Annotated in this window: 49 protein-coding genes, 1 tRNA gene and 1 pseudogene (1 of these 51 running past the window's edge); 22 read left to right on the top strand and 29 right to left on the bottom strand. The window is 70.9% G+C overall.

Annotated features, from left to right (window positions below; genetic code table 11):
- Positions 1-154, top strand: partial view of a cupin domain-containing protein gene (locus tag ACZ31C_RS13595; protein ID WP_449948889.1) — the 3' end only. Its footprint begins 215 nt before the window's first position; 154 of the gene's 369 nt are visible here — the last part of the coding sequence; its start codon lies beyond the left edge, outside the window; the stop codon is at positions 152-154.
- A gap of 39 nt (positions 155-193) precedes the next feature.
- Positions 194-634, top strand: a complete 441-nt coding sequence (locus ACZ31C_RS13590; RefSeq protein WP_465795532.1) for a hypothetical protein — start codon at positions 194-196, stop codon at positions 632-634.
- A gap of 31 nt (positions 635-665) precedes the next feature.
- Here the strand turns inward: ACZ31C_RS13590 and ACZ31C_RS13585 are convergent, their stop codons facing one another.
- From ACZ31C_RS13585 to ACZ31C_RS13555, 7 genes are all read right to left on the bottom strand, one after another.
- Positions 666-1784, bottom strand: a complete 1119-nt coding sequence (locus ACZ31C_RS13585; protein WP_465795531.1) for a winged helix DNA-binding domain-containing protein — start codon at positions 1782-1784, stop codon at positions 666-668.
- Positions 1785-1858: 74 nt separating this feature from the next.
- The gene (locus ACZ31C_RS13580; protein WP_465795939.1) at positions 1859-2449 is read right to left on the bottom strand and encodes an HAD family hydrolase; all 591 of its coding nucleotides are present in this window, start codon (positions 2447-2449) and stop codon (positions 1859-1861) included.
- Between the two features lie 45 nt (positions 2450-2494).
- The gene (locus ACZ31C_RS13575; protein WP_465795530.1) at positions 2495-2983 is read right to left on the bottom strand and encodes a GNAT family N-acetyltransferase; all 489 of its coding nucleotides are present in this window, start codon (positions 2981-2983) and stop codon (positions 2495-2497) included.
- 49 nt (positions 2984-3032) lie between these two features.
- Positions 3033-3653 carry a response regulator gene (locus ACZ31C_RS13570; protein WP_465795529.1) on the bottom strand — a complete coding sequence of 207 codons (621 nt, stop codon included), beginning with the start codon at positions 3651-3653 and terminating at the stop codon, positions 3033-3035.
- Complete coding sequence (locus ACZ31C_RS13565) at positions 3650-4840, bottom strand: sensor histidine kinase (RefSeq protein WP_465795528.1); 1191 nt, start codon at positions 4838-4840, stop codon at positions 3650-3652. The genes ACZ31C_RS13570 and ACZ31C_RS13565 overlap by 4 nt, the downstream gene beginning before the upstream one ends.
- The gene (locus tag ACZ31C_RS13560; protein WP_465795527.1) at positions 4837-5670 is read right to left on the bottom strand and encodes an ABC transporter permease; all 834 of its coding nucleotides are present in this window, start codon (positions 5668-5670) and stop codon (positions 4837-4839) included. The genes ACZ31C_RS13565 and ACZ31C_RS13560 overlap by 4 nt, the downstream gene beginning before the upstream one ends.
- Positions 5667-6503: an ABC transporter ATP-binding protein gene (locus ACZ31C_RS13555; RefSeq protein ID WP_465795526.1), complete on the bottom strand. Its 837-nt coding sequence runs from the start codon at positions 6501-6503 to the stop codon at positions 5667-5669. The genes ACZ31C_RS13560 and ACZ31C_RS13555 overlap by 4 nt, the downstream gene beginning before the upstream one ends.
- A gap of 180 nt (positions 6504-6683) precedes the next feature.
- Between ACZ31C_RS13555 and wrbA the strand changes: the two genes are divergently transcribed.
- On the top strand, positions 6684-7301 hold the full coding sequence (gene wrbA / locus ACZ31C_RS13550; RefSeq protein WP_449948916.1) for an NAD(P)H:quinone oxidoreductase: 618 nt from the start codon (positions 6684-6686) through the stop codon (positions 7299-7301).
- 83 nt (positions 7302-7384) lie between these two features.
- Here wrbA and ACZ31C_RS13545 read toward each other — a convergent pair whose 3' ends face one another.
- Entirely contained in the window at positions 7385-9298 is a 1914-nt protein-coding gene (locus ACZ31C_RS13545; RefSeq protein ID WP_465795525.1) for an anthranilate synthase family protein, read from the bottom strand.
- 253 nt (positions 9299-9551) lie between these two features.
- On the opposite strand from ACZ31C_RS13545, the gene ACZ31C_RS13540 reads away from it, so the two are divergent.
- The 3 genes from ACZ31C_RS13540 (at position 9552) to ACZ31C_RS13530 (ending at position 13981) form a co-directional block, all read left to right on the top strand.
- Complete coding sequence (locus tag ACZ31C_RS13540) at positions 9552-10937, top strand: FGGY family carbohydrate kinase (RefSeq protein WP_465795524.1); 1386 nt, start codon at positions 9552-9554, stop codon at positions 10935-10937.
- A 189-nt stretch (positions 10938-11126) separates the two neighbouring features.
- Complete coding sequence (locus tag ACZ31C_RS13535) at positions 11127-13562, top strand: sensor histidine kinase (RefSeq protein WP_465795523.1); 2436 nt, start codon at positions 11127-11129, stop codon at positions 13560-13562.
- Positions 13538-13981: a roadblock/LC7 domain-containing protein gene (locus ACZ31C_RS13530; RefSeq protein WP_449948927.1), complete on the top strand. Its 444-nt coding sequence runs from the start codon at positions 13538-13540 to the stop codon at positions 13979-13981. Before ACZ31C_RS13535 ends, ACZ31C_RS13530 begins: the two co-directional genes overlap by 25 nt.
- A 47-nt stretch (positions 13982-14028) precedes the next feature.
- Here ACZ31C_RS13530 and ACZ31C_RS13525 read toward each other — a convergent pair whose 3' ends face one another.
- Together ACZ31C_RS13525 and ACZ31C_RS13520 are read right to left on the bottom strand one after the other, a co-directional pair.
- Positions 14029-15264 (bottom strand): MFS transporter, encoded by a 1236-nt coding sequence (locus tag ACZ31C_RS13525; protein ID WP_465795522.1) that lies wholly within the window; start codon positions 15262-15264, stop codon positions 14029-14031.
- A 141-nt stretch (positions 15265-15405) separates the two neighbouring features.
- The gene (locus tag ACZ31C_RS13520; protein ID WP_465795521.1) at positions 15406-16896 is read right to left on the bottom strand and encodes a GH1 family beta-glucosidase; all 1491 of its coding nucleotides are present in this window, start codon (positions 16894-16896) and stop codon (positions 15406-15408) included.
- A gap of 963 nt (positions 16897-17859) precedes the next feature.
- On the opposite strand from ACZ31C_RS13520, the gene ACZ31C_RS13515 reads away from it, so the two are divergent.
- The gene (locus ACZ31C_RS13515) at positions 17860-20763 is read left to right on the top strand and encodes a glycoside hydrolase family 48 protein (RefSeq protein ID WP_465795938.1); all 2904 of its coding nucleotides are present in this window, start codon (positions 17860-17862) and stop codon (positions 20761-20763) included.
- A 284-nt stretch (positions 20764-21047) separates the two neighbouring features.
- On the opposite strand, the gene ACZ31C_RS13510 is transcribed toward ACZ31C_RS13515, so the two are convergent.
- Positions 21048-21767: a DUF3159 domain-containing protein gene (locus tag ACZ31C_RS13510; protein WP_465795520.1), complete on the bottom strand. Its 720-nt coding sequence runs from the start codon at positions 21765-21767 to the stop codon at positions 21048-21050.
- Positions 21768-21857: 90 nt separating this feature from the next.
- Between ACZ31C_RS13510 and ACZ31C_RS13505 the strand changes: the two genes are divergently transcribed.
- The gene (locus ACZ31C_RS13505) at positions 21858-22739 is read left to right on the top strand and encodes a phosphatase PAP2 family protein (RefSeq protein WP_465795519.1); all 882 of its coding nucleotides are present in this window, start codon (positions 21858-21860) and stop codon (positions 22737-22739) included.
- A gap of 3 nt (positions 22740-22742) precedes the next feature.
- A complete protein-coding gene (locus tag ACZ31C_RS13500; protein ID WP_465795518.1) occupies positions 22743-23429 on the top strand; it encodes a maleylpyruvate isomerase N-terminal domain-containing protein in 687 nt (228 codons plus the stop codon).
- A gap of 66 nt (positions 23430-23495) precedes the next feature.
- On the opposite strand, the gene ACZ31C_RS13495 is transcribed toward ACZ31C_RS13500, so the two are convergent.
- The 3 genes from ACZ31C_RS13495 to ACZ31C_RS13485 form a co-directional block, all read right to left on the bottom strand.
- Entirely contained in the window at positions 23496-23888 is a 393-nt protein-coding gene (locus tag ACZ31C_RS13495) for a hypothetical protein (protein WP_465795517.1), read from the bottom strand.
- Between the two features lie 277 nt (positions 23889-24165).
- Positions 24166-25029 (bottom strand): DUF1028 domain-containing protein, encoded by an 864-nt coding sequence (locus tag ACZ31C_RS13490; protein WP_465795516.1) that lies wholly within the window; start codon positions 25027-25029, stop codon positions 24166-24168.
- A gap of 55 nt (positions 25030-25084) precedes the next feature.
- On the bottom strand, positions 25085-26410 hold the full coding sequence (locus ACZ31C_RS13485; protein ID WP_465795515.1) for a low temperature requirement protein A: 1326 nt from the start codon (positions 26408-26410) through the stop codon (positions 25085-25087).
- Between the two features lie 24 nt (positions 26411-26434).
- Between ACZ31C_RS13485 and ACZ31C_RS13480 the strand changes: the two genes are divergently transcribed.
- Positions 26435-27418 (top strand): LLM class F420-dependent oxidoreductase, encoded by a 984-nt coding sequence (locus ACZ31C_RS13480; RefSeq protein WP_396749728.1) that lies wholly within the window; start codon positions 26435-26437, stop codon positions 27416-27418.
- Complete coding sequence (locus ACZ31C_RS13475) at positions 27415-28215, top strand: SDR family oxidoreductase (RefSeq protein ID WP_396749447.1); 801 nt, start codon at positions 27415-27417, stop codon at positions 28213-28215. The genes ACZ31C_RS13480 and ACZ31C_RS13475 overlap by 4 nt, the downstream gene beginning before the upstream one ends.
- 13 nt (positions 28216-28228) lie before the next feature.
- On the opposite strand, the gene ACZ31C_RS13470 is transcribed toward ACZ31C_RS13475, so the two are convergent.
- The 5 genes from ACZ31C_RS13470 to ACZ31C_RS13450 all read right to left on the bottom strand — a co-directional run bounded on the left by ACZ31C_RS13470 (position 28229) and on the right by ACZ31C_RS13450 (position 36069).
- Positions 28229-30544 (bottom strand): transglutaminase TgpA family protein, encoded by a 2316-nt coding sequence (locus ACZ31C_RS13470; protein ID WP_465795937.1) that lies wholly within the window; start codon positions 30542-30544, stop codon positions 28229-28231.
- Positions 30545-30585: 41 nt separating this feature from the next.
- On the bottom strand, positions 30586-31743 hold the full coding sequence (locus ACZ31C_RS13465; protein ID WP_465795514.1) for a DUF58 domain-containing protein: 1158 nt from the start codon (positions 31741-31743) through the stop codon (positions 30586-30588).
- Positions 31744-31759: 16 nt separating this feature from the next.
- Positions 31760-32755 carry an AAA family ATPase gene (locus ACZ31C_RS13460; RefSeq protein ID WP_396749443.1) on the bottom strand — a complete coding sequence of 332 codons (996 nt, stop codon included), beginning with the start codon at positions 32753-32755 and terminating at the stop codon, positions 31760-31762.
- Between the two features lie 25 nt (positions 32756-32780).
- Positions 32781-35348, bottom strand: coding sequence for a fibronectin type III domain-containing protein (locus ACZ31C_RS13455; protein ID WP_465795936.1), 2568 nt, complete (start codon positions 35346-35348; stop codon positions 32781-32783).
- A gap of 259 nt (positions 35349-35607) precedes the next feature.
- Entirely contained in the window at positions 35608-36069 is a 462-nt protein-coding gene (locus ACZ31C_RS13450; protein ID WP_465795935.1) for a fibronectin type III domain-containing protein, read from the bottom strand.
- A 1030-nt stretch (positions 36070-37099) separates the two neighbouring features.
- On the opposite strand from ACZ31C_RS13450, the gene ACZ31C_RS13445 reads away from it, so the two are divergent.
- Positions 37100-37510 carry a hypothetical protein gene (locus ACZ31C_RS13445; protein ID WP_465795957.1) on the top strand — a complete coding sequence of 137 codons (411 nt, stop codon included), beginning with the start codon at positions 37100-37102 and terminating at the stop codon, positions 37508-37510.
- Between the two features lie 865 nt (positions 37511-38375).
- On the opposite strand, the pseudogene ACZ31C_RS13440 reads toward ACZ31C_RS13445, so the two are convergent.
- A pseudogene (locus ACZ31C_RS13440) lies at positions 38376-38814 on the bottom strand (tetratricopeptide repeat protein); the annotation flags it as partial.
- A 209-nt stretch (positions 38815-39023) separates the two neighbouring features.
- Here ACZ31C_RS13440 and ACZ31C_RS13435 point away from each other — a divergent pair.
- Positions 39024-39107, top strand: a tRNA-Leu gene (locus ACZ31C_RS13435).
- Positions 39108-39126: 19 nt separating this feature from the next.
- Here the strand turns inward: ACZ31C_RS13435 and ACZ31C_RS13430 are convergent.
- The 5 genes from ACZ31C_RS13430 to ACZ31C_RS13410 all read right to left on the bottom strand — a co-directional run bounded on the left by ACZ31C_RS13430 (position 39127) and on the right by ACZ31C_RS13410 (position 44031).
- Complete coding sequence (locus ACZ31C_RS13430; protein ID WP_465795513.1) at positions 39127-40512, bottom strand: recombinase family protein; 1386 nt, start codon at positions 40510-40512, stop codon at positions 39127-39129.
- 791 nt (positions 40513-41303) lie between these two features.
- Positions 41304-42344, bottom strand: a complete 1041-nt coding sequence (tsaD, locus tag ACZ31C_RS13425; RefSeq protein ID WP_465795512.1) for a tRNA (adenosine(37)-N6)-threonylcarbamoyltransferase complex transferase subunit TsaD — start codon at positions 42342-42344, stop codon at positions 41304-41306.
- 2 nt (positions 42345-42346) lie between these two features.
- The gene (gene def, locus ACZ31C_RS13420; protein WP_465795511.1) at positions 42347-42901 is read right to left on the bottom strand and encodes a peptide deformylase; all 555 of its coding nucleotides are present in this window, start codon (positions 42899-42901) and stop codon (positions 42347-42349) included.
- Positions 42902-42952: 51 nt separating this feature from the next.
- Positions 42953-43534: a CGNR zinc finger domain-containing protein gene (locus tag ACZ31C_RS13415; RefSeq protein ID WP_465795510.1), complete on the bottom strand. Its 582-nt coding sequence runs from the start codon at positions 43532-43534 to the stop codon at positions 42953-42955.
- A gap of 38 nt (positions 43535-43572) precedes the next feature.
- Entirely contained in the window at positions 43573-44031 is a 459-nt protein-coding gene (locus ACZ31C_RS13410; RefSeq protein WP_465795509.1) for a Fur family transcriptional regulator, read from the bottom strand.
- Positions 44032-44117: 86 nt separating this feature from the next.
- Between ACZ31C_RS13410 and ACZ31C_RS13405 the strand changes: the two genes are divergently transcribed.
- From ACZ31C_RS13405 to ACZ31C_RS13390, 4 genes are all read left to right on the top strand, one after another.
- Positions 44118-44732 carry a superoxide dismutase gene (locus ACZ31C_RS13405; protein ID WP_465795508.1) on the top strand — a complete coding sequence of 205 codons (615 nt, stop codon included), beginning with the start codon at positions 44118-44120 and terminating at the stop codon, positions 44730-44732.
- Positions 44733-44737: 5 nt separating this feature from the next.
- Entirely contained in the window at positions 44738-44998 is a 261-nt protein-coding gene (locus ACZ31C_RS13400; RefSeq protein ID WP_465795507.1) for a superoxide dismutase, read from the top strand.
- A gap of 202 nt (positions 44999-45200) precedes the next feature.
- On the top strand, positions 45201-47846 hold the full coding sequence (alaS, locus tag ACZ31C_RS13395; RefSeq protein ID WP_465795506.1) for an alanine--tRNA ligase: 2646 nt from the start codon (positions 45201-45203) through the stop codon (positions 47844-47846).
- Positions 47843-48106: a superoxide dismutase gene (locus ACZ31C_RS13390; protein WP_465795505.1), complete on the top strand. Its 264-nt coding sequence runs from the start codon at positions 47843-47845 to the stop codon at positions 48104-48106. The genes alaS and ACZ31C_RS13390 overlap by 4 nt, the downstream gene beginning before the upstream one ends.
- Here the strand turns inward: ACZ31C_RS13390 and ACZ31C_RS13385 are convergent.
- Positions 48060-50087, bottom strand: coding sequence for a recombinase family protein (locus ACZ31C_RS13385; protein WP_465795504.1), 2028 nt, complete (start codon positions 50085-50087; stop codon positions 48060-48062). The genes ACZ31C_RS13390 and ACZ31C_RS13385 overlap by 47 nt on opposite strands.
- 666 nt (positions 50088-50753) lie before the next feature.
- Between ACZ31C_RS13385 and ACZ31C_RS13380 the strand changes: the two genes are divergently transcribed.
- Entirely contained in the window at positions 50754-50960 is a 207-nt protein-coding gene (locus tag ACZ31C_RS13380; protein WP_465795503.1) for a hypothetical protein, read from the top strand.
- A 1088-nt stretch (positions 50961-52048) separates the two neighbouring features.
- On the opposite strand, the gene ACZ31C_RS13375 is transcribed toward ACZ31C_RS13380, so the two are convergent.
- Positions 52049-52483: a hypothetical protein gene (locus ACZ31C_RS13375; RefSeq protein WP_465795502.1), complete on the bottom strand. Its 435-nt coding sequence runs from the start codon at positions 52481-52483 to the stop codon at positions 52049-52051.
- Positions 52484-52608: 125 nt separating this feature from the next.
- On the opposite strand from ACZ31C_RS13375, the gene ACZ31C_RS13370 reads away from it, so the two are divergent.
- Both ACZ31C_RS13370 and ACZ31C_RS13365 read left to right on the top strand, forming a co-directional pair.
- The gene (locus ACZ31C_RS13370; protein ID WP_465795501.1) at positions 52609-52896 is read left to right on the top strand and encodes a transposase; all 288 of its coding nucleotides are present in this window, start codon (positions 52609-52611) and stop codon (positions 52894-52896) included.
- 100 nt (positions 52897-52996) lie between these two features.
- Positions 52997-53587: a transposase gene (locus tag ACZ31C_RS13365; protein WP_465795500.1), complete on the top strand. Its 591-nt coding sequence runs from the start codon at positions 52997-52999 to the stop codon at positions 53585-53587.
- Between the two features lie 70 nt (positions 53588-53657).
- Here the strand turns inward: ACZ31C_RS13365 and ACZ31C_RS13360 are convergent, their stop codons facing one another.
- On the bottom strand, positions 53658-54716 hold the full coding sequence (locus ACZ31C_RS13360; RefSeq protein ID WP_465795934.1) for a UvrD-helicase domain-containing protein: 1059 nt from the start codon (positions 54714-54716) through the stop codon (positions 53658-53660).
- Positions 54700-56292: an ATP-dependent nuclease gene (locus ACZ31C_RS13355; protein ID WP_465795499.1), complete on the bottom strand. Its 1593-nt coding sequence runs from the start codon at positions 56290-56292 to the stop codon at positions 54700-54702. The genes ACZ31C_RS13360 and ACZ31C_RS13355 overlap by 17 nt, the downstream gene beginning before the upstream one ends.
- Positions 56293-57152: 860 nt before the next feature.
- On the opposite strand from ACZ31C_RS13355, the gene ACZ31C_RS13350 reads away from it, so the two are divergent.
- Both ACZ31C_RS13350 and ACZ31C_RS13345 read left to right on the top strand, forming a co-directional pair.
- Positions 57153-57455: a transposase gene (locus ACZ31C_RS13350; RefSeq protein WP_465795498.1), complete on the top strand. Its 303-nt coding sequence runs from the start codon at positions 57153-57155 to the stop codon at positions 57453-57455.
- Positions 57452-57671 (top strand): transposase (locus ACZ31C_RS13345; RefSeq protein WP_465795497.1); only part of this gene is annotated, 220 nt, incomplete at its 3' end. The genes ACZ31C_RS13350 and ACZ31C_RS13345, both read left to right, overlap by 4 nt.

Genomic DNA, 57671 nt, shown 5'->3' with positions numbered 1-57671 from the left:
TCCGGGGCAGCTGTTCGTCGTGCCTCGTGGCGTCGAGCACTGCCCGGTCGCCGACGGGGAGGTGCACGCGATCCTGATCGAGCCGACCGGTGTGGTGAACACCGGCGATGCCGGCGGTGCGCTGACTGCCGGCTACGACGACTCGTTGCTCTGACCGTCGAGTCCTTGGCGTGGTGTGGCTAGCATCCCGAAGGTGACTCAGGACAAGGGTGTCGGCAGGCTCGCCGGCTTCGACGGCGTGATGCTCCTCGCGACGATGCTCATACTCTTCGGGTACCTGCTCCCGTGGTTCCGGCAGTCGCCACGGCACCTGTGGTGGTACTCCGGTTGGGAGTACGCCAGCCTGAGCAGCGGTGGGGGGTGGACGCTCTGGACGTTCGCCTTCCTGCTGGTGGCGGTCGTGACCAGTTTCTGGGCCCGGACCGTGGTCGAGGCGGCGATGGCCGCGTTGGCTGCGGGGATCGGCACCCTGGTGATGGTCTTGGCGGTGGTGGCGGCCAGCTTCGGAAACATCGGGCGACGCGACAACCTGAACTCCGTCGCGGAACTGCCCTTCGGGTTGGGGCTGCCGCTGATGGCCGTCGGCCTGGGCATGCTGATCGCCACCGCCTGCCGAGACATCGCCCGCGCTTGACCCTCCGAGGGCATTTCGCCTGCCCGGGCCGTTAGTCGGGCCAGGTCACGCGGGGTGGGAGGGCGAGGAAGTCGGCGTAACGGTGCAGGGCCTGCTCGACCTGTGTGCGCTGTGCCGGGTCGAGCGGGACCAGCGGCTTCACGGCGAAGGTGACCCGGGTCTTGGCCAGGGTGCGTTTCCAGGTGCCGACGACCCGGCCGCCGATGACGACGGTGGCCTGGAAGACGCCGTTGCCGCCGGGGATGATGGCCTGCTTGTGCGCGGGGTCGAGCATCAGCGCGCGGTCCTTGAAGCCGAGCAGGTACTCGTCGAAGCCGGGCAGGGTCAGCACGTCGGGCGTGGGTGTGCGGGGTGCGTCGAGCAGGGCGGGCGGCAGGACCGCTTCGGTGCCGTCGACCTGGACGGTGGCCAGGTCGTCCCCGGCGGCGGCGATGGCGCGTTTCGCGTCGGTGGCGGTCAGGCCGGTCCAGCCGGCGAAGTCCTGTCGGGTGGTGGGGCCGTGGCTGCGGAAGTACCGCAGGGCGAGGGTGGCCAGCGCCTCGTCGCGGTCGGGTCGGTGCTGGCCGGGCGCCCACTCGTCGAGCAGTGCGAAGGTCTGCTCGGTGCCGATGTTGGGGGCGATGCAGGTGACGCCGCGCTGGCTGGCGTACCAGAGCAGGTGGTAGCCGCGCTGGCCGGCGCCGTCGATGCCGGCGGCGACCAGGGCGGCCACGCAGTCGGTGCGGGTCAGCCGACCGCCGTCGGCCAGGGCGGTGCCGAGCACGTCGGCGGCGCGGTCCGCCTCGGCCTCGCTCAGGCCGAGGAACTCGCGGCGCGCTGCCGCGCCGGCCAGCGCCCGTACGCCGGTCAGCTCCAGCATCCAGCGCGCGTCGCGGGCGGGGACGAGGTGGATGGTGCCGCGCATCGGCCAGGTCCGCAGAGCCTCCCGGCGTTCCAGCGCGGCGTGCACGTCGGTCTGGGTGGCGCCGGGCAACCGTATGCCCAGCGACCACAGGCCGCTGTTGATCTCCTGGGCCTGCATGGCGCCGAACCACTCGACGACCTCGGTCACGGTGTGCGGTGTGGTGGCGGGGGTGGGGCTCAGCAGCAGGCTGGTCATCCGCAGGGCGAGCGCTTCGGTGCCGGTCAGCGTCGTGCCCGTAGGTGCCACTACATCGCCCTCCGTCGTCGGTCGAGCGCAGCATAGGCCCGGGCACCGACAGACGGGTGCGGTTCTTCGGCGGGTCAGTCGGCCAGGCGGGGCTGGGGCACGCGTACCGCTGCCATGCCGGCGGCGACGGCGGCCTCGATGCCCAGGTCGGCGTCCTCGAAGACCAGGCAGGCGTGCGGTGGTACGCCGAGCAGCTCGGCGGCGCGCAGGAAAGGCTCCGGGTCGGGCTTGGGGCGGGTGTAGTCGCCGGCACAGACCAGCACGTCGAACCGGTCGAGGATGCCGAGCGCGCCGAGGGAGGCGGTGACGGCTTCCCGGGTGCTGCCGGAGACCACCGCGAAGGGGATGCGTCCGTGCGCGTCCTCGATGTGGTGCAGCACCCCGGGGATGCCGGCGGCGGTGGGCAGCAGCCGCTGGTAGTGCTCCTCGCGGCGGGCGACGACGGTCTCCACCGGCATGTTGAGGCCCTGCTGCTGGTTGAGGGCGGCGACGATGTCGAGCGTGGGGCGGCCGGCCCAGGCGTAGAACAGCTCCTCGGGGAAGGCGCACTTCCACTCGTCGAGCGCCTGCCGCCAGGCGGTGTAGTGCTGGGGCATGGAGTCGACGATGGTGCCGTCGCAGTCGAACAGGTACGCCTGGAAGTCGCCGGTGGGCAGGGGCAGCATCACCGGCCCAGGTTATCCGGCGTGGTCGGGAGCGGTCCGGGCGGCTCAGAGCCGTTGATACATGACGAGCAGGTCGACGTGGCCCTGGGTGGGGTGGCGGAAGCCGTCGGGGATGCGGCCGACCACGTCGAAGCCGAGCGAGCGCCACAGCGCCACGGCACGGGTGTTGGTGGCGACCACGGCGTTGAACTGCATCGCGTGGTAGCCGTCGGTGCGGGCCAGGTCCAGCACGTACGCGCCGAGGGCCCGGCCGATTCCCTGTCCGGCGGCGGCCGGGGCGACCATGAAGCTGGCGTTGGCCACGTGGTCGCCGGGGCCGAGCTGGTTGGGGGTCATCTTCGCCGAGGCGAGCACGGTGCCGTCGTCGTCGACGGCGACGACGGTGCGCCCGGGTGGGGGGACCAGCCACATGTCGCGGGCACGGGTCTCGTCGATGTCGCGGGGCCAGGTGTAGGTGTCCCCGGCGGAGACGATCTCGCGCAGGAAGGGCCAGATGCCGGGCCAGTCCCCGGCGGTCGCGGTCCGGATCTGCATGCTCGCGAGCATGCCAGCCAGGTTGCCGGGCCGATCGTCGGGGGCGGTGTCAGAGCAGGCCGGCGGCCATGGCGGTGGTGACGGCGGCGGTACGGTCGGAGACGTCGAGTTTGTTGAAGGTCCGCAGCAGGTGGGTCTTCACGGTCGCCTCGCCGATGTGCAGCTCGCGGCCGATCTCGGCGTTGGACAGCCCTCGGGCGACCAGCCGCAGCACCTGCACCTCCCTAGGTGACAGGGTGTCGCGGGCGGTGGGGCGGCGTACCTGGTGCAGCAGTCGGGTGGCCACCGAGGGGGCCAGGACGGTGCCGCCGCGGGCGGCGGTGCGGATCGCGGTGATCAGGTCGGCGCGGGAGGTGTCCTTGAGTAGGTAGCCGGCGGCGCCGGCCTCGACGGCCCGCAGGATGTCGGTGTCGGTCTCGTAGGTGGTCAGCACCACCACCCGGGTCTGTGGCCGGGCGGTGAGGATGCGGCCGGTGGCGGTGGCGCCGTCGTCGCCGGGCATCCGCAGGTCCATCAGGACCACGTCGGGGTGGCGGGCGCGGACGGCCGCGAGTGCCTCGGCGGCGTCGGCGGCCTCGCCGACGACGGTGATGTCGTCGGTGCCGGCGAGCATGCCGGCGACTCCGGCGCGGACCACCGGGTGGTCGTCCACCAGCAGCACGGTGATCATTGGTACGGCACCTCCACCCGGATCGTGGTCCCCTCGCCGGGGGCCGAGCGTACGACGACGCTGCCGTTGACCTGCTCGACGCGGGTGCGCAGCCCGGCCAGCCCGTAGCCGCCGTCGCCGTCCGGGTACGCCCCGGCGGGGTCGAATCCGACGCCGTCGTCGCCGATCTCCAGCGTGACCCGGCCGTCGTCGCCGTGCAGCAGGACGGCCACGGCGGAGGCGTCGGCGTGCCGCCGTACGTTGGTCAGCGCCTCCTGGGCGGCGCGTAGCAGCACCACCTCCACGGCGGTGCCCGGCGTCCGGCCGGTGGTCAGGTCGGCGGTGCAGGTGACCGGTACCCCGGTCTCCCGGGTGAAGCGGTCGGCCAGCCGGTGCAGCGCCTGTTCCAGCGGGGAGCCGTCGATCTGCGTCGGGGTGAGTGCGGCGACCAGGGTGCGGACGTCGAGCAGGTTCTCCCGGGCGGTCTGCCGGGCCAGGTCGAGGTGGCGGCGGGCCTGGTCCGGGTCGCGGTCCAGGTCGGCGTCGGCGGCCTGGACCAGCATCACCACGCTGGACAGGCCCTGCGCCACGGTGTCGTGGATGTCGGCGGCGAGTCGCTGTCGTTCGGCGGCCACGCCGGCGCGGTGCGACACCTCGGCCAGCTCGGCCCGGGTCTGTTCCAGTTGGGCGATCAGCTCGGCGCGTCGGCCGCTCTCGGCGACGGTGTGTTGGGCCCAGACGCCCAGCACGCTGACCACGAGAACGGTCATCAGGGCGATCAGCAGCGGGGGAACCACGTCGCCCAGGTCCGGCAGCCGGACGGCCAGGACGATCACGTGCACCGAGTTGAGCAGCAGCACCGCGCCGACCGCGGGTACGGCGGGCAGCACCATGAACATCTGTGGGTTGAGCACGAACAGCAGAAACGAGGCGGTGCCGCTGAGCAGGACCGCCGGCACATAGAGCAGGACCACTCCGGCGAGGTAGAGGTAGCTGCGCCAGTCTTCGACGGAGTCGCGCATGAGCCTGCGGCCGACGCCGAGGTACCAGCCGGTCAGGGCTCCGAACAGCGCGAGGCAGCCGAGGCGGGCGGCGGGCGTACGGCTGCCGTCGGCGGCCACGGCCACGGCGACGCCGACGGTGGCCAGGGCGAAGTAGCCGTCCCAGAGCCGGAAGCGTGCGCTCCACGTGTCGGTCGGTGGGGTCATCGGTTGCGTCGACCTCGCCAGCGGAAGGTGGTCAGGCACAGCACCATTCCTCCGATGCACCAGGCGGCGAGCACGAGCGCGATCCGGCCGTGCTCCCAGGAGGGTACGACCTCCTGGGGGAGGATGGTGTCGGGCAGGAACACCGAGCGGAAGCCCTGGGCCATCCATTTGAGCGGGAACAGCGAGCCGATCGTGACCAGCGGTTCGGGTAGCTGCCCGACGGGGGTGTAGAAGACGCCGGAGATGAAGGCGAGCACCAGGTAGGGCAGGTTCATCACGGCTCCGGCGCTGCGTGCCGAGCGGGCCAGGCTGCTGGCGGCGATGCCGACCAGGGCGCAGGCGGTGGCGCCGAGCAGGAACACCCAGCCGAAGGTGAGCCAGCGTCCGGGGTCGGTGGGCAGCTTCAGGTCGAAGGCGAGCACCGCGATGGCCAGCAGCAGGATCGTCTCGCCGATGCTGACCACCAGGGCCATCAGGGTCTTGCCGACGATGTACGCCGAGGGGGGCATCGGGACGCCGCGTAGTCGGCGCAGGGTGCCGTCGTCGCGGTCGGCGGCAATGCCGGTGCCCAGGTTGACGAAGGTGGTGGAGGCGATGCCGGCGGCGATCATGCTCGGGGCGAGGTACTGGGCCGAGGTGACGTCGCTGCCCTCGTAGACGCCGTCGAAGATCGCGCCGAGCAGGGCGAGGATGACCGCGGGCATGGCGAAGGTGAACACCACGGCGTCGCGTTCCCGGAAGAAGCAGCGCAGTTCGACGCCGGCGCGGTGCAGCCCGAGCCGCAGCGCGGTGGGGCGGCGGCTGGCAGCGCGGTGGGCGGTGGCGGTCACGGGGTCGCTCCGATCAGGTCGAGGTAGACGTCTTCGAGGCTGGGGCGGCTGACGGTCAGCCCGGGCACGGTGCCGCCGTAGCGGCGGGTCAGGTCGGCGACGAGGGCGGCGGGGTCGTCGGTCTCCTGCCGGCCGTCGGCCCACCGGACGACGGTGCCGGCGGTGGCGCGTCCGCCGAGCGTGGCGGGGGTGCCGTCGGCGACGATCCGGCCGCCGACGATGACGGTGACGCGGTCGGCCAGTGCCTCGGCCTCGTCGAGGTAGTGCGTGCTGAACAGGATGGTGGTGTCCTCGCCGGCGAGTTGGCGGATCAGCGTCCAGAACTGGCGGCGGGCCTGCGGGTCGAATCCGGTGGTCGGTTCGTCGAGGAAGAGCAGCCGGGGGCGGCCGATGACGCCGAGGGCCACGTCCAGGCGGCGGCGTTGGCCGCCGGAGAGGGCACGGACCCGGGCGGTGGCCTTGTCGGTGAGACCGACCAGCTTGACGACTTCGGCGGGGTCGCGGGGCGCGGGGTAGTAGCGGGCGAAGTGGCGGACGGCCTCGGCGACGGTCAGTTCTGTCAGGTCGTCGCTGTCCTGGGCGACGACGCCGATGCCGGCGCGCCAGTCGAGGTCGACGTGGGCCGGGTCGCGGCCGAGCACCTGCACGTCACCGGCGTCGCGGTCGCGGTGGCCCTGCAGGATGTCGATGGTGGTGGTCTTGCCGGCGCCGTTGGGTCCGAGCAGGGCCACCACCTCGCCGGTGGCGACGTCCAGGTCGACGCCGGCCACGGCGATGGTGTCGCCGTAGGTCTTGCGCAGTCCGCGGACGCGGATGGCGGGGGTGTCGGTCATGTCCTGATCGTCGGTCGGCGCGGGGGTGCGCCGGGACGACCGGTGGACGGAATCGTGGTGTCCGTCGACCGGTGGACGGGGCGTCGGCGGGCATCGGTCGAGTCCGGCGAATGTTTGTCGACGCAAACATCGGGTAGTCGCGGGAGCTTACCGACGATCACGGCAGGAAGGACGCAGGCGATGGCGGCACAGGTCAAGGTGGCGGTGATCTACTACAGCGCGACCGGCATCACGTACCAGATGGCGCAGTCGGCCCGGGAGGCCGCCGAGCAGGCCGGTGCGGAGGTCCGGTTGCGCAAGGTGCGCGAGTTGGCCCCGGACGAGGCGATCCGGTCGAACTCGGGCTGGGAGGCGCACCGGCTGGAGACCCAGGACGTCGAGGAGGCGCAGCCGGACGACCTGAGCTGGGCCGATGTGGTGATCTTCGGTTCGCCGACCCGGTACGGTCTGATCGCCGCGCAGCTCAAGCAGTTCATCGACACCACCGGGCCGCTGTGGGCGCAGGGCGCACTGGCCAACAAGGTGTACTCGGCGTTCACCTCGACGGCGACGCACCACGGTGGGCAGGAGTCGACGTTGCTGTCGCTGTTCCACGTCTTCTATCACTGGGGCGGGATCGTGGTCGCCCCCGGCTACACCGAGCCGAGCCAGTTCGTCTCCGGCAACCCGTACGGCGCGTCGCACACCAGCAACAACGGTGAGACCGCGCCGGATCACGTGGCGTTGGAGGCGACGGCGTTGACGGCCAAGCGGGCGGTGCACATCGGTGCGGCGCTCAAGCAGGGCCTGGCCGGCTGAACCCGGGACCGGCGGTCCGGGCGGGGGCTCTCATACCCGCCCGGACCGCCGGCCGTGAACACCGCTACCCCGGATCGGGCCGGCTATGCCTGCCCGGTGGCGGACAACTCGCCGGCCGGTGCCGCTAGCAGCTCCACCAGCAGGTCGGCCAGCACCGCGACCCCGTCCGGGCTGAGTACCGATTCGGGATGGAACTGCACCCCGGCGAAGCCCCGGCCGCGTAGCGCGTGCACCGCGCCGTCGACCTCGTCTCGGGCCACCTCGACCGGGCCGTACGGGCTGTCGAGGCGGTCGGTGTCGGCGTGGGCGGTGAAGGTGGCGTAGAAGCCGACCCGGCGGGGCGTGCCGGCGAGCATGACGGTGCGTTGCAGCCCCTGGTAGGGCGCGTCGCGGCGGATGACGGGCAGCCCGAGCAGGCCGGCGAGCAACTGGTGGCCGAGGCAGACCGCCAGGGTCGGGTGCCCGGCGTCGAGCAGCTCGGTGAGCAGGTCACGCAGCCGCTGCATCTTCGTGCTGTCGCCGGTGGGGTCACCGGGTCCGGGGCCCACGACGACCAGGTCGTCGGCGCGGACCGGGCCGGTGGCGTGCCACGGTCGGACGGTCACCGTCAGGCCGAGGGCACCGAGCTGGTGGGCGAGCATGCCGGTGAAGGTGTCCTCGCCGTCGACGACGAGGGCCCGGCGGCCGGCCAGGGCGGGCAGGGCCAGGGCGCCGGTCGGCCGCTGGTCGAGCCAGAAGCGGGCCAGCGGGGCGTTGCGGGCAGCCAGCGCGGCGCGTACCTCGGGGTCGTCGGCCAGACGGCGGGGTGGCTGCGGTCCGACCTGCGGCGCCTGTGGTCCGAGGCCGAGGGCGGCCAGCACCCCGGCGGCCTTGGCGTGGGTCTCGGCGACCTCGGCGGCGGGCGTGGAGTGCCGGACCAGGGTCGCTCCGACCGGTACCCGCAGCTCACCGGTGGGGGAGAGCTCGGCGGTGCGGATCAGGATCGGTGCGTCGAGGGTCTGCCGGCCGTTGTCGTCGTGACCGAGCAGCGCGAGCACTCCGGCGTAGTAGCGGCGGCCGGTGCGTTCGTGGCGGGCGATGACCCGGCAGGCGTTCTCCATCGGGCTGCCGGTCACCGTGGGGGCGAACATCGTCTCCCGCAGCACCTCGCGGACGTCCCGGCTGCCGTGCCCGGCCAGCAGGTACTCGGTGTGCGCCAGGTGCGACATCTCCTTGAGGTACGGCCCGACCACCTGACCGCCGTGTTCGGCCACCGTGGCCATCATCTTCAGTTCCTCGTCGAGGACCATGTACAGCTCCTCGGTCTCCTTGGTGTCGGCGAGGAAGCGCAGCAGGTCGGCCCGGTCGGCGGTGGCGCCGGTGTGTCGGAAGGTGCCGCTGATCGGGTTCATCATGACCAGCCCGTCGTCGACGCTGACGTGCCGTTCCGGGCTGGCACCGACCAGCGTGCGGGTGCCGGTGTGCACCACGAACGTCCAGTACGCGCCGCGTTCGCGGTGCAGCAGCGAGCGGAGGGCGGCCAGCGCGGCGGTCAGTGGCGCACCCTGGACCTGGGCGTGCAGGGTGCGGTGGATGACGAAGTTGGCGCCCTCGCCGCGTCCGATCTCCTCGGTCAGCACCCGGGCGACGACGGCGGCGTAGGCGTCGTCGGTGACGTCGAAGGCGGCGCCGGTGGTGCGGACCGGGCCCTCGGGTAACGCGTCGAGGGCGTCGGCCAGCGGTACCCGGACGTGCTGCCCGATCCGCAGGTACTCCAGCGGCACGTCGTCGTCCACGCAGGCGAAGCCGCGTTCGGTGATCTGCCGGAACGGCACCAGCGCCAGCGTGGCCGGGCCGGGAACGCCGGTGGCCAGCGGCAGGTCGGCCAGCCGCGCGGCGGTGTCCACCGTGCCGGTGAACAGGTCGAGGTGGGGGGCGTCGTCGCGGCGTACCAGGGCGAACGGGCCCGGGTCGACGCCGTCGGCGAGCGCGGCGAGCAGGTCGGTCAGTGGGTTCATCGGTCTCTCCTGGGTCCGGGAGCCGCCGTTGCGGCGGCCCACGGGCCGGAAACCAGAACCGGCGGCCGCCTCGTCGGGCGGCCGCGTGGGTGACTACGCGTGCAGGGAGGCCGCCGGGTCGGCGGGCCACCAGCAGGACAGGCGCGTAGGCATGCGCACACCCTACGCGCGGTCCGGGAGGTGCGGAAGCCGTTCGGCGGACTGGCGTGGGCGGTGACGCCGGGCGGCGACGTCAGCGGGTACGTTGACCGCGATGAACATTCTCGCGCTGGACCTGGGAACCTCCTCGGTGCGGGGGCTCGTGATGGACGCCGACATCCGTCCCCTTCCGGGTGCGTTGGCGCGGCGTAAGACCGTGCTCACCGTCGACGGTGACGGCGCCGGCACCCTGGACCCTCGGCAGTACCTGGCCTGCCTGATCGAGTGCCTCGACGAGTTGCACGAACACGGTCACCTGCGCGAGGTGGACCTGATCGCGGTCAGCGCCCAGTGGCACTCGGTGCTGCCGCTGGGCGTCGACGACGAACCACTCGGCCCGGTGCTCACCTGGCTGGACACCCGCCCCGAGCCGTCGCCGGCGCTGGGCGGGCCGGTCGACGCGGTCGACTACCACCAGCGCACCGGCACCTGGTGGCACCGCTGCTACTGGTCGGTGCGTCTGCCGTGGCTGCGTGAGCAGGCCGGCACCCGGGTGGGCCGCTTCACCGGCCTGGTCGAGTACGCGCTGGGACGGCTGCTCACCGACGCGCCGATGTCGATGTCGCAGGCCTCCGGCACCGGCCTGCTCGACCTGGGCACCCTGGACTGGGATCCCGAGGCGTGCACGCTGGCCGGCACCCGCGGCGAGGATCTGCCCGAGCTGGCCGGTCGGGACTGGCGGGGTCGGTTGCGCGGCGAGTACGCCCGCCGCTGGCCGGACCTGGCGCAGGCGTCCTGGACGGCCCCGGTCGGCGACGGCGCCGCCTCCAACGTCGGCTCCGGCTGCATCGACGACAGTCGGGCGGCGGTGACCGTCGGCACCTCCTCGGCGGTACGGCTGTTACAGCGGATGCCCGCACACGCTCCGCAGTCGCCGCTGCCGCAGCGGCTGTGGCGCTACCGCGTCGACCACGACCACGTCGTCACCGGGGCGGCGTACTCCTCGGGCGGGAACCTGTTCGCCTGGGCGGACCGGGTGCTGCGTCTGCCCACCGGCCCGGCGCTGGAGCAGGCCCTGGCGCTGCTGCCGCCCGGCGAGGGCGTACCGGTCAACGTCGGTTTCGGCGGCGACCGGCCCCCCGGCGACCGGCGGGCCGGCTCCGGTGAGCTGCGCGGACTGGGCTTCGGCACCACCTCCGTGCAGATTCTGGCCGGGCTGATGCACGGCGTGTGCGAGCAGGTCGTGGACGACCTGGTGCGGCTGGAGTCGATGGTCGGCCGGCCCACCGACGTGGTCCTCGGTGGCGGCGCGATGGCCGCCTCACCCTGGTGGCGCCGCACCTTCGCCCAGGTGCTCACTCCCCGGCGGGTCGACTTCGGACGTCACCCGGAGATCGGGGCCACCGGCGCGGCGCTCGTGGCGACCGGCCGGATCACCGATGCCGTGGTGGTGGCCGACATCAGCCGGACGGATGATCAAGCTCCGGCGACCCCGGCATAGGGTGGCGACCGGCGGTCTCGTCCTGAACCCTTCGTAAGGGCAGGACGTTGACACTGCTCGGGGGCCTGGTTGGATGGACCGCGCTCCCCGAGGTCACGGCGGGCGCGTGGGGAGGAGGACCCTGTGGGTGCAGCACATCAGACGCCCGAGGTGTCAGCGCATCGCCGACGGCGGTTCGACGTTCGGGTGGTGCCCCACCGACGTCGTTCCGCGTTCCGGTTGCGGGACTGGCGGATGCGGACCAAACTCGCCGCCGTGCTGGTCATCCCGTCGGTGGCGTTCCTGGTCATGGCCGGGGTGCAGACCCAGAGCCTGGTCGGGCGGGCGAGCACGCTCGGCGACTTCGCCGCGCAGGTCACCGTCGGTGAGGAGATCACCTACCTGGTGCACATGCTGCAGCAGGAACGCGACCGTACCGCCGGTGAGCTGCCCGTGCTGCGCGCCAGCGCCGACGAGGCCGGCCGCGCCGCGATGCTGGGCTCGTTGCAGCAGTACCGGGATGCGACCGACGACGCGATGCGGGCGCTGCGGGAGGTGGCCGAGCCGGTGGCCGAGGCCGACCCGGCCTGGCGCGACACCTACTCGGTGGCGTCGCAGGCGGTGCAGCAGGTCGAGTACATCCGCGGTGTCATGGCGACCGTGGTGCTCAGCGACGACACCATCCTCGGCAACTACCACCGGGCCATCGAGGGGCTGCTGACCCTGCTCGCCCAGCCGGCGCCGGGCAACGACCGCCCGGACCTGGCCGACGCGGTGCTGCGGTACGTGCAGTTCGCCCGGGCCAAGGACATGTCGGCGCGGGTCCGCGCGGAGGTGTACGCCGCCGCGCGCGACAGCGGCTACAGCGCCGACGGCGGGGCGCGGCTGGCCGAACTGCGGGCCCGCCAGCTGACCGCGCTGGGCGTGTTCCGGATCGCCGCCACCAACGGGCAGGTGGCCCGCTACGACGAGATGACCGTGACCCCGATCTTCGCCGCCACCAGCGAGCTGGAGGATCGGGCCATCGCCCAGATCGCGGCCGGTCGGTTGGTGCTGACCGGCGGGCAGTGGTGGGAGGCCAGCGACAACCGCCACGAGCTGCTGCGCCAGTACGAGGCCGAGGTGCTGGCCGAGGCGGTGCAACAGGCGCAGGCGGCCAGCAGCAGCCAGCTACGTCAGACACTGCTGCTGATCGGTGCGATCATCACGGTGCTGCTGGTGGCGGTGCTGATCTCGGTGCTGGTCGGCCGGTCGTTGGCCCGGTCGATCCGGCTGTTGCGTTCGCAGGCGCTGCGCATCGCCCAGGTCGAGCTGCCCGAGGCGCTGTCCCGGCTACGGTCGGTCTCCGGTGGCGTGCCGCCCATCGAGGTGTCCCCGGCGGTGGTCCGCTCGCTCGACGAGATCGGTGAGCTGGCCGAGGCGTTCGTCGCCGTGCACCGCAGCGCCGTCGGCGTGGCGGTCGAGCAGGCCAACATGCGACGCAACGTCAACGCGATGTTCGTCAACCTCGCCCGACGCAGTCAGGTGTTGGTCGAGCGGCAGTTGGAACTGCTCGACGACCTGGAGCGCGAGGAAGGCGACCCGGACCAGCTGGAAAACCTGTTCAAGCTGGACCACCTGGCCGCCCGCATGCGGCGTAACGACGAGAGCCTGCTGGTGCTGGCCGGCACCGAGTCGACCCGGCGGTGGAACCGGCCGATCGGGCTGGGCGCGGTGCTGCTGGCGGCCAGCGCGGAGATCGAGCAGTACCAGCGGGTACGGCACGAGGCCGTGGCGGACCTGCACGTGGTCGGGCACGCCGTCGGCGAACTGGTCCACCTGCTGGCCGAGCTGCTGGAGAACGCCACCGCCTTCTCCCGCCCCGACACCGTCGTGCAGGTCATGGCCCGGGTCGAGGGCCACGGCGCGGTCGTCGAGATCGCCGACCAGGGCATCGGCATGACCGAGACCGCGTTGGCCGAGGCCAACGCCGTCCTGGCCAGCCCGCCGGCCGCCGACGTGGCGACGGTGGAGCGGATGGGTCTGTTCGTGGTCAGTCACCTGGCGGCCCGGCACGGCATCGAGGTGCGGCTGCACGGCGGTGTCGGGGGCCTGGTGGCCCGGATCCGGCTGCCCGGCGCGCTGCTGGCGGCGGCACCGGCACCGAACGTCGACCCGGCGCCGGCGCCGCGGATCTCGGCCGGCATGACCGCCCACCAAGGCGGACGGCCCGGCCCGGTGGAGCTGCCGGTCGCCGGCCGTCGGCCGACCACCGTGCCCCGCCAGACCCATCCGGTACGTGCCGAGACCGTGCTCGCCCCGGCGGCGGCTGTCCCGGCCGGCGGCGGTGGTTGGTGGTCCCGGGAGGGACCGTCGGGGGCCGTGCCGACGACGGGGGTCGGGCAGCCGGCCCCGCCGACGGTGCCGGTGACCGCCGGCACCAATGCGCAGGGCCTGCCGATGCGGGTGCCGATGGCGCAACTGAGTTCGGTGACCCAGCCGGCCCGCCCGGAGCAGCAGCGGCCGGTCCGGCACGATCCCGACCCGGAGGCGGTCGGCGGCATGTTGTCGAAGTTGTACAGCGGTGTGCGGCGGGCCGAGGCCGAGGAGACCATGCAGATTCCCGTGCAACCGTCCGGTGTATGGAACGAAGGGGGACCAAGGTGACCACCTTGTCGCAGCAGGCTCGGGATCTGAGCTGGCTGGTCAGCGCATTCGCGGATCGGGTGCCGGGAGTGGCACACGCGATCGTGGTGTCCTCCGACGGGCTGCTGGTGGCGATATCGGACAACCTGCCCCGGGACCACGCCGACAAACTCGCCGCCGTCACGTCGGGCCTGATGAGCATCACCGCCGGTGCCGCGCAGATGTTCGACGGTGACGTGGTCAAGCAGACCGTCGTCGAGATGGGCCGGGGCTACTTCCTGGTGATGCAGGTCCGCGACGGATCGATCCTGGCCACCCTCGCCGCGGCGGACGCCGACATCGGTGTGGTCGGCTACGAGATGGCGCGGCTGGCCAAGCAGGCCGGGGACATGTTGACCCCGGCGCTGCGCGCCGAGTTGCAGCAGGCCCTACCGCGCTGACCCGGTCTGCCCGGGGGACCTGACGTCCCGGATGCGGTGTCCTCGGCCTACCGCAGGCCGAGGGCGCCGGGGGTGCCGCGTCGGGAGGCGAGCCACCAGGCGACGGTGGCGGCGACGGCGATGACCCCGCTGAACACGAACGGTGCCTCGATGCCGGCGCCGGCGGCGAGCGCGCCGCCGGCCAGTGCGCCCAGCGCGGTGCAGCTGTAGGTGACCATGCGGGAGGCGGCGATCACCCGGCCGAGTAGGCCGCCGGGCACGAGTCGTTGCCGGACGGACAGGGCGGCCACGTTGAGCACGGCGAACGCCGCGCTGGTGGTGACCACCACGACCACGGCGGCGGCGCGGTGCGGGGTGACGGCCAGCAACACCGGGGCACCGGCGGTGACGGCCATCGACCAGGTGAGCACGTGGCGGTGACGGAAGCGGGCGACCAGCCGGTCAGCGGCGAACGAGCCGATCAGGCCCCCTGCGGCACCGGTGGCCAGCAGCAGGCCGAAGCCGAACGCGCCGAGGCCGAGGGCGTCGCGGGCGTAGAGCACGAAGATCGCGAACCAGGCGGTGTCGGCGGCGGCCACGGCGGCGGTGACCAGCACCAGGGTACGCAGCATCGGCTGGCGGATCAGCCACCGCAGGCCGGCCAGGACGCCGTCGCCCTCGGCGTTCGACGTCTCGTCGGTGGTGGACGCGCTGGTGGCTCGGTGGGCCAGGGTCAGCGGCAGGGATAGCACGAGCATCACGGCCAGGGCGAGGGTGGCGCCGTTGACGGCGAAGGGGATGGCCGCGCCGACGACGAACAGCATCGCGCCCACCGGGGGACCGACGAACTCGTTGCCGACGATCTCCCCGGCCACGAGCCGCCCGTTGGCCTTCTCTAGCTGGGCGTCGGCGACGAGCCGGGGTACGGCGGTCTGGGCGGCGGTGTCGCGGAGGGTCTCGCCGATGCCGAGCAGGAAAGCGGCGGCGACGACCAGGGCGATGGTGGCCCAGCCCAGGGCCACTGCGGTGGCGAGGGTGGCCAGCACGACGACCCGGGCGGTGTCGGCGGCGGCGAGCAGGGTGCGGGCGCTGCGGCGGTCGGCGAGGGCGCCGGCGAGCAGCCCGGAGACGAGCCAGGGCAGGAACTGGGCGGCGGCGACGGCGGCGACGGCCAGCGGGTCGTCGGTGAGTGCCGCGGCGAGCAGCGGGAACGCGGCGACGCGGATGCCGTCACCCAGGTTGGCCAGGGCGGCGGCGCTCCAGAACGTCCAGAACGGCCGCCCTAACGGGGCGCGATCGATCATGTGGCCGACCCTAGTGCAGGGCCGGTGGCGGGCGTGGTCCCGCGTCGCTGCCGCAACGGTGCGGGTCACGGCCGGAGGTGGGCGGTTAGCAGGGGTCCCCTGCTATGCGTGAGGCGTTAGCAGGGGACCCCTCCTTACACCTCAGAGAGCGTTGTCGGCGATGACCTGGCGGTACCAGTGGGCGCTGCGCTTGAGCACACGGCGCTGGGTGGCGTAGTCGACGTAGATCAGGCCCCAGCGCTGGTCGTAGCCCTCGGCCCACTCGAAGTTGTCGAGCAGCGACCAGACGTGGAAGCTCTCCAGCGGCACGCCGTCGGTGACGGCGCGGTGGGCGGCGGCGAGGTGGTCGCGCAGGAAGGTGACCCGGCCGGTGTCCTCGACGGTGCCGTCGGCGGCGAGTACGTCGGGAGTGGGCAGGCCGTTCTCGGTCACGGTGAGCGGGATGGGGCCGTAGTCGCGGGTGACCCGGGTCAGGATGTCGTACATGCCGTCGGGGTAGATCTGCTGCCACTCCGCCTCGGAGGTGGGCCAGCGGCTGACGGTGCCGCCGTTGGCGGTGACGTAGATCGGGGTGTAGTACTGCACCGCGAGCAGGTCGATGGGAGAGGAGATGATCTCCAGGTCGCCATCGCGGATGCCGCGCACCATGCGGCTGTCCGGCCCGAGGTCGGCCAGGACGTCCTCGGGGTAGCTGCCCTTGAGGGCGGAGTCGAGGTAGAGGCGGTTCTCGTAACCGTCGTAGAGGCGGGCGGCCTCGGCGGCGGCGGGGGAGTCGTCGGCGGGGTAGCAGGGGTGCAGGTTGAAGGCCGGGCCGATGCGGCCGGTGCTGCTGGTCTCGCGGAGTGCGCGGACCGCGAGGCCGTGGGCCAGCTGCAGGTGGTGGGCGACCAGGTAGGCGGCGTCGGGGTCGCGCAGGCCGGGGGCGTGGTGGCCGGTGAGGTAGCCGTTCTGCACGACGGTCTTGGGTTCGTTGATGGTCAGCCAGACCGGGACGCGGTCGCCGAGGGCGTCGAAGAGGATGGCGGCGTAGTCGGCGAAGCGCTGGGCGACATCGCGGGACTCCCATCCGCCGGTGTTCTGCAACGCCTGGGGCAGGTCCCAGTGAAACAGGGTGGCCATCGGGGAGATGCCCCGCTCGTGCAGGCCGTCGACGAGGCGGCGATAGAAGTCGAGGCCGCGTTGGTTGGCGGGGCCGGTGCCGTCGGGCTGGATGCGCGGCCAGGAGATGGAGAACCGGTAGCTGCGCAGCCCCAGGTCGCGCATCAGATCGAGGTCGTCGGCGTAGCGGTGGTAGTGGTCGGCGGCGACGTCTCCGGTGTCGCCGTTGCGGATGCGCCCGGGGGCGTGGCTGAAGGTGTCCCAGACCGATTCGCCGCGGCCGTCTTCCTTGGCGGCGCCCTCGATCTGGTAGGCGGAGGTGGCCGCGCCCCAGCCGAAGTTCTGTGGGAAGGGCAGCCGGACCGCCGGGCTGGTGTCCGGTGCGGTGCGGTCGGTGTCGCCGGGCTGGCAGCCGGCGAGGGTCGCGGCGCCGGCGGCCGCGGCGGTGGTGCCGATGGCGGCGCCCGCGGGGGTGACGGCCGTGGCCGAGAGCGCCGCGTGGCGCAGCAGGTCGCGCCGGGTGAGTATCGACATGAGTTCTCCTCGTGGATGGTTGACCGCCTGAGCCCTCGGGAGCGCTCCCAATACAGGGTAAAGGGTGGGCGGTGCCCGCCAAGGGCCGGATCGTCGCAGGTCGGGGCTGCCTTGGCGGCGGGGACGGCTGAGAGTGGGAAAGATGGCGCTGCCGGTCGGGCATCGGGGTCGGCGGGACCGGGGTGCGCTGAGCTCCGCAGGGCGCGTACCGGGGTGGCGCGCCCGGGGCGGTCGGCGGGCGTCGCACGGTCGGCGGGCGGGTCGACTGCCGTTGCGGGGCGCGCGTGTGACGCGCGTCTGACCCGTCGGCCTCTTTTCCCATCGTGAACGGGGGTTTAGTGTGGGGACGGGGGAGGGCAACCCCCGTCCCCACTGTGTTGCGGTACACGCACGGGCGGATTTGGCGTCCCAGTCGTGCGTGTCGCGCGGGAGCCGGGCCACGCGAGTGGCTTGAGGTCCACCTCCCTCCACTGTGGTGGGGCGGCGGCTGACGGCGGTGTCCGGGCTGGCCCGCCGTCGGCCTCTGGTCTACTCCCCGGCGCTGTGGGCACAGCCCCGGGTGATCTTCTTTTTGGAACCTTGTCGATGGAAGCGCTCCCATCGACGTTGCTGCGACTGTAACGCCCGTCACGGCTTTGTGAAAGCCCCAAAACGAGATCGAAACAAGCCGGTGTTTCCGGAAGTTCCTGTGCTGGATCTGGGAGCGCTTCCATGGCAGACTGTCGATCGACCGCGTGGAGCCAGATACGCGTGAGTGCAGGTTGCCGAGGGCAGCCCGGCTTGTCCGGTACGGCGTCCTGATCGCAGCGGGGAGCAGCAGTCGTGCGACGGCGCCCCCGCCGCTCCCGGCCTCGTGCCGACAGAGAGACCACCATCCACTTGGCGCCTCGCGGACACCCTGTCGGCGTGGCGTCGCGCCGGGGCGGCACCGTCCCCGGCCTGGTCCGAGGAGACACCGCGCAGATGAAGAATCTGGCAAGACGTCGGCGCATGGCGTGGCTCGCCGCCGCGGCGCTGGCGATCGGCGGGGTGACCGTCCCCGCCGCCGCCGCACAGGCCGCACCGGCCTGCGACGTGGTCTACGCGACGAACGACTGGAGCAACGGCTTCACCGCCAACGTCACCGTCAAGAATCTGGGTGACCCGATCACCGGCTGGACGCTGAAGTTCGCCTTCCCCGGCAACCAGCGCGTCACCCAGGGCTGGTCGGCCCGCTGGACCCAGAGCGGCAACGAGGTCACCGCCGTCAACGAGTCGTACAACGGCAACCTGGCCACCGGCGCCAGCACCACCATCGGCTTCAACGGCTCCTACAGCGGCAGCAACCCCAAGCCGACGTCCTTCTCGGTCAACGGGGTCACCTGCGGCGGCGTGCCGCAGCAGCCGCCGACGGTGAGCCTGTCGGTGCCCGCCGGCCCGTTCGTGGCCCCGGCCGACGTGCCGCTGACCGCCACGGCCAGCGACGCCGACGGCACCATCACCAAGGTCGAGTTCTACCGCAACGGGTTGCTGGTCAACACCGACACCACCGCCCCGTACGCATACACGCTGGAGGACCTGCCGGCCGGTGCGTACACGGTGCAGGCGCGGGCGTACGACAACGCCAACCTCTCGGCGGTGGCCGAGCGGTCCTTCACCGTCACCGCGGCCACCGGGCCGGCGCTGGTCGCCACCCCGACGTCGGTCAGCGTGCCGGAGGGCGGCACCTCGACGTTCAACCTCAAGTTGGACCGGGCGCCCACCTCGAACGTGGCGGTGAGCCTGGCGCGCACCGGTGACTCGGACATCAGCGTCACCCCGTCCACGGTCACGTTGACTCCGAGCAACTGGAGCACCGGCGTCACCGTGACCGTCGCGGCGGCGGAGGACGCCGACACCGTCGGCGGCACCGCCACCATCACCGCCTCGGCCACCGGCTACGCGCCGCTGGCGATCACCGCCACCGAGATCGACAACGACGTGCCCGGTGGCGGCGACGGCGAGTACGTGGAGCGGTTCCTCGCCCAGTACGGCAAGATGAAGAACTCGGGCTACTTCAGCCCCGAGGGCGTGCCGTACCACTCGATCGAGACGCTGATCGTCGAGGCGCCGGACCACGGCCACCAGACCACCTCCGAGGCATTCAGCTTCTGGCTGTGGCTGGAGGCGTACTACGGGCGGGTGACCCAGAACTGGGCGCCGTTCAACAACGCCTGGACCGTGATGGAGAAGTACATCATCCCGTCCTCGGCCGACCAGCCGACCGCCGGCTCCGCCGGTGACGCCAGCTACGCCGCCGAGCACGACCTGCCCAACCAGTACCCGTCGCAGTTGGAGACGTCGGTCCCGGTGGGCCGCGACCCGCTGCGCTCGGAGCTGCAGCAGTCCTACGGCACCGGCGACATCTACGGCATGCACTGGCTGCTCGACGTCGACAACACCTACGGCTTCGGGCGCTGCGGCGACGGCACCACCCGGCCGGCGTACATCAACACCTTCCAGCGGGGCACCCAGGAGTCGGTGTGGGAGACCGTGCCGCAGCCGTCCTGCGACACGTTCCGCCACGGCGGCCAGTACGGCTACCTCGACCTGTTCGTCAAGGAGTCCAACGCCCCGGCGCGGCAGTGGAAGTACACCAACGCCCCGGACGCCGACGCCCGTGCCGTACAGGCCGCCTACTGGGCGCTGACCTGGGCCAAGGAGCAGAACAAGCAGGCCGACGTGGCGGCCACCGTGACCAAGGCCGCCAAGATGGGCGACTACCTGCGGTACGCCATGTTCGACAAGTACTTCAAGCGGATCGGCAACTGCGTCGGGGCCAGCCAGTGCCCCGCCGGTAGCGGCCGCGACTCCGCGCACTACCTGCTGTCCTGGTACTACGCCTGGGGCGGCGCGTACGAGACCAGCCAGAACTGGTCGTGGCGCATCGGTTCCAGCCACAGCCACTTCGGCTACCAGAACCCGTTCGCGGCGTGGGCGCTGACCAACGTCAACGAACTCAAGCCGCGCTCGTCCACGGCGGCGGCGGACTGGACCAACAGCCTCAACCGGCAACTGGAGTTCTACACCTGGCTCCAGTCGGCCGAGGGCGGCATCGCCGGTGGCGCGACCAACAGCTGGGGCGGGCACTACGGCACGCCGCCGGCCGGTACGTCCACCTTCTACGGCATGTTCTACGACGTCGACCCGGTCTACAACGACCCGCCGTCGAACCAGTGGTTCGGCATGCAGGCCTGGTCGATGCAGCGCATCGCCGAGCTGTACCTGGTCAGCGGAAACGCCAAGGCCAAGGCGCTGCTCGACAAGTGGGTGCCGTGGGCGATCGCCAACACCACGCTGGGCGCCAACTGGTCCATCCCGTCGGACATGGCCTGGAGCGGACAGCCGACCACCTGGAACCCGAACAACCCGCAGCCGAACACCAACCTGCACGTCGAGGTGACGGTCAAGGGCCAGGACGTCGGCGTCGCCGCCGCCTACGCCCGCACGCTGATCGCGTACGCGGCGAAGTCGGGCAACGAGGCGGCGAAGACCACCGCCAAGGGTCTGTTGGACGCCCTGCACGCCAACAGCGACGCGCAGGGTGTCTCGACGGTGGAGAAGCGGGGCGACTACCGCCGCTTCGACGACGTCTACGACGCCTCCACGGGACAGGGCCTCTACATCCCGCAGGGATGGAGTGGCCGCATGCCCAACGGTGACGCCATCGCCCCGGGCAAGAGCTTCCTGGACATCCGGTCGTTCTACAAGAACGACCCGGCGTGGCCCAAGGTCCAGGCCTACCTGGACGGTGGGCCGGAGCCGGAGTTCCGCTACCACCGGTTCTGGGCACAGGCGGACATCGCCATGGCGTACGCCGACTACGGGAAGTTGTTCCCCAACGGCTGACCGAAACTCCTCCGGGTGGGCGGTGACCCACCCGGAGGCTTCGGCCGGGCCTCGGGGGTAGAGGCAGGTACCGGCCGAATGACGGCCTGACACCCACGGTCAGGCCGGGGTGGGTCGGCCCCTCTGGCCGACGCAGCGGAGCGGTCGACCCACCCCACCGCCCCGATTTCGGGGGCGGGTACGCAGATCGCGGAAAAATGTGACCGACCCGGGATCACACACCGGCCCGGGACGGAGTAACGTACATCACCGGAGAGGCCGCTCCCCCCGTGGCGGCCTCTCCCTTATTGTGCGGGCTCTTTACCGTCCGCCCCGGCGCTCGACGCCGCTTCCGCGCCCGCCTCCGGCACCACCGGATGCCGCACCCCCGGATGACCGGCCGGCAGCGACCGGCGGATCACCGCCCAACTCACCGCCAACGCCGCAGCCACCAACGGCCACGTCATCCCGACCCGGGCCGCCGCCAGACCCAACACCTGCCCGCTCAGGTACAGCGGCACGAACACCGCCAGCCGCACCACGTAGGTCGCCGTCCAGACCCAACTGGCCCGCCCGTACGCCCGCAGCAACGCCGGATCACGCCGCCACCGCCCCCGCTGACCCAACGCCGTACCCACCACCACACCCAGCAGCGGCCACCGCAGCACGATGCTGGCCGCCCACGCCAGGGCACTGGCCACGTTGGCCAGCAACTGCACGAGGAAGAAGTCCTCGGCCCGCCCGGTACGCACCACCACCAGCGCGGCCACACAGACGGCCAACAACCCGATCACCACCGACCGGGGCCGGTCGCCGCGCCGCAGCCGCCACCCGGCCACCACCGCTCCGGCCACCAGCGCCGCCGCGACACCCACGCGCACCGACTGGCCGGCCACCAACCATCCCAGCGTGAAGGCCAGCGGAGGCACCGTGGCGTCGATCGCCCCCTGCCGTCCGCCGAGCAGGTCGGCCAACGACTCCGGCCGCTGCGCCGCCGCCGGGTCGCGTTCCGACGTACCGGTCACCATCTCCTCCTTCACCTGCGCCCCAACCTATCCCCGCGACATCGGCGGGCCACCGGCCATCCGGCCCCACCGTGCCGCTAAGTTGTCCGGGTGCGTGTGACGCCCCGGGGTGGGACTGCGGTCTGGCTCGTCGTCCTGGCCCTCATCCAGGTGGCGGCCTTCATCGCCATCTGGCGCCTGGCCCTCTACACCGGCCTCGGCCAATGGATCGACACCGTGGCGCTGACCGGCAACCGGATCGGCCGCGACCACATCCAGGAACCCGTCGACCACATCCTCAACGCCATGTCCGTGGTGTCCCTACTCGCGGTCACCATCACCATCGGGTTCATCGCCCTCATCCGAGGCCGGATCGCCCTCGCCGTCGCCGCCACCGCGCTGATCGCCGGCGCCAACGTCAGCACCCAACTGCTCAAGTACGGCCTGGCCCGCCCCGACTACGGAATCGACCCCGAACGCGCGTTCGTCGGCAACAGCCTGCCCAGCGGCCACACCACCGTCGCTGCCTCCGTGGCCGTCGCTCTGGTGCTGGTGCTGCCACCCCGGGTCCGCGCCCTCGGCGCGGTCATCGGCGCCACCTACGCCGCCGCCGCCGGAGTCGCCACCCTGTCGGCCGGCTGGCACCGCCCCAGCGACGCCGTGGCGGCGTACCTCGTCGTCGGCGTCTGGGCGGCCCTGGCCGGACTCCTGCTGCTGGTCACCCAACGCGAACAGGCCGAGGTGGAACCGGGCGACGCGCACCGGCTCACCGCCACCCTGCTCGGCGTCGGCGGCCTCCTGGTAATCGCCGGTTGCGCCCTGGCCCTCTGGTGGCTCATCGGCGTCCGCGGCACACCCCCGCAGGCACTCGGCCGCCGCCCCCTGTTCCTCGGGTACGCCGGCAGCGCCGCCGGCATCGTCGGCACGATGGGGGTCGTGATGGCACTGGTACTGGCCTCCGTGCACCGCATCGTCCCCCGCCACCAGGGCTGACCCGTGCCCCCTGACTCGTTCGAGCCGGTCCGCGACGCCTTCGCCGCCGAGTGCACCCGGCTGGGCGAGGTGCTGAGCACCCTCGACGACGCGGACCTGACCCGCCCCACCGACTGCCCGCCCTGGAACCTGGCGCAACTGCTGGCCCACGTGCACACCGGCGTCGGCCGATTGGCCGACATGCTCGCCGGACCGGCACCCGCCCAGGCCCGGGTCGACGCCGCCGAGTACTTCGGCGCGGCCAAGTTCACCCCACATGTCGACGCTGACCGGATCGCCTCCGCGCAGGCTTCCGCAGACGTCGACAGCGCGTCCCGGCTGGCCGCCGAGTTCGACCGCGCCTGGCGGACCACGCTGGCGGCCGTGGACGCGTACCCGCCGGACCGGGTGGTGCGCACCCGGCACGGCGATGCGATGACGGTCACCGAGTTCCTGCGTACCCGGGTGCTGGAGGTCGGGGTGCACGGCCTGGACCTGGCCGCCGCCCTGGACCGACCGGCCTGGCTGACCCCCGCCGCCGCGCAGGTGATCGCCGACCTGCTCACCGGCGGGCAGGACGTCCCGGCGGAGCTGAGCTGGGACCGGCTGACCCTGATCGCCAAGGCCACCGGCCGCAGCCCGCGCAGCGCCGCCGAACAGGCCCTGCTCGACAACGCGGGGCTGCGGCTGCTCTCCTTCGGCCAGAGTTAGGTAGATGCAGTCTACGTAGATGGCGTGGGGTCGTCTCCCTTTCGGATCAGGGCGCGAGGTGCTGAGTCAGCCGGCGGTAGCCATCGCTGCTGCGGGAGCCCAGTAGGTCAACCACTGCGCGAAGGCCGTCGGGTCTCGCAGCTCAAGGTCACCGTCGGATTCCCACCTCAGCCAGTCGGGGCGGAGATATCCGATCAGCGCCAACCGCCCATCGTCGGGTCCGAGCAGTTCGAGCCAGAGATCGGGCCACTGCATCCAGTCCATGACCTCGGTGTCGGGCCGTATTGCCAGTGCCGTCCGCAGGGTAGTCAGCGCCTCTGCGTCACGCTGGTCGGCGAGGACGGGACGACGACCACGCCGTTTGCGATGGGGTTCACCCGGCCCGGCCGAGTCGAAGATACGGACCCGACTGGTGCTCTCGACCGTCCCGGCCACGTCAGCAAGGAGATCGGTGGTCACGCTCGCCATTCTTGACGCGCAGCGGCGCGAGAGCCAGCAGGAATAGACGTACCGCCGAATCGTCAGTACGGCCCTTCCGCACCTTCAAGATCACGCTCGATCCTGGATCGAGTGGTCTCCTGGCGCGACGGCAACCACTCGATCCAGGATCGAGCGTGATCTTCTGCATGGACACCTTCTACCGAAAAAGGGTGTCATGCGGGTGGATGTCGTGCCCCTCGACTACCCGCCCTGGGCAGAAGAATGAGCGTCGATACAAGTTCCAGGCGAGGCGCGGTCAGGCGGGGGAGCGCGGTGCCGGGACGTGCGGGACGGCGGTCCGCAGGTGGGCCAGGACGACCGGGTCGATGCGGCCGGGCACGAGGCGTTCCTCCAGGTTCTCCATCCCGGCCCAGGCGACCAGGGCGTCCTCCGGCTCGGTCGGGTCGGCCGGGTGCCCGAGCGCGGTGAGGAGTCCGGCCACCTCGGCGGCGAGGGCACCGGCCAGGGTGAGCAGGGTGGCCGGGTCGGGGCGGCTGAACATGCGGGTGTGCAGCGCGAGCAGGCGTTCCAGTTCGGTGATCGGATCGGGGTGGTCGTCGACGCGCAGGTCGATGGCGATGTCGCCGGTGCCGGCGTACCCGCTGCCTGCTCGGACGACGAGCAGGGCGGCGCTCTGCTGGCCGCGTCGGTCACCGCCGGCGATTTGGCCGGCGCGCAGCGCGGCGACCAGGCGGTGCGCGAAGGGTAGGTCGGTGCCGGTGAGCCAGGTGTCGCGGAGGGCGTCGATGACCTCGGGCCCGGTGAGGATGTTGCCCTGGGCGGCCCAGCCGTCGCCGGCCTGGCCACCGGCCCAGTCGCGGCAGTGCGGGCCGGTCCAGGTGGCGCCGGGGCCGGTGGCGGCGACCACACCGAGTTGCCGGTGGTCGCGTTCCGGGTCGGCGGCGACGAGGCCGGCGACGACGTGGGCGGCGGGTACGCCGGTGCGGAGCAGGGCCAGTCCCTGCGGGCGGTAGGCGAGGTTCACGTGGGCCTGGGTGGCGATCGCGCCGAGGTCGGCCTCGGCGGCCGGGACGAGGGCGCCGGCGGCCAGGAAGCGGCTGGCCACGACGATGCCGTGGGTGCGGCCGTCGGGGGAGCGGGCGACGAGCGAGAAGGTCACGACAGCCAGGTTAGCGCTGGTCAGGGCCGTGTTGCCGGTGCCGGACGCCGGGGTGTCAGAAGGGTGGTGCGGCTGGTTCGGGTGCCTTGTTGCGGGCCCGCAGGGAGTCGGTGAGTGCGACCACGCCGAGCACCACGAGGACCAGCACCTGCGAGTAGACCGGCGGGTGGTGTACGGCCAGCGGTACGGCGGCGGTCAGCAGCAGCGCGGAGATCCAGCGGGGTGCGGAGACGCGGTGGAACACCTCGTACTCGAAGCGGGCCCGGCCGAGCAGGAACACCACCGGACCGCCGAGGATCATGACGATCCAGGCGGGTTCGGGGTGGTAGAGCGGGTGTTGGATGGCTAGTTCGTAGCCGACGGCGGTGGCGGTGAGCCCGATCACCATGACCAGGTGGGTGTCGGCGGCCGACCGGCCGATGCCGGCCGGTTGCCGGGCGTGGGCGACCGCCTCGGCGAGGATCTGACCGGCGCGCTGCACGTAGATGCGCCACAGCAGGATCGAGGTGGCCAGTGCCAGCGCGAATGCCACGGTCTGTGACGGTGGGTAGGGGCCGTCGCTGTAGGAGAAGCCGGCGACCAGCACGGTCTCGCCGAGGGCGATGAGGAAGAACTGCTGGTAGCGCTCGGCGAGGTGTTCGCTGGAGATGTCCCAGCGGGAGACCGTGGAGCGGCCCAGCCCGGGTACGGGGTAGCCGTACCGGCCGGAGAGGTATTCCAGGCTCAGCGCGCTGGTCCAGAGGATTACCCGCAGGTTCACCGGCAGTGTCGCGCCGATGATCCACAGCACGCCGGAGGCGGTGAAGGTGATCGCGGTGCGGGCCTTCAGGGCCCGTTCGGGGGTGCCGTAGGCGAGCAGGATCAGTGGGCGGGCGACCTGCGCCACCACGTACGCGACCGCGAAGGCCAGCCCGGTTGCGGTGATCGCCTGGGGGATGGCCACGCCCATCACCATGCTGCAGACCAGGGCGATCATGACGATCAGCTGCACCCCGCCGTGGTATGGGTCGTAGCGGCTGGTCGCCCAGGCGGTGTTCTGCCACAGCGCCCAGAGCGCGAGCAGCAACAGCAGGGTCTTCAGCCCGCCGGTCACCGGGGTCCAGCCGGAGGCGCCTCCGGGTTCCAGTGCCAGGTCCTCGAACGTGCGGGCGGAGATGCGGGTGAGGGCGAAGACGAAGACGAGGTCGAAGAAGAGTTCCAGGAACGTGGCCCGGCCCGGCTGGGACACCGGTTCCAGCCGACCGGCGAAACGCGTCACGGTCGGCCGTCTCGTACGCCGGTCCAGCTCATCCTGCTGTCGTAGCACCGTGCGGGGCAGCTCAGCGGGGTATTCCGGGAAGCCGACCAGATCTTGCTCGGCGGGTGCGGGAGCGGGCACCATCGACCGATGACGACGCGATGGGCAATGACGGTGCCGTTGGGCGCGATCCCGCTCGCCGACCACGCCGCGATGTACGCGGCCCTGGCCGACGCCGGTTTCACCGACGTGTGGTCCGCCGAGGTCAACGGCGCCGACGCGTTCACCCCGCTGGCCCTCGCCGCGGCGTGGCAGCCCCGCCTGCGGCTGGGCACCGCGATCGCGCCGGTGTTCACCCGGGGGCCGGGCCTGCTGGCGATGAGCGCCGCCGCGCTCGCCGACGTCGCTCCCGGCCGGTTCGCCCTCGGCATCGGCGCGTCGTCGCCGGTGGTGGTCACCGACTGGAACGCGGTGGAGTTCACCGAGCCGCTGCGGCGGACCCGGGATGTGCTGGCGTTCCTGCGGGCCGCGTTGCGCGGGGAGACCGTCGACGGGGACTTCGACACCTTCGCCGTCCGCCGTTTCACGCTGGAACGGCCGCCGCTGGTGCCGCCGCCGCTGCTGCTGGCCGCGCTGCGGCCGGGTATGTTGCGGTTGGCCGCCGCCGAGGCCGACGGGGTGATCCTGAACTGGCTGGCCGCCACCGACGTGCCTCGGGCGGTGGCCGAGCTGGGTGAGCGGCGGCCGCAGTTCGACGTGGTCGCGCGGATCTTCGTGTGCCCGACCGAGGACGTCGACTACGCCCGTGCCCTGGGGCGGCGGATGATCACCAGCTATCTGACCGTGCCCGCGTACGCGGCGTTTCACCGCTGGCTCGGCCGCGAGGAGGCGTTGGAGGGCATGTGGCGGGCCTGGGCGGCTGGGGACCGACGTGGCGCGCTGGCGGCGGTGCCGGACGAGGTGGTCGACGCGTTGATCGTGCACGGCTCGCCCGAGCGGTGCCGGGCCCAGGTGCGCCGCTACACCGAGGCCGGGGTGCAGGTGCCGGTGCTGGCGCTGTTGCCCACGCCGGAGGTGCCCGCGGGCGATCCGGCGGCGCTGGCCACGCTGGTGGCCCGGCTCGGCCCCGACGCGGGGGCGGAGGCGGCGTGAACCTCACCGACCGGGTCGCGGTGATCACCGGCGCGGCCGGGGGGATCGGGGCGGCGTTGGCCCGCCGCTTCGCCGCCGAGGGTGCCGCAGCGCTGGTGTTGGCTGACGTCGACGGGGCCGCCGCCGACACCGTCGCGGCGTCGGTCGGTCCGCAGGCGTACGCGGTGACCGTCGACGTCACCGACGAGGAGCAGGTGCGGGCCCTGGTCGCCGACGTGCAGGGCCGCCACGGCCGCATCGACGTGTTCTGCGCCAACGCCGGGGTGACCACCGGCGGGGGAGTGGAGGTCGACACCGCCGTGTGGGAGCGGGCCTGGCAGGTCAACGTGCTGGCGCACGTCTACGCGGCCCGGGCGGTGCTGCCGGCGATGGTGGCCCGGGGCAGCGGCTACCTGCTGCACACCTGCTCGGCGGCGGGGCTGCTGACGGCGGTCGGCGACGCGCCGTACTCGGTGACCAAGCACGCCGCCGTCGGGTTCGCCGAGTGGCTCTCGGTGACCTACCGCGACCAGGGCATCCGGGTCAGTGCCCTGTGCCCGCAGGGTGTGGACACGCCGATGCTGGCCGACGGGCTGGCCGCCGGGCATTTGGGTGCCCGGGTGACGGCGGCCTCCGGTGTGGTGCTCAGCCCGGACGACGTCGCCGCGGCGGCGGTGGCCGGGATGGCCGAGGAGCGGTTCCTGATCCTGCCGCACCCCGAGGTGGCCGACTACGCCCGCCGCCGTGCCGAGGATCCCGACGGCTGGCAGTCCGGGCTGCGCAAACTGGTACGCCGGCTGCGGGCCGCCGACCGGTAGCGCCGTCCGAAGGTCACCGGCGCCAGCGCAGCGGCCCCGGGTGCACCGACCACAGCAGCCGTCGCCACCGGGACCGCCCGGCCCGTAGTCGTCTGGTGTAGGTCCCGGCCGCTCCGGCGGCAACATCGGCCTGCTCCTCGGTGACCGCGCCGGGAGCGAAGCCGACCTGGTTGACCAGCCGCGCCAGGTCGTCGACGGCGACCCAGGCCGGATCCGCCTGCCCGCCCTCGACGTTCCCGGTCACGCCGGTGGCCCCGGCCGTCCCGGTGCCGTCGTCGGACCCGCGTGTGATGTCGGCTCCGAGTTCGGTGTCGGGTCCGCGCGCAGTGTCGGCCCTGAGTTCGGTGTCGGTTCCGGGTTTGGTGTCGGTCAGGGCCTGTCGGGCCCGCGCGGCGACCTCGCTGGCGGACAGGTCGGCGGCCACCGGCTGCCCGGCCAGCCGCAACGCGTCGGTCAGCTCCCGCCAGGCGCCGACGATCCGCTGCCCGGGGTCACCCCGCGACAACCGGTCCCGGGTCTGCGCCCGCCGCAACACCGCCAGCGTGGCCAGCACACCCACCACCACGAGCAGCAGCCCACCAGTGGTGCCGGCGGCCAGCACCGACCTCGGCACCCCACCCGAGTCCTCGGGGCCGCCCGGGGCTGCCTGCGCGGGGGGCGAGGCGGTCGGTTCCAGCGTCGGCTCCGGCTGCTCCGACGGCGGCGGATCCTCCGGCTGCGGCCGGAAATCCTCCTCCACCGGACGGGGCTCCTCGTCGGGGCGGGGCAGCGGATCGAACGACACCCACCCCAACCCCTCGAACAACACCTCCGGCCACGCGTACGCGTCGGCGGCCCGCACCGGCCCGTCACCGGGTGCCGCGAACCCGACCACCACCCGCGTCGGCAATCCCGCCAACCGGCCCAGCACCGCGAAGGAGGCGGCGAACTGCTCCGAGGTGCCGCGCTGCCCACCGGCATTACGCGGCCCGAAGAGGAAGAACCCCAGATTCGGGTACGCGTGACCACTGGGGGCGTCAGCGACCAGCCGATAGTGCTCGGCGAGCCACTGCTCGATCGCCGCCGCCCGCGCGTACGGGGCGCCGTTCTCCTCCACCAACTGGGCGGCCAACCGCCGCAGCTGGTCCGGCACTCCGTCGGCGACGTGCAGCACCCGTGCCACCTCGTCACCGGCCGGTGTGTTCGCGGTGGCCAGCAGGTTCACGTCCGGGCGCTCCCGCGCCGAGGTCACCGTGTACCGCAGTCCGGGGGAGAGCCCGTCGGGACGGATCAGGGTGCCGGTGGCCGGGTCGTACGCCACCCGCGCTCCGGACACCTCGACAGGTGTGGGGACTGCGGGTAGGAGTCGTCCACTGAGTTCACCGACGGTGATGTCCTGTCGGAGGGTGTCCACGGTGGTGTTCGGGGACGGGTCGGGGGCGGGCAGGATCCGTCCGGCGTTGCGGTAGGTGGCGCCGACGCGCCAGGTGACTCCGTCGTAGTCGCTGAGCACCGCCAACCGGATCCGCACCCCCTCCGGCGGCGCGGTGGCGTCGGGCCGCTCGGTGGACACCTGGAACAACTGCTGCTCCGGGTTGAGTGCCCAGCCGGAGATGCGGATCAGCGGGTTCTCGTCCAACGTCTGCACCTGCGGCGGCTCCACGTACCGTCGCGGGTCCACCGGTCGGGTGTCCACCAGTGCCGCCACCGCCGGGCCCAGCGCCGCCGCCATCGCCACCACCACGGCGGTTCCGGCCGCCGAGGTGGCGGCCAACCGGAGTCGCACCCGGGCGCGTACCTCCGGGGCCAGTGCCGCCACCGGGTCGGAGCCGGGGGGTCGGCCGGAGACGGCCAGTCCGAGCGCGGCGACCGCCACCAGCGCCACCGTCGCGCCGATCGCCGGTGCGGCGTTGGGCCCCACCACGTAGACGGCACCGGCGTAGAGCAGCACCGGCGGCAGGTAGCCCAGCAGCACCCGCCCGGCCCGCACCGCCACCTCCGCCCCGGCCAGCCCGGTCAGCCACGCGGCCACCACCGGCAGCAGCACCGTGTCCGGGGTCGGTTCCACCGGGATCATCGCGGTCAGCAACCGGGGGATCGCGTTGCGGGCGGCGTCGCCGACGATCTCCGCGAAACCGCCCGGAAGCTGTGCCCGGCCCGCCGACAGGTGCAGGCACCACGCGGTGTATCCGGCCATCGCCAGCACCGACACCGGCGCCACCAGCCACGACGGCAACCGCCGCGCCACCACACTGACCAGCACCGAGCCGAGCGCCGCACCGGCCACCAGCAGGGTCAGCAGCGTGTCGGCGTACACCCGGCCGAGCACCACCCCGGCCAGCGTGACCATGGTGACCAGGGCCAGCGGCACCGGCACCGCCCGCAGCCGGCTCACCACCGCCGTACCCCGTCCCACTCGGCGGCGAACGCGGCGCCGTCGGCCGCATCGACGACCACCAGCCCGGCCGCGCCCGGCGGCGTCGCCTCCGCCGCGCCGAAGACCCCGACCACCACCGACGGGTACGCCCCACGCAGCGCGCCGACGTGCCCCAGGTCCTCGCGGCCACCCGGGCCGGTCAGGACGACCAGGGTGTCGCCGAGGCGGTCGCGGCGCAGTCGGGCCGTCGCCTGCTGCACCGTGCCCTCGGTGTGGAGTGACACCGCCGCCAACCGGTCCAGCGGCCCCACCGCACCCTTGTCCTCGACGTGCTCCGCTGGTGGTGCGGCGACGAAGAGCAGTACCGCCGGCAGGTCCTCCCGGACGGCGGCGGCCACCACCGACGCCGCCGCCTCACACGCCGACTCGAACGACTCGGCGACCCCGTCCACCCGGTCCGGATGAGCGGCGAGACGGTTGTCCACCAGCACCACGATCCGCGGCAGACTGGTGTCCACGTTCTCCCGCACCATCAGCTCACCCACCCGGGCGCTGGTGCGCCAGTGCACCCGCCGCAACTCGTCGCCGACCACGTACTCCCGCAACGAGTCGAAGGTGATCGAGCCGTGCGGGACGGCGTCGACGCGTCCGTCCAGGCTGCGCCCGGCGCCGGTGGGCACCGCCGACAGCGGATGGATCCGTGGGTGCACCCAGACCGGCACGCTGTCGCCGTAGGAGCGGGCCAGCACCACCAGACCCAGCGGATCACGGCGGGTGACCCGCAGCGGTCCGACCGGCACCACCCCCCGCCGCACCGTCGGCACGTCGTAGCGGACCACGGTGTCCGTCCCGGGACGCAGCCGTAGCACCGGCACCGGCACCACCCGGTCACCGCAGCGGTCGGTAGCCAGCAGGTTCGCCGCCCCCCACCGCCCCGCGTTGCGGACCGTCACCGTCATCGCCGCCGGGTCACCCCGACCCACCCGATCCGGTTCCGCCTCCCGCCGCACCTCTAGGCGAGGCCGACGCGCGGCGGTCACCGTCGCGACCGCGACCGCGCCGCCCGCCGCCACGCCGAGCAGCGTCAACTCCGGGTACGCGAACCGGAAACCGGCACCGGCCAGCACGACCGCAGCCACCAGCAGCCCGATTCCCCGGGCGGTGATCCACACGACAGACGCCCGCCGGTCAGGGAGTCGCCGGGGCGGGCTGCCCCGACGGCAGCGGCACCGGCACCGAGGCGACGGACTGACGCAACACGTCGGCGGCGGTCACGCCACGCACCTGGGCGTCCGGAGTGAGCAGCAGCCGGTGCGCGAACACCGGCTCGGTCAACGTCTTGAGGTCCTCCGGCATGATCCAGCCCCGACCGTCGATCAACGCGTACGCGCACGCCGCCCGCGTCAACGCGATCACCCCACGCGGGCTCACCCCCACCCGCACCTGCGGATGCGTACGCGTGGCCGCCGCCAACCGCACCGCGTAGGCGTACAGCGGCTCGGCGATGTGCACCCGGCGGGCCATCCGCACCATCTCACCGAGGGTGGCGGTGTCGGTGACCGCCGCGAGGGCCTCGGGGGACCGCACCGTCGCCCCGCGCAGCACCTCCACCTCCACCGACTCGTCCGGATACCCCACCGACAACTTCACCAGGAACCGGTCCAACTGCGCCTCCGGCAACCGGTACGTGCCGTCCATCTCCACCGGATTCTGCGTGGCCACCACCAGGAACGGCTGCGGCACCGGATGGCGTACCCCGTCGACGGTGACCGTGCGTTCCTCCATCACCTCCAGCAACGCCGACTGCGTCTTCGGCGACGCCCGGTTGATCTCGTCAGCGATCACGATGTTGGCGAACACCGGCCCCGGATGGAACTCGAACCCCCGGGTCGCCTGGTTGAAGATCGTCACCCCGGACACGTCCGACGGCAACAGGTCCGGCGTGAACTGGATCCGCCGCCACTGCCCCTTCACCGTCGCCGCGATCGCCCGCGCCAACGTCGTCTTACCCACCCCCGGCACGTCCTCCAACAGCACGTGCCCCTGCGCGAACAGGGCAGTCAGCGCCAGCCGCACCACCTGCGGCTTACCGAGCACCACCGAGTTGACGTTCTCGGCCAGCCGCGCGGCGAGGGCGGCGAAACCCTGCACCTCCTGCTGGGTGAGCGGTTCGTGGCTGTTCACGGTGGTGCTCCTCGGCCGAATTGGATCAGCAGGTGGGCAGGACGGCGATGTCGTCCCCACCCTCCAGGTTGAGCCAGGCCCAGGGGATGTAGTTGCGTCCGCTGTACTCGACCTGCACCCACCAGGTGCTGCGCTTGTCGTTGTTGTAGATGTAGGCGTACACCTCTTCGCCCCGCACCCGGCAGTACGCCTTCAACCGGTTCCCCGGCCGCGCCCACCCGACCTGCCGGTCGTTGTCCTGCCGCGGCACCGAGAAGATCTCGTTGCCGTTGCGGCCGTCCCGGTCCCGATCGCAGTATGTCCGCTGCTCGGGCTCCGGACCGTTGTTGCAGGTGGCGATCCCGAACAACGCCTCCGTCTCCTGCGCCCGACGGGCCGTACCCTCACCGGCCGCGTTCGTCGCCGTCACCGTGAACGTGTAGTCCGTCCCCGGCGACAGGCCGTTCATCGTGATGCGGGAACAGGGACCACTGCGCGCCGTCTGACCCGACCGGGCCAGGGTGCACGTCGCCTGCCCACCACCGGCGTCCACGGTGAACGTCACCGTCGCCGACGTCGCGGTCGCCGACGACCCGGTCACCGTCACCCGGGGCGGTGCCACCGTCCGCGCCGTCGTCGTGGCCTGCGGACCCTCACCGGCCTCGTTGACCGCTCGCACCCGCACCGTCACGTTCTGCCCGTCACCCAGGTCACTGACCGTGGTCTGCGTGTCGGTCACCTCGGTACGCCGCTCACCGACCTCCACCACGTACCCGGTCACCGGCCGACCGTTGGCCGCCGCCGGTGCCCACTGCACCGACACCGTCCCCGACCGGTCCCCGACCGTGCCGGCCCGCAACTCCAGCGGCTCACCCGGCACCGTGAACGGCACCACCGTCTCGCTGACCGGCGACGACTCCGACGCCGCACCCTTGTCGTTGACCGCCACCACCGTGAACGCGTACTGCGTGCCGTACTCCAGCTCACCGGCCTTGACCACCAGCTCCTCACCGGTCGCCTCACCGACCGGGGCGTTGGTCCCCGCCGACATCGCCGTCACCGCGTACCGGGCGATCCGGTTGCCCTGCCCGTTCGCCGCAGGCCAACTCACCACCACCGTGCCGTCCGCGCGGGCCCGCGCCGACACACTGGCCGGCGCGTCCGGCACCGCCGCCGTCGGCGTCACCGGATTACTGGTCCGCGTCGGACCGGCACCCTCGGCGTTGACCGCGTGCACCGTGAACCGGTACGTCTCCCCGTTGGTCAACTCCTTGATCTGCACCGACCGCTGGTTCGCGCCCACCTCACGACGCTGCCCGGCACCCTCCACCACATACCGGATGATCTCCGCGCCGTTGGCCGGCGCCGGCCGCCAACTCACCCGCGCCTGCGCGTTCCCGGCCGCCGCGCTCACGTTGCGCGGCGCACCCGGCTTGCCCACCTGCGGCTTCTTGGGCGGCGGAGGCGGCGGCGGAGGCTCCGCCGGCGGATCACCACCGAGCACGTCATTGGCGTACTTGTCGACCTCCCGCACCAGGTGCGAATCGTCCACCACCCGGGCCGTCGCCGCCTCCGGCGCGTTGATGAACAGGTGGTTCTCCCGCACCTCCAGGTCCAGCGGCCCCCGCCACCGACCCCGGATCGTGTCCACCAGCGTGCCCGCCGCGTCGAACGCGTACACCGTGCCCGACGCCTCGTCCGCACAGTAGAACCGGCCCGCCCAGGCCACCGCCGGACTCAACCGGTCACCCTCACCCGGCACCGTGAACGAGCGCACCTCACCGGCATCGGTGATCGCGTGCACCTGCCGCTGCCCGGCCACCGTCACCGGCACCACCGGCCCACTCGTACGCACCGGCATCATGCCCGGCCCAGTCAACGTCTGCGCCAACGCGGTCCGCCGCGTCTCACCCCGCACCACCGTCACCAACGCCCCGGCCGTCCGGTCCAGCACCGCCACACCGTCGTCCAGCGTGGAGACCACCAACTCGTGACTGGGCCCCGCCACGTCGTACGTCTCCACCCGCTGCGGCCCCACCTGCGCGTCGCCGGCCGACTTCGACGGCAGCACCGCCGGGGTGATCGCCGAGACCGTGCCCTCCGCCGGCACCGCGATCCACAACCGACCCTTACCGTCGAACGCGCCACCGGTGATCCCCGGCGGATACCGCACCGGCTCACCCACCGGCGCCAACGACCGCGGATCCAACTGGCGCACCACACCCTGCACCGCGTCCACCACGAACGCCGCGTCCTCGTGCAACGCCACACTCACACCCAGCCCCGGTGCGGTCGGCGTGGTCGCCGTGATCTGCAACGTCGCCAGGTCCAACGCACTGATCTGACCGGTGTGCAGATCCCGCAGCACCAACACCCGGTCCGTCTGCGTCACCTGCATCGGATGCCGTCGACCCGCCGGCACCTCCACCCGGGTGTCCACCCGCGCGGTCACCCCGTTGACCCGCGCCAACTCACTGCGCGCCGAACTCCACAACCACGAACTCGCGTCGAAACTGGCCACCGCGTTGTCCGCCGACCCCAGACCCAGCACGGTCAGACCCATCGCCGCCAGCAACGCCAGCACCGTCCCCACAGTGACCAGACCACCGCGCATCCGCGACCGGGATCGGGCGGTACGGGTCGGAACGGCCTCGTCGGTGCTCGCCACAACCGGCTGCCTCTCGTATCGTCTTGGCCGGTGGCGCCCCCAGACGGCGACCCCTCCCCTGAACCGGGAGCCATCATATGGTCACGCCACGCACCCCGGGAACCCATGCTGTCCGCCGATGAACACCCAGCGTGGCGTGTCGTCGGCGTGTCCCGCCCCGACTGTCCCACCAGGACCCGCCGGACCCGCCGACCGCGAGCAACGCTCAGTTCTGACCCGCGCCCGACTCCCGCGTCGTACACACCTGACTGGACGTCGCGAACTCGTTCGTCCCGTACACCGCCAACACCGTAAAGCAGTAGTCCACTCGCGAATTCAACCCGTTCACCGTGTAACTGGTCTGCCCCTGACCCACCGTGGCCAGCACCCCCAACGCCTGCCCGGCCCGCCCACCAGCCACCATGAACGGCACCAACCCGTCCGACGGATCCGTCCACGTCAACCTGATCGTGGCCGCATCATCGCGCAACTCCAACCCCGTCGGCGGCGGACCCGGATCCGCCGCCGACGACTCGACCGGCGCCGTCGGCGACGCCGCCCGCCGATCGTTCATGACCAACACTCCGAGCCCGATCACCGCGACCACCGCCACCACCACGGCCACGATCGCCACCACGATCGCCGCCCGATTGCGCCCCGACCCCGACTGCGCCACCGGGAACGCCATGCCCCCCGCCGACGCGGACTGCCCCGCACCCGGCTGCCCCCAGGCCTGCGGCGGGTACGCGGCGCTCTGCCCTGGTGGGTACGTCGCGTGCCCGGCCGGGTCGTACTGCTGCTGCCCGGCGGCTGCCTGCGGATGCTGCTGGTGCGGGTACTGGTAAGGCTGATGCTGGGTGGGTTCGCCTCCAGAACCGTAACCAGCCGTGCCTGCCGTCGGCGCGGCGTTGGTACCCGGGTATCCGGGCGGCCCGTAGCCCGCCGGGCTCCCGGCCGGAGGGCCGCTTGCCGGGGCGTACCCGGGTCCGCTGGCCGGTGGACTGCTGGCGGGAGCCCATCCGGGTCCGCTGATCGGTGGGCTGCTGCTGGGGGAATGGCTCAGGCCGTGGGCCGGCAGGCTGCTGGCGGAAGCGAACCCCGGCCCGCTCGCCGGAATGCTGCTGGTCGGGGCGTACCCGGGGCCACTTGCTGGCGGACTACTGGTCGGGGCGTATCCGGGCCCACCTGCCGGTGGACTGCTGGTCGGGGCGTAACCCGGCGGGCCGCTGGCGGGTACGTGGCCGGGCGGGCCGCTGACGGGGCCAGGGGCAGTCGATCCGCCGGTCGCCGGGTAACCGGTCTGCGGGTACCCCGACTGCTCGACAGCGGGGGTATGGCTGAAGGGTCCGCCAGGTGGCGGGTAGGCCGGTGCTCCGCTGGCCGGGGGGTAGCCAGGTGAGCCACCGGTCGCCGGATAGTCGGACGGTGAATGGCCGGCTGGTCCGTGGGCCGTTCCGTCGCCGGTCGTCCCACTGATGCTCGGGTATCCGGGCGGTCCGCTGACGGGCGGATGACCGGGGGGCGCGGAGCTGAGCGACGGGTAACCGGTCGGTCCGCTGGTCGGACCCGGCTGGGGCAGCGGCGCGGTCAGATCCTGCGGCCCGGACGTCGGGCTCGTGGCGGGCATGCCGGGGAGTGCCGGCGGCTGATGGGTCGAACCGGGATATGGGGGAGGAGGCGGCGCGCCCACGGGTGCCCAACTGCTCGGCCCGCCGCTGGTGGGTGGCGCGCTGACAGGTGGCGCACCAGCCGACGGCGTACTCGTCGGCGGCGCACTGCTCGGCGAGGTGCTCACCGGTGGCGGGATGACCGGGAGCACGCTGGTCGGCGCCGCGCTCGTCGGTGGTCCACTGATCGGTGGTGCGCTGATCGACGGACTGCTGTTCGGTGGTCCGCTCACCGGTGGAGCGCTGATCTGCGGATTGTTGCTCGGCGGTCCGCCGGTGAACGGACTGTTCGTCTGGACCGCACTCGTCGGTGGTGAGGAGGGTCCGCTGGCTGGCGCTCCACTCACCGGGGCGTCGCTCGGCGGAGCGTCGTCCGGGTGCGCCTCCAAGGCTGGCGAAGCGGTCTCGGGGGAGCGGCGAGCCCGTGCTGCCTCCTCGGCCAACAGCGGGCCGATCTGCTGAACCCGAACGGTCGGGCGCGTCCACTGCGGCCCACCGGGCGAGCCGTTCCCGTCCAGCGTCGCCTGCCCGTCGGGCGACGTCTGCCCATCGGGTTGCCTCTGCCCGTCGGGCGACCTCTCCTTGTCCGACGGCCCCGGCCCGACCGGCGTCCTCGGCTCGGCCGAGCCCTCGGCAAGGGCCGAATTGTCGGCCTCGCCTGACGACGCCGTTGACGCCGGTGCGGTTGCCGCCGCTCCCGGTTCGGTTGGCGCCGCCGACTTGCTCGACGGGGCCGAGTCGGCATCGTCCGGCGTCGAGGCATCGAATGCCGGCGGTATCCGGAGAAGGCTCGTCTCCTCGTCGGCCTCGACGGGCGCAAGGCGCGCCGTCGGTGCGGCGGACGGTGCCGGGTGAGCAGCGGTGGGCGGTACCGGCGGTGGTGGAACCTCGCTCTCGCGAACCGGCAGCCTCAGCGCGATGGTCGGCTCGGCTGCCTCCGGCGACGCGACCGGGAGAGCAGACTGGTCGTGGAGGGCCGTCCGGGCCAGCGGCACCGTCGGAGGCTCCGGCACGACCGGAGGCGGCGGAATGCGCGGCGGTGCAGGCACGACCGGCGGTGCCGGCGGCACGCCAGGGGCATGCGAGCCCGGTACGGTGCGAGGGTGCGGCACGGCCGGTGCCGGTGGTGCCGAGGCCGGAGCGGACGAGGCAGCGGCACCCTCACCGAACGGGGACGTCGACTGGCGGAAGGACCCGGCGGCGGTCGACGCGTCGTGCGGCTTCCAGGCGGTCGACAGCACCGCGAGCGAGATCGTCGGCTCGTTCAGGACCCCGTGCGCCGGCGTGGGTGCCGGTTCCGGCTGGCGAGGAGCGGGCACCGCCGGCTGCGGAGCCGGAGCGGCGTCGCCGAGATAGTCGCGCGCCGTGCGTACCGCCGGATGGTCGGCACCGAGCACCGCGGGGCCGGCAGCGGCCACGCGGGTGTAGTTACGTCGCGCCTCGTGGCGGTTGCCCAGCTCGTCCGCGACGGACCCCAGCTCGAAGGCCAACGCCAACATCAACGGGTCGGCGTGCGGCCACCGCCGCTCCCCGGCCGCGAACGCCTCCTCCAACACCCGTCGCGCCGCGCTCGGATCGTCGGCCTCCCGGTGCAACCTGGCCAACAGGTGCGCGGTGCTCAGCGCGTCCGGATGATCCTTGCCGAGCGACGGCGGCACGGACTCGACCACGTCGGTCAGCAGCTCACGGGCGGCGGCGAGGTTGCCCGCGCCGCGCAGCGCCAGAGCCCGCTGCTGGGCGACGGCCAGGGGAGAAGCTTGGGACACACCGCCATGCTGCCGGGTACGGGCACCGTGACGCCAGCCGGACCCGCACCGGCGGCCCCGCCAGGGCTGGTCAGATCGGCCGGAATCGGTCGCGGGATGCTGATGTGCATGATCCACCGGCGGCGTGTACAGTAACTCCCCGTGCGGCCCGCTCGGCGGCCTCCTGGTGATGGATCACCGAGGTCGACACGGTAGGCTGGGCAGAGCAAGTCCGGGTGGCGGAATGGCAGACGCGCTAGCTTGAGGTGCTAGTGCCCGTATAGGGCGTGGGGGTTCAAGTCCCCCCTCGGACACATCATTACCACATATCGATCATGAGTTGATCGGGTTGGATCTTCCTGTTGTCAGTGTGCAGTTCTCGTGATCGCATACAACGGTGATCTTGTTTCTGTGTAGGAACGCGGCGAGTTCGTGTGGGCGCCAGGCGTCGAGGGCGAGGCCGGGGTGGTCGGCGAGTCTCGCTATGATGTTGTCTTCTCTGATGTAGAAGATCTTGTGCCGGTGGTCGGTGGGGCGTTGGGTGCTGGTGCGGCCGTGGCGGCATCGGTAGCCGGGACGTTGATTGACCCAGTGCGATTCCATCTTTCGGCCGCATGCTCCGCAGTGCAGTAGGCCGGTGAACAGATAGCTTCGCATGGTCCCGTCGTCCGCGGTGCGGTGGCAGCGGACGGCCTGGGTGGCGACGAAGTGCTGCTCGCTGACCAACGGGGTGTGGGCCCGTTGCTTGGAGACCACCCAGTCCGTGGTCGGGTTCCGTCGAGTGGGTTCTCGCTGCAGGCGGCTGCTGTCGGTGTGCGCGGGTTGTCGGTTCCAGACCTGCCGGCCGGTGTAGCGGGGGTTGCTGAGGATCGCCGCGACCGTTCGCAGGGTCCACTGGTCGCCCCTGCGGTGGGGGTTGCGGTCGCGATCGACGCCCGACGGGCAGGGTGTGCCGGCGTCGTTGAGGCCACGTGCGATGCTGGCGAGACTCCGGCCGGCCAGGCGTTGGGCGAACATCCACCGCACGTGTCCGGCCGTGGCCGGATCTGGTTCGAGGCGCCGAAGCCGGCGACCCCAGCGGGCGTGCGCTGCGTTCGGATGAGGACCGGCGTCAACGAGCCGGTAGCCGTAGGGCGGCCTGCCACCGAGGTACCGCCCCTGCTCCCGCGCTTGGGCCCGCATCGCCATGATGACCCGGAACCGGGCGCGCTGCACCTCACGTTTCGACTGGGCGCCCAGCATCATGATCAGCGCTTGGTGGGTGGGGTCGTGGTGGTCGACCGGCCCGTCCGTCTCCGGCAGCCACAGCTGCACACCGTGCTGTTCGAGCACGGGTGCCAGGTGCTGCAGTTGGTTGGCGGAGAACGCCCGTTCGTACTCGCCGACCACGATCGCGTCAAACCCGCGGTCTGGGTCGTCGAGCGCGGCCAGCAGTGCGGCGGCCCTCGGACGCTGCCGCCAGCCGCGGCGGCGAGAGCAGCCGACGTCGAAGTATTCGGTGACGATCATCCCGTGCCCATCGACAAGCTCGGTGGCGCAGTTCCGCTGCCAGTGCCGGGACGTCACCCGGTCCTGGTGCTCGACGGTCGACATCCGGCCGTAGAACGCAAATCGCAGACCACACCGCCGCTGGGCGGATGGTGGCGGACCGCTTTGCGGCTGGCTGTTGAGCCACTGGGTCAGGGGATCCTCGAGATCGTCACTCTGCTTGCCCGACACCCGACATTTCTACGAAGGACCTTCGCGGTCGAGTCGGACAAGTAGTCCGCTTGCGCCTGTCGGGCTGGGAGGGCTCGGAGTCCAGTGCCAGGTTTCAGCTGAACGCTGAGGCTGCTCGGTGGCGGTGGCGGTGGCGGTGGCGGTGGCGGTGGTGTGGCAGGCGTGGCGTGGTCCTCGGGCCTCTTGCCCTACCACGGCTTCGGTCGAGTGGCGGAAGCGAGGAAGTGGCAGCGACCGAGATCCTCCTAGGATGGTTAGAGGGTGTGCGCCGCGCCTAATGGCGGCCGACAGTAGGGGGAGGTCGCGCACCGGCCGTCGTCGTGTGCCGCGATCGGGATCGCCCTTTATGGAAGGAGGACGATCTCGGCCTGTGGGCCGGCGTCGCTGGTGTGGCGGGACGCTCTGAACAAGCGTGGTCACCGACCAGCGCCTCTGTGGGATGAAGGATTCGTTCTTTCTGGTCTGCGACTGCCTGAAGGGGGCTGCCGGGGGGTTCCGACGAACGCGTGGCCCAGAGCGGGGCGTAACGGGTGTGATCCATTCGATCCGGGTCACGTCCTGCCTGATCTCGTGCCTTCCGGGTCGAACTCCAACGGCGAGGACGGCTTCCTGAAAAGGAGGCGGACGATCGTCGTTTCATGACGCGTGCGTTGTCCCTACGCACGCGTGATGTTCTGCTCGACGACCGGGGCGTATGGCTGCCGCGTGGGTCCTGCCCACGGGGCTGGGCGTATCGAACTTGTCGAGACTGGCCGAGCGGCAGGCCCCCGGGATGGGTGCCCCTGCCTCACTCAGGGGCGAAGGCCCTGCAGGAGTGCGCCGTGCAGGACGGCGGAGGGGTCGGCGCCGAGGTCGAGTCGGTCGGGTGTGATGTCGGCGCGGATGAGGAGGTCGCCGATGGCGGCGATCATGGCGCCGTTGTCGGTGCAGAGTCGTGATGACGGTACGCGTAGCCGGATGCCGGCGGCGGCGCAGCGGTGTTCGGCGAGGTGCCGTACCCGGCTGTTGGCGGCGACCCCGCCGACGAGCAGCAACGTGTCGGCCTGGTGGTCGCGGCAGGCCGCCAGAGCCTTGCGGGTGACGGTGTCCGCGACGGCTTCCTGGAACGACGCGGCGACGTCGGCGACGGGCACCGCCCGGCCGTCGCACTTCTCCACCCAGCGCGCCACGGCGGTCTTGAGGCCGGAGAAGGAGAACCGGTAGGGCGGGTCCTGGGGGCCGGTCATCGGTCGGGGGAAGGCGATGGCGGTGGGGTTGCCGTCGCGGGCGATACGGTCGATGGCGGGTCCGCCGGGGTAGGGCAGGCCGAGCAGGCGGGCGACTTTGTCGAAGGCTTCTCCGGCGGCGTCGTCGACGGTGTCGCCGAGATGGACGACGGGATCCCGGGCGAGGTCGCCGAGGAGCAGGAGTGAGGTGTGCCCACCGGAGACGATCAACGCGACGCAGCGGTCCGGGAGTGGACCGTGTTCGAGGACGTCGACGGCGGCGTGGCCGGCGAGGTGGTGCACACCGTAGAGAGGGACGCCGAGGCTGAGGGCGTAGGCCTTGCCGGCGGCGAGGCCGACCTGGACGGCGGTGGCGAGGCCGGGACCGGCGGTGGCGGCGACGGCGTCGATGTCGGCGAAGCCGATGCCGGCGCGGTCGAGGGCGTGGCGGACCATGGGGGTGACGGCGTGCAGGTGGGCGCGGGCGGCGATCTCGGGGACGACGCCGCCGAAGCGGGCGTGTTCGTCCATGCTGGTGGCGAGGGCGTCGCCGAGCAGGACACCGTCGGCGACGATGCCCACGCCGGTCTCGTCGCAGGAGGTTTCGATGCCCAGGACGACCGGCATCGTCAGCCGTCCTGGCTGGTGCCCACGCCGACGCCGGGATGTTCGGCGCTGGCGGCCAGGATGCGTTTGCGGAGTTTGGTGGGGAGCCGGTCGACGTAGGCGAGGCCGTCGAGGTGGTCGACTTCGTGTTGGAAGCAGCGGGCGAGGGTGCCGGTGCCGTCCAGCCGGATCTGGTGACCGTGGACGTCGTAGCCGGTGACGGTGGCGGTGGCGCATCGGGCCAGTTCGGCGTGCTGGCCTGGGACGGAGAGGCAGCCTTCGGTGTCGGTCACCAGGTCGCGGTGTTCGGGTAGGTGCAGGACCGGGTTGACGACGGTGGCGACGGTGTGGGCGCCGGTGGCGTCGGGGCAGTCGACGACGAAGATCCGGGCGTCGACGCCGATCTGGTTGGCGGCCAGGCCGACGCCGTGGGCGGCGTACATGCTGGCGAACATGTCGGCGACGAGGTGGGTGAGGGCGTCGTCGAAGTCGGTCACCTCGGCGCAGCGGCGGTGCAGTACGGGTGTGCCGTAGCGGGTGATGGGGCGTGGGGTGCCGGTCGAGGTCTGCACAGTCACCCATCTTATGCAGTTGCCAATCTTTTGCAGTAAGTGATGTCGAGGCGGTGGTCAGGGCTGGGCGGCGCGGTGTCTGGCGCGGTGGGCGCGGACGTGGTGGCGGGTGGCGCACCGGTCGGAGCAGAACCGGCGGCATCGGTTCCTGCTGTCGTCGAGGAACGCGGTCGGGCACCGTGGTTCCGCGCAGACGCCGAGCCGGTCGATGCCCCGTTCACACAGCCAGACGGAGAGTCCCCACACGGCGGCGGCGACGTACTCGACCGAGCGCGGAGTGCCGGGTGTGGCGACGTGCATGTGCCAGTCGATCGCCGAGGTGCCGGAGATCATCGGTCGGACCCGGTGCCGGGCCAGCAGCGCGTTGAGTTCGTCCACCGCCTCCTGCCCACCGCCTGCCGTGGCGCTCTGGAACACCTGACGCAGGCGATGTCCGACCTCCCGCAGCGTGTGCAGGTCGGTGTCCACGACGTCGGGGAGTGGGGGATGGTCGGCCAGCAGCGTCCGCGCGTCGGTGAGATCGTCGAGCCGCGCGTTGGCCAGTGCCGCCGCCCGCAGGGCCAGTCGGTAGCTGTCGGCCAGCCCGCTGCGGTTGCCCGTGCCGGCGCTGCGGGCACGGGACGGGCGCGGTGGTCCCATCGCCGCCGGGGCCGACCGTGGGCCGACGGCTTGGGCCCTTATCGGGTCGCTGCCCGGCACCCCGCGCACCGCCCGTAGACGACGACACCACTGGGCTGGCCGGGCGTGTCCGGGTCGATCCCGACGGCGCGTGCGGCGGCGATGCTCGCGTCGACCGCCTCGGCCGGCAACTGCCGCATGTCGCCGCAGGTGCCGCAGACGGCGTGGTGATGGGCGTCGTCGGCGAGCCCGAACGTGGTCGTCCTGCCGACCGGCACGGTGTGGGCGATGCCCAGGTCGACCAGTTGCCGCAGCACCCGGTGGACCGTCGACAGTTCCACGGCCACACCACGGGCGAGAAGCGCGTGGTGCAGCTCGGTGACGGTGAGGTGCCCTCGATCACCGACCGCGTGGGCGAGTTGGTCGAGCACTCCTCGCCGGGCAGCGGTGTTACGCAGGCCGGCGTGACGCAGCCGCCGCACGGCGGCGTTCACCCGGTCGGTCTCCGATGTGGTCAACCGTCCCTCCTCGCCGCGCCGACACCGATTCTATTGCAAGATAGTGGCAAGAGCATAAGCTTGGCAGCAATCCTGGAGGAGTTCTCATGGCTGTCTACAACCTGCCCGACATGCCCTACGACTACGGCGCTCTGGAGCCGGCGATGTCGGGGCAGATCCTGGAGTTGCACCACAGCAAGCACCACGCCGCGTACGTCAAGGGGGCCAACGACGGTCTGGAGCAGCTCGCCGAGGCCCGCGCCAAGGGCGACTTCTCGACGCTGGTCGGTCTGGAGAAGACGTACGCGTTCAACCTGTCGGGGCACGTCCTGCACACGATCTTCTGGGGCAACCTGTCGCCGGACGGCGGTGACCGCCCCGACGGTGAGCTGGCGGCGGCGATCGAGGAGCACTTCGGCTCGTTCGAGGCGTTCGCCGGCCAGTTGTCGGCGGCGACCAAGGGTGTCCAGGGCTCCGGCTGGGGTGTCCTGGCCTGGGAGCCACTCGGGCAGCGGCTGATCGTGGAGCAGGTCTACGACCACCACGGCAACGTCGGGCAGGGCACCACCCCGCTGCTGGTCTTCGACGCCTGGGAGCACGCCTACTACCTGCAGTACAAGAATGTCCGGCCGGACTACGTGGACCGGCTGTGGAACCTGGTGAACTGGTCGGACGTGATCGCCCGCTTCGACGCCGCCCGCGCCGCCACGCCGAAGATCTGACCGGCGTGACCGGTCTCACCCCGGCCGCGGCGGAACTGGTGCAACGCGCCGCTGGGGTCATCGCGGCCAAGCATCGCGGTGACCTCGGCGGCGCCGAGGAACTCCTCGCCGCGTTCAGTTCCGAGCAGGCCAAGACCCTCGGCTTCTATCTCCTGGCGGACCTGAGCCTCGGACTGCTGCGGACGCAGAGCGGCCAGTCCCTGGACGACCTCGTCCGGGAACTGTCGCTGCTCGTCGCCGCCACCGCGACACCGCCGGACAACTGACCGGGGTGGTGATCCGGTCGGTGTCGCTGGCGCCACCAGACGTGCCGGCGACACCGAGCGGATCACCACCTGTCAGGACCTCCCTGCCCGCCCGCTGCACCGGCAGTGCCCCGGGCGAAGCCCGGTCATGGGGTATCAGAAACAACCTCACCCTGCTGCCACTAGCATGTAGTTGCATACTTTTGGCAATAAGGGGGCGTTGGTGCGGACGGCGGAGATCAAACGGCGCTTCCTGGCGCACTTCGAGGCCAACGGACACACGGTGGTGCCGTCGGCGCCACTACCGGCGATCTCGGATCCGAACCTGCTGTTCATCAACGCCGGCATGGTGCAGTTCGTCCCGTACTTCCTCGGCCAACGGGCCGCGCCGTACCGCAGGGCCGTGTCGGTGCAGAAGTGCATCCGGACGCCGGACATCGACGAGGTCGGCAAGACCAGCCGGCACGGCACCTTCTTCCAGATGAACGGCAACTTCTCGTTCGGCGACTACTTCAAGGCCGACGCGATCCGCCTCGCCTGGGACCTGTCGACCACGCCCGTGGAACAGGGCGGTTTCGGGTTGGACCCGGAACGGATCTGGGCGACGGTCTATCTGGACGACGACGAGGCCCACGACCTGTGGCGCACCACCGGCATGCCCCTCGAGCGGATCGTCCGCCGGGGCAAGGCGGACAACTACTGGTCGATGGGCATTCCCGGCCCGGCCGGCCCGTGCTCCGAGCTGTACTACGACCGCGGCCCCGCCTACGGCGCCGAAGGCGGCCCCGAGGTCGACGAGGACCGGTACCTGGAGTTCTGGAACCTCGTGTTCATGCAGTACGAGATCGCCGACGTGGCGTCGAAGACCGACTTCCGCATCGTCGGTGACCTACCGAACAAGAACATCGACACCGGCATGGGCCTGGAGCGCATCGCCTCCATCCTGCAGGGCGTGGACAACCTCTACGAGATCGACGAGGTGCGTCCCATCCTGGCCCGCGCCGCCGACCTGACCGGCAGGCAGTACGGCGTGCACTCCGGCCACGCCGCCAGCCAGTCCCACCCCGACGACGTCCGCCTGCGGGTCATCGCCGACCACGTCCGCACCGCGCTCATGCTCATCGGCGACGGAGTGAACCCGTCCAACGAAGGCCGCGGCTACGTGCTGCGCCGGATCATGCGCCGCGCCATCCGCGCCATGCGGCTGCTCGGCTGGCAGGACAGGGCCCTGCCCGAACTGCTGCCCGTCGCCCGCGACTGCATGTCCCCGTCATATCCCGAACTCGCCGCCGACTTCGACCGGATCTCCGCCGCCGCCTACGCCGAGGAGGACACCTTCCTCGGCACGCTGCGCGCCGGCACCACCATCCTGGACACCGCGATCACCGAGACCAAGAAGGCCGGACGGTCATCGCTGCCCGGCGACAAGGCGTTCCAACTGCACGACACCTACGGATTCCCGATCGACCTCACCCTGGAGATCGCCAACGAACAGGGCCTGACGGTGGACGCCGACGGGTTCCGGGCCCTGATGACCGAGCAGCGCACCCGCGCCAAGGCCGACGCGAAGGCCCGCAAGACCGGCCACGCCGACCTGTCGGCGTACCGGGCGGTCCTGGACGCTCACGGGCCGACGGACTGGCTGGCCTACTCCACGCTCGACACCGAATCCCGGGTCCTCGCGATCTGGTCCGGCGGCACCACCATCGACACCGCCCACGCGGGCGGCATCGTCACCGTCGCACTGGACCGCACCCCGTTCTACGCCGAGAGCGGCGGCCAGGACTCCGACGCCGGCCTGCTCACCGGCCCGAACCTGCGCGCCGAGATCATCGACGTGCAACGGCCGGTCAAGGGCCTCGTCGCGCACACCGTCCGGATCCTCGACGGCAGCCTCACCGTCGGCGACACCGTCCACGCCGCCGTCGACCCGGAGTGGCGCACCGGCGCACGGCAGGCCCACTCCGGCACCCACGTCGTGCACGCCGCCCTGCGCCACGTCCTCGGCCCGAACGCCTTGCAGTCCGGCTCCTACAACCGACCCGGCTACCTGCGCCTGGACTTCGCCTGGCGCGGCGGCCTGTCCGACGCCACCCGCAGCGAGATCGAGGAGGCCGCGAACCTCGCGATCCGCCGCGACCTGCCCGTCGACGTCCGCTACCTACCCCTGGAACAGGCCCGCGCCGAAGGCGCCCTAGCCCTGTTCGGCGAAACCTACGACGAGACCGTCCGAGTCGTCGAGATCGGCGGCGAATGGTCCCGCGAACTATGCGGCGGCACCCACGTCGACCACTCCGCGCAGATCGGCTCCCTCGCCCTCACCGGCGAATCGTCGGTCGGCGCCGGACAACGCCGCATCGAAGCGGTCACCGGCATCGAGGCATTCCGCTACCTGGCCCGCGAACGCGACCTCGTCGGCCAACTCGCCGCCCAACTCAAAGCCCGCCCCGAGGAACTACCCGACCGGATCGCCACCCTGCTCGCACGCATGAAGCAGATCGAACGCGAAGCCAACGACCTCCGCGACCGGCTGATCGACCTGGACGCCGACGGGTACGCCGCCCACGCCGCCGACCTCGACGGCGTCGCCTACGTCGGCGTCACCACCACCGGCGACGGCCGACGCCTCGCCGAAAAGGTCCGCGACCGACTCGGCCGCCGCCCCGGCGTCGTCGGCATCGTCGCCGGAGCCGGCATCGTCGTCACCGTCACCCCCACCGGCATGGAACGCGGACTCTCCGCCGCCGACCTGATCAAACTCCTGCTCGCCGGAAGGGGCGGCGGCAGCGCCGCACTCGCCCAGGGCAAAGCCACCGGCGACCCCGCCGACCTGCTGACGCGACTGCGCGACCTCACCGCCACCGCATGACCCCCCATCCGGCCGACCTGCTGGCCGGCATGCAGCACGCCGTCGGGATCATCGCGGCCCGCCACCGCGGTGACCTCGACGGCGCCCACGCCCTCGCCGAGGCATTCACCGACGACGCGCACCGCGCCCACGCATTCCTCCTGCTCACCGAACTCGCCCTCACCATCGCCGCCGACAACAGTGGTACCGACCTCCAGACCGTCGTACGCGACATCACCCTCCGCATCGCCGCACTGGCAACCGCCCATCAAGCGGGGTGATGCTTGTCGTGGGCCAAGACAGGTGGTGCTGGTCGGCTCGCCCGTTCTTACTCGCGGTGCCGGTCGGTTCGTGCCCGACAGCGCGGCGAACCTGGCGATCTGTCCGCGCCAGGACGGCAACCATGACGGGCACCGGCATCCGATGCTGCGGCCGCATCGCCGCGTCACCGGAAGCATCACCGCGGCAATCGGCCCGCACCAGCAGCGGTCTTCGCCGCCCCGAGCGAATTAGAGGTCTGCTAGGGTTACTGATCATGTTTTTGCGCCGTTTTCCGGCGCATACGCCGCGTGTGGGGGTCCGAATCCCCCCTCGGACACAAACCATAGCCCCACGGTGTGCGCTGAGATCTACTTCAGCGCGCACCGTTTGCGTTTCTGGCTGGTAGGCGAGCCGGAGGCCGAGTTGCCGGTACACCTCGGCCTTGTCGGCGGGATCGGCGTCGCGGAGCACGGTGGTGATGTCGCCGAGCGCGGTTACCAGGGCCGTGATTTCTGCTCGGCTCATCCGCCGCGGAGTGGTGCCCGCGATCGTGCGAAGGTCTGCTTCCGCGCGGGCGCGTTCTGCCTGGGTCTGCGCGATCCATCCGGTGACCACCGCCGGGTCGGCGCCGGCCTCGAGGGCGGCGCGGTAGCGCTCCAACTTGGCGTCGCACTCGGTGATGATCGTTTGGGCTGCGGTGCCCGTTGCGGGCGGATGATCTAGGGGTTGGGTGTCGGCCATCGACGTGATCGTTTGTTCGAGGTGGTGGGGTGCGAAGGTGGAGGCCAGCCAGGTATCGAGCGGGTCGGTGAGGGCGTCTTCGCGTAGGTACACGTTGCGGGGGTGGTCGACCTGGTTGGCGAGGGCGTACTCCTGGGGAAAGCGGCAGCGGTAGTACGGGTTGCCGTGGTTGTACTGGCCCTGCATGCGTCGGTCGCAGGCGGCGCAGTAGATCAGGCCGCGGAGGACGTACGGGTTGCGGGTTCGCTGCCTGACGTGCTGACCGCCGGTTCCCCGGCCGCGTCGTTGGAGGACTGCTTGGGCCTGCTCGAATGTTGCGTCGTCGATGAGTGGTTCGTGGGTGATCTCCTTGGATGTGACCCACTTGTCGCGGGTGTTCCAGCGCATGACGCCGGTGTGGCCCATTGCCACGTCGTCAACGTCGAGCAGCACCTCGTCGGTGCGTTGCTTGTTCCAGACCTGTCGGCCGGTGTAGCGGGGGTTGGTGAGGATGACGCGGACGGCGCTCTTGGACCAGGCTATGCCGCCGCGGTGGGGGTTTCGGGCGCGGTCGTGTGCTGATGGACAGGGCACGTGATCGGCGGTGAGTCCCTCGGCAATGGCGAAGAGACCGAGACCGGTGAGGAACTCGGTGAAGATCCGCCGGACGATCGGTGCGGTCTGCTCGTCGGGCGTGAGGCCCTTGAGGCATTTGCCGTCGGCCGCCTTGGCGGGGTTGGGGTGAGGTCCGAGGTCGCGGAGGGTGTAGCCGTAGGGTGGGCGTCCGCCGAGGTAGCGGCCCTCGAGAAGGGTCTGGGCGGCCATGGCGGTGCGGACACGGAGCTTGATCCGGTTGCGTTCGCCCTTGCTCATGCCGCCGAAGACGGACATGACAAGTTCGTGGGCCTCGTTGTCAGGGTCGATGGGGCCGCCGATCTCGGGGACCCAGAGTTCGACGCCGTAGTGGGCGAACAGCGGCACCGTGAGACCGAACTGGTTGCCGTAGAAGGCACGGTGAGGTTCGCCGACAACGACGGCGGAGAACCCGCGCCGTGGGTCGCGCAGCGCCGTGAGAAGCAGACTGGCCTGCGTCCGGCGTTGCCAGGGAAGGGAGCGGCTCTGGCCGACGTCGAAGTACTCGGTGACGATGCGACCACCCTGCGGCTGGATGAGTGTGGTCGCGCGGGTGAGTTGCCAACTCCGGGAGGATTCGGGGTCCTGGTTGTCCTCGGTCGAGACGCGGCCGTAGAAGGCGAAAGGTTTCGGTTGCGGGGTGGTCATCCGTTCTCCTCGATCGAGTTGTCCGTGCGGCGGTCGTTGACGCGTCTGAGCAACTTCAGTAGGGCGGCAGCGGCCCCGGGGTGCAGCTCAGGTAGCTGGCTGGGGACCTCCACCCTGATGAACACGGTCGTCGCACGCCCATCGACGTCGCCGACCGTCCATGAAGCGTCGCCTTCGCCGGACCGGTCAAGTCGCTTGTCCGGTGCGGCGCACGTCCCCGGAACGGACTCCTTGTGTTGCTGATGTTGGTGACCCGACGGCAGAGTCATGCGCCTCCGTCCGGTGGCGGACCGGGCGGAGACATCCGTCGGTCGGGGTACATCGTTTGCTCCTCGGCCTCCGCGACGCCGTTCCGAGTGCGGGTGGGCTGGAGGGCGATGCGGGCATTGGCGTCGTGAGCGAGGGGGTTTGTTGTTCTGCAGCTCGATGCGTTGGAGGCGCGCGTCGTGTCGGATGGGTGGGTCGTCATGGAGGGTCCTCCGAAGGTGGTTCGAGTGCCGATGGCTCCGGCGGGCATGAAGAAGCGGCCGACGCCATCAGGCATCGGCCGCTCGTTGAGCAGGCACAGGCGTTACATCTCTGCGGTTGTCATTTCCGTCGGGGGGATCGAGTCAGTACAGCTGGTTGCGCCAGGCAGGTAGTTGGCGGGCCGCGGCGAAGGCGAGGTTGAGCCCCACCGGCTGCGCGGGTTCGCCCGATGATCTCGATGGTCTGGAGCAGGTAGGACGTGGCGGCGTCAACGTCACGATGAAGGACGCTGGCAACGGCGAGATTGCCGAGGACGACGCGGTCGACTTGCGACGTGCGGCGATGAGTTGTCGGGCCCTTTCCAAGGCTGCCATGACATTGGCCGGGCTGCTCAGAGATGGCTAGCAACAGCCCGCAAATCGCGCGGGATGGCTAGAACAGAAAAGGGCAGCGGCCGGTTCCCCGACGATCTACGGAGGTGAAGTGATCTTCAGCGGCACCAAGGGAGTTGAAGCAGTCCCGGGCCTGGCCGAGCATCGCGTGCGCCTCGGCCGCATTAACTCGATTGGCGGCCGACGACCACCCGGAGTCTCCCACGTCGAACCCGGTCAGCGCGGACTGGGCGATGCGCGGGGTTCATGGCGCTCGCGTTGCACCGGCTCGGCAATCGACTGGCTTGACCTTGCGACACACGGTTTAGGAAACCGATGCTCTATCCCCTGAGCTACGAGGGCGCGAGGGCCCAGTCTAACGGCCTGCGGGTTGACCCGGGGTGGCAGGGAGTGGCCTGCGTTGACCTGGGTTGTCCCGGCTGGTCGGGGCGGCGGATGGCCACACGCCGATCACATCGACCACGTCTGCGGTCGTGGTCGTTGGCCTGCTTTGACCTGGTGTGGCACCGGATGACCCCGGGTGGTATTGGCTGGAGAGCACACGCCGCACACATCATTCAAGATCATGGTGGTTGTCCGGGTCAGGGTCGGAGGGCTGCTGGCGGACGGGCGTTGGCCGTGGCGGCGGCTGTCGGCGTGGGGCGTGGTGGTCAGTTGATGACGCGGATGTCGGGCCAGAGCTCGGTGGCGGGCGAGTCGTTGGCGGGAGGTCTCTGGGCTGACTCTGGTGGGGTTGCGTCGCCACGCCACCCGGGCGGCGGCGGGTCATGAGGATCCCTGCCCATGTGCTGCCTGCCGTAGGTGAAGCAGTCCAGACACACCTTCCGGCCCGAGGCAGCCCGGTAACGCTCCTGGGTGCGTATAACCTTCTCCCCGAGCGCCGACATGGCGGCGCACTCCTTGGCCTTGTGGGTGACGCCCTTGAAGGTGTAGGTCTGGGTGCCGGTGGGTCGGGGTGCGGCGGTGGGGCCGCATACGCGGCAGAGGGTCAGGCCGCCGATTCTAAAGATCCTCTGGCCGGGTGGCTGGTGCGCCTCGATGGCAAGTGCTATGGCAAACGGCTAGCAAACGCCATGGCACTTGCCATCGAGGCTCGGACGGCTACCAGTCGTCCTCGTCGTCCTCGGCCACCTCATCACCAAACCCGGCCGGCAGCATCAGCCGGCATTCCATCGCAGCACCGTTGACCCGCACCGCCAACATCCCCCACCTGATGAGACGGTCCAGGAACGTCAACAGCAGCATCTCCACAAACCGGTCGTAGCGGAGCATCCAAGACGGGTCGTCGTCCTGGGTGCGCAGCCAGTCAGACAGCGGCCCGGTGTAAAACGCCTCCAAGTGGAAGTCGTCGTAGATGCCATCCTCATCGTCGGCGGTGATCAGCAGTGCCACAGCGATTGGCATCAGATGTGGGTGGTCGGGAAGCAGCAGGGTTTCGAGGTGCGGCCCCCACTGGTCGGGGATGACGAAACGGGCGTCGGGGTGCCGCCGCCATCCGTCGTCGTCAACGATGGGGTGACCGGTCAGCAGCGACATAGGGGAGTCTCCTTCGATTCGGGATCGCATGGACGGTGCGCGCCGCGCCGCTCACCTGGCCTGGGTAGGCGGCGCGGCGCGTCGAGCGGCTAAGCGGACAGGGCTTAGGTCACGAGCGGATCGAGGTGCTGCCCGACCGCACTGCCGACACGCTGGAAGCGTGGCTGCGCGAGCATCCCGGCGTCGAGGTCGTGTGCCGCGACGGCTCGGCCACCTACGCCGAGGCCATCCGCCGCGCCCTGTCCAACGCGGTGCAGGTCGCCGACCTGTGGCACCTATGGCACAACCTCTGCGAAGCCACCTGCAGCGAGGTCAAGGCGCACAGCACTTGCTGGGCCGGCGTACTGGAGGCGCCCCTTGATGACGGGCCCCGCGCCCAGACGGCCTTGGAACGCTGGCACCCAGGTCCATGACCTGCTCAACCAGGGCGTGGACCTGCTCGAGTGTGCCCGCCGTCTGCAGTTGGCTTTGAACACCGTCAAGCGCTAGGCGCGAGCAGACCGGCCTGAGCGGATGCTCTGCGTCCCCAAGTACCGGGCCAGCCTCGTCGACCCCTACCGTGAGCATCTGCGCAAACGTCGAACCGAGGATCGCGCCGTCGGCGTCAAGCACCTCTTCGAAGAGATCAAGGCCCTCGGTTACACCGGCTGCCTCAACCTGCTGCACAAGTACATCAACCAAGGCCGCGCGGACGCCGACCGCAGCCACATCTCCCCCCGCCGGCTCACCCGGATGCTCCTCACCAGACCCGACGACCTCACACCTGAGCACCAAGATCTGCTGGCACGGCTCACCGCAGCCGGCCCTGAGATGACCGCACTGGCCGCCAGCGTCGGGCGCTTTGCCGCATTCCTGACGCCTCGGCCGGAAATCGTCGACCGGCTCTCGCTCTGGATCGTCCAGGTCCGCGCGGCCGATCTGCCTCATCTGCCGCGCCTTCACCCGAGGCCTGGAACGCGACCGCGACGCCGCGAACGCCGCCCTCGCGCTTCCTACAGCAACGGCCCCACCGAAGGCGTCAACACCAAGACCAAACGGATCGCACGCCAGATGCACGGACGGGCAGGCTTCACCCTGCTCCGCCACCGCATGCTCCTCGGATAGCAGCACCCTCCGTCACCACCGAATGTGAGTCAGGGCCGTTCGTTTGACAGACCCCTGCGGGTCGATGGAACTATGGAACATGGTCTGCTTCGCGGCCGTTGACTACGAAGGTAACGCTATGTCTGGCGCGGGTCACGGCTACGTAGAGTCGGTCTAGCGCTCGCAAGGATGATAGGTCTGCGGTCCTCAGGTACTTGAGCATGGGCTGCGTAGGAAAGATCAGCACTCGATCGAAGGTGCTGCCCTTGGAAAGGCCAATGTTCATAGCTGGTAGCTCCAGCGTCGATGTCGTGACGCGGTCACGAAGAACCTTCGACGAGTACTTGGCGACGTAGGCAAGCACGTCCTCCTCGGCGACCTTGAAGACTCCGTCATGGCCGGTCTCAGTTAGGTTCCGGGACTTGGTACGCGGCAGGGCCGGGTATAGCCGGTCGGCCCAGTCGCAGATGTTCTGGTGGCATCGCCAGCTCTCGGCGCGCATCTGAAGTTCGCAGGTGTGCTGCCGTTGCTTGATCCAGTTCATGATGCCGGTGCCACGATACTTCTTGTTCCGGGGGCCGTTGTTCGTGGCGAAGGTGTGCTGGCGCGGATCGCCGACGACCGTGACTCTTATGGTCGAAGCGAACAGTTTGTCGACGAAGTCGAGGTCGTAGCCCACGAGGTCCTGGAACTCGTCGATGTAGATGTCGTCATACATCGCCTCGAGGCGACGTACGACCGCCCCGGCGGAGGCGTCGTCGGCGCGGCAGGCGAAGTCGGCTACCCCGTCGCGGTACATATCACCGTGCCTGTCGAAGTAGTAGGCGAGGACGTCGTCCCGGCGTGTGAACCTCGACCGGCTCCCGTCGAAATTCAGTGACCGGATGTGGTCGATCCTCCCAGTGACGCAGCTCTGGAACGGGCGGGCCGCCTGGTGGATGAGGAACGGGAACCACGTTGTGGTCGTGACGTGTCCAGGGATCACCCCGTTGATCTCCAAGATCCGTCGGCGAATCTGGGCGAGGTTCTCCTGGGTGTACGTCGTGATCAGGGCCCGTCGGCCGGGGTCGGCCAGCGCGGTTTCGATGATGAGCTGGGTCTTGCGTGATCCGGCTGCGGCGATGACCGCGAGGTTACGGGCGGACGGCATCACGGATGTACTGCGGCATGGTGATGGCTTGGTCGGACTCGAACACGGTCAGCGCCCAACTGGTCTTGTTCGCCGTCATGTAATCGAGCATCTTCTCCTTGGTCGCGTAGCTCTTGCCGAGGATTTCGTTCATGCGCTCAAGGCCATTGGCGGCTAAGACCTGCGGTTCGAGAGTCTTCTCGTCACCGACGCCGATGTGGATCGAGATGAAACTGTAGGAGGTGTATGCGGCATACTTCTCCAGCATCCGAGCGGCGTCACCGTCGTTGTCGTTGACCACGGCGACGGGCTTGGCGAGCGGCACGGCGAGGTCGAGGAAGCGTGCGGCCGACAAGCCCCGCACGTTGATCACGTCCACCCCATCGGCGATGGGTTCACGGCCGTGTTCGTCGTGATACGCGCGGGTGACGATGAGCTCATCCGAGGGACCTTCCACCAGGATGGCGCGCTTGGCCAGGACCAGACGCAGGGTGTCGTAACCGGAGAGCTTCTTGAAGTAGTCGACGGTGTCCTTGCGCAGGTCTGTGATGCGTTGCCCACCGGTAGGAGTCAGCAGGATCAGTTCGTCGAGCCCGAGCTTGTTGAGAATGTAGGCGCTGTGAGTAGTCACCAGGACCTGCTTGCCGGCGCATCTCTGGCCGATCTTGTACACGAGCTGGTTGAGCGACGAGAACGACAGGTGGTTCTCGGGCTCCTCGATCAGGACGACGTGTGTGTCGGCGATTTTCTCGTTCAAGGCCAGAAGGATCTTGAGGCTGCTCTGCTCGCCCTTGCCGACGTACGGGAAGGGCAACTCATTGAGATGCGGTACGAGACTGCGTTCCCAGCCAGCCCGCTGTGAGATGTCGATGGAGAGTGTCAGCTCGCGGTCGCTGATCTCGCCACGCTCGCCAGCCAGCTTGTTGTTGATCTCCTTCACCGCCCCGATTTCGCTGAAGGTTTCACGAAGGCTTCGATACGACCGGGACAGCTCTACGCGCTCCCGGGGCTCCAGGCTGGCGCCGATGATCGACTGGAGGTAGGCGTCCGCTCCGTTCTGCAGCCGGATGGCCGTCGCGTCGATCAGCGATGCGGTCGCGGGAACGCCGCGCGAGGTGACGGCCGCGGCGGCGAAGTTTGACCATTCGACCTGGTAGTACTCGGTGGGCACCCAGTTGATTTGTGTAGGGTCCCGGGTGTACTCCGCGTACTCGTCGATGAAGTCATCGTTGAAGGCGATGCGGACCTTGACTCCCGGCGCGACCTCACGTAGGGAGTTGTTGTTCCCCCTCAACGGCGCGAGATCGTCGTTGTCATGGAAGTAGACCTCGATGAGAATCGTCGGCGGTATCGCGGCGCGCCGCTCGCGCATGGCCGCGATGTACTGACGCGTCGCGTCGAGGTTGACCAGGAACGGTGACAGCTCTGCTGCTATTTGGTTGCCGCGAAGCCGGCCGGTGAGGGCGAGGTTGATCGCCTCTAGGAGGTTGGACTTGCCGACGTCGTTGTCGCCGACAATTACGTTCATGCCAGGGTTCAGCTCAAGCACGAAGTCGCGGAACACCTTGTAGTTCTTAATGATGATCTTCCTGAGCACGGTGGGACGACTCCTGGCGCTCGGCGGCTACGGCACGCAGGGGAAAGACTCACGATTCCTGCTGTCCTTGGGTCTCTTCTCACATTGCGCGGATCCTACAACTCGCCGTCACGCCCGTGTGCGACAGTGCCACTCGTCGGTGGCGTATCTAGGCGTAGTGGATGGTGATTTCCATGGTGGTCACGCTAGTTGCGGCTCGGTGACCGGCGGGGATTAGGTGCTCCTGGACGCTCTTGCCCAACCCGATCGTGGCGCACAGCACTGCCACCAACACCGCAGGGTCGGCGATCGGATGTTGTCCTCAAGTGGCTCAGCCAGCTTGTGGGCGGCCTCGTCAGGCGCACCGACTGGCGGGCGTATGTGGGAGCAAGGGGCATCGATCTATGGACTCAGCGGCCGGGAGTGGTTCGCCGATGCCTGGGGCGGTGCTCTCCTCGCCGGACAGAGGTGTCGGATCCGTCAGGGTCCGCGACTCCTGGACCTCGCGGAGGATCGACACCGCGAGCATGGTGGCGATTAGCGCGTTCACCGGGCGTGTACTGGACACTATCTACGGTGTGTGCGGTCGCGTGACGGTTGGCCCGGCAAGGTATCTCGTCCTGGCCTGGGCTGAAGGTATCGAATATCCGCAGGAGCGGCCACAGGGCCGCTGAGAGCCGGAAGTCCTCCATCTTGCAGTCGCGGTTGTTCTTGATCTTCGAGACCATCGGCTTGTAGAAGCGAAAGCTCGACATGTCATCGAACAGCGTGCCGCGCAAGGTCGCATCGATGATTTTCGTCGCTAATGGGAGTTGCCCCCTGGTCCTGGACACTTGAGCCTTGGATCGTGATGGTCCGGGGAGATCAGGAGTCCCTGACAGATGGTGATGAAGCACTACCCCGCTGAGTTCAAGGCCGACGCGGTGGCGTTGTACCGGTCCCGGCCGGGGGCGACGATCGCGCAAGTCGCTGACGATCTCGGGGTCAACCGGGAGACGTTGCGTAGTTGGGTCCGCGCCGATGATCAGCGTCGGGGAGCGTCGGGCGGGCCGGCGGTGCCGCCGGTGGCTGGCTCGGTGGAGGACGAGAACGCCGCGTTGCGACGCAGGGTCCGTGAACTGGAGGAAGAACGGGACATTCTGCGGAAGGCGGCCCGGTATTTCGCCGGGGAGACGCGCTGGTGAACCGCTTCCAGTTCGTCGCAGACCTTCAGCAGCGCTACGGCGTGAAGCGGTTGTGCAGGGTCATCGGGGTGTCTCGTTCGAGCTTCTACTACTGGCGCTCGGCCGCCGAGACGCGGGCCGTGAGGGAGGCCGCGGACGTCGCTCTCGTGAGCCGGATCCGGGCGGTGCACGCCACTCACGACGGAACGTATGGAGCACCACGGGTCACCGCCGAAC

The organism is Micromonospora sp. NPDC023869 (assembly GCF_055559695.1).
Note: the sequence above shows the minus strand (reverse complement) of the source record. Positions and strands in the feature narration are given on the sequence as shown.

Coding starts and splice junctions, on each gene's coding strand:
- ACZ31C_RS13545 (WP_465795525.1), bottom strand. CDS start 9,298: ATGAACCCACTGACCGACCTGCTCGCCGCGCTCGCCGACGGCGTCGAC.
- wrbA (WP_449948916.1), top strand. CDS start 6,684: ATGGCGGCACAGGTCAAGGTGGCGGTGATCTACTACAGCGCGACCGGC.
- ACZ31C_RS13575 (WP_465795530.1), bottom strand. CDS start 2,983: ATGCAGATCCGGACCGCGACCGCCGGGGACTGGCCCGGCATCTGGCCC.
- ACZ31C_RS13555 (WP_465795526.1), bottom strand. CDS start 6,503: ATGACCGACACCCCCGCCATCCGCGTCCGCGGACTGCGCAAGACCTAC.
- ACZ31C_RS13350 (WP_465795498.1), top strand. CDS start 57,153: ATGGTGATGAAGCACTACCCCGCTGAGTTCAAGGCCGACGCGGTGGCG.
- ACZ31C_RS13470 (WP_465795937.1), bottom strand. CDS start 30,544: ATGGTCACGCTGGCCGGGGTGGTGCTCGGCCGGGTGTACGCCGACACG.
- ACZ31C_RS13415 (WP_465795510.1), bottom strand. CDS start 43,534: ATGGGACCACCGCGCCCGTCCCGTGCCCGCAGCGCCGGCACGGGCAAC.
- ACZ31C_RS13525 (WP_465795522.1), bottom strand. CDS start 15,264: ATGATCGATCGCGCCCCGTTAGGGCGGCCGTTCTGGACGTTCTGGAGC.
- ACZ31C_RS13365 (WP_465795500.1), top strand. CDS start 52,997: ATGCTCTGCGTCCCCAAGTACCGGGCCAGCCTCGTCGACCCCTACCGT.
- ACZ31C_RS13405 (WP_465795508.1), top strand. CDS start 44,118: ATGGCTGTCTACAACCTGCCCGACATGCCCTACGACTACGGCGCTCTG.
- ACZ31C_RS13480 (WP_396749728.1), top strand. CDS start 26,435: ATGACGGTGCCGTTGGGCGCGATCCCGCTCGCCGACCACGCCGCGATG.
- ACZ31C_RS13580 (WP_465795939.1), bottom strand. CDS start 2,449: ATGCTGCCCCTGCCCACCGGCGACTTCCAGGCGTACCTGTTCGACTGC.
- tsaD (WP_465795512.1), bottom strand. CDS start 42,344: ATGCCGGTCGTCCTGGGCATCGAAACCTCCTGCGACGAGACCGGCGTG.
- ACZ31C_RS13455 (WP_465795936.1), bottom strand. CDS start 35,348: ATGCGCGGTGGTCTGGTCACTGTGGGGACGGTGCTGGCGTTGCTGGCG.
- ACZ31C_RS13540 (WP_465795524.1), top strand. CDS start 9,552: ATGAACATTCTCGCGCTGGACCTGGGAACCTCCTCGGTGCGGGGGCTC.
- ACZ31C_RS13390 (WP_465795505.1), top strand. CDS start 47,843: ATGACCCCCCATCCGGCCGACCTGCTGGCCGGCATGCAGCACGCCGTC.
- ACZ31C_RS13375 (WP_465795502.1), bottom strand. CDS start 52,483: ATGTCGCTGCTGACCGGTCACCCCATCGTTGACGACGACGGATGGCGG.
- ACZ31C_RS13515 (WP_465795938.1), top strand. CDS start 17,860: ATGAAGAATCTGGCAAGACGTCGGCGCATGGCGTGGCTCGCCGCCGCG.
- ACZ31C_RS13565 (WP_465795528.1), bottom strand. CDS start 4,840: ATGACCCCACCGACCGACACGTGGAGCGCACGCTTCCGGCTCTGGGAC.
- ACZ31C_RS13385 (WP_465795504.1), bottom strand. CDS start 50,087: ATGACCACCCCGCAACCGAAACCTTTCGCCTTCTACGGCCGCGTCTCG.
- ACZ31C_RS13520 (WP_465795521.1), bottom strand. CDS start 16,896: ATGTCGATACTCACCCGGCGCGACCTGCTGCGCCACGCGGCGCTCTCG.
- ACZ31C_RS13360 (WP_465795934.1), bottom strand. CDS start 54,716: ATGCCGTCCGCCCGTAACCTCGCGGTCATCGCCGCAGCCGGATCACGC.
- ACZ31C_RS13530 (WP_449948927.1), top strand. CDS start 13,538: ATGGAACGAAGGGGGACCAAGGTGACCACCTTGTCGCAGCAGGCTCGG.
- ACZ31C_RS13450 (WP_465795935.1), bottom strand. CDS start 36,069: ATGGCGTTCCCGGTGGCGCAGTCGGGGTCGGGGCGCAATCGGGCGGCG.
- ACZ31C_RS13485 (WP_465795515.1), bottom strand. CDS start 26,410: ATGGTGCCCGCTCCCGCACCCGCCGAGCAAGATCTGGTCGGCTTCCCG.
- ACZ31C_RS13570 (WP_465795529.1), bottom strand. CDS start 3,653: ATGATCACCGTGCTGCTGGTGGACGACCACCCGGTGGTCCGCGCCGGA.